The 55087-nt window shown below is 72.5% G+C and carries 60 protein-coding genes and 3 tRNA genes (1 of these 63 running past the window's edge); 28 read left to right on the forward strand and 35 right to left on the reverse strand.

Annotated elements, in window-relative coordinates; all coding sequences use genetic code 11:
• Positions 1-107 precede the first annotated feature (107 nt).
• Positions 108-689, forward strand: coding sequence for a TetR family transcriptional regulator (locus FB388_RS31245; RefSeq protein WP_142105839.1), 582 nt, complete (start codon positions 108-110; stop codon positions 687-689).
• A gap of 32 nt (positions 690-721) precedes the next feature.
• Here FB388_RS31245 and FB388_RS31250 read toward each other — a convergent pair whose 3' ends face one another.
• The gene (locus tag FB388_RS31250; RefSeq protein ID WP_211362293.1) at positions 722-1300 is read right to left on the reverse strand and encodes a TetR/AcrR family transcriptional regulator; all 579 of its coding nucleotides are present in this window, start codon (positions 1298-1300) and stop codon (positions 722-724) included.
• An 83-nt stretch (positions 1301-1383) separates the two neighbouring features.
• Between FB388_RS31250 and FB388_RS31255 the strand changes: the two genes are divergently transcribed.
• On the forward strand, positions 1384-2349 hold the full coding sequence (locus FB388_RS31255; protein WP_142105843.1) for a quinone oxidoreductase family protein: 966 nt from the start codon (positions 1384-1386) through the stop codon (positions 2347-2349).
• Between the two features lie 4 nt (positions 2350-2353).
• Here the strand turns inward: FB388_RS31255 and FB388_RS31260 are convergent, their stop codons facing one another.
• The 8 genes from FB388_RS31260 to FB388_RS31300 all read right to left on the reverse strand — a co-directional run bounded on the left by FB388_RS31260 (position 2354) and on the right by FB388_RS31300 (position 7984).
• Positions 2354-2908 carry a YbaK/EbsC family protein gene (locus FB388_RS31260; protein ID WP_142106431.1) on the reverse strand — a complete coding sequence of 185 codons (555 nt, stop codon included), beginning with the start codon at positions 2906-2908 and terminating at the stop codon, positions 2354-2356.
• Complete coding sequence (locus tag FB388_RS31265; RefSeq protein WP_425468581.1) at positions 2902-3213, reverse strand: DUF2516 family protein; 312 nt, start codon at positions 3211-3213, stop codon at positions 2902-2904. The genes FB388_RS31260 and FB388_RS31265 overlap by 7 nt, the downstream gene beginning before the upstream one ends.
• 147 nt (positions 3214-3360) lie before the next feature.
• Positions 3361-4080 (reverse strand): Tim44 domain-containing protein, encoded by a 720-nt coding sequence (locus FB388_RS31270; protein WP_142105847.1) that lies wholly within the window; start codon positions 4078-4080, stop codon positions 3361-3363.
• A 5-nt stretch (positions 4081-4085) separates the two neighbouring features.
• Entirely contained in the window at positions 4086-4472 is a 387-nt protein-coding gene (locus FB388_RS31275) for a helix-turn-helix domain-containing protein (RefSeq protein ID WP_142106432.1), read from the reverse strand.
• 213 nt (positions 4473-4685) lie between these two features.
• On the reverse strand, positions 4686-5087 hold the full coding sequence (locus tag FB388_RS31280) for a hypothetical protein (RefSeq protein ID WP_142105849.1): 402 nt from the start codon (positions 5085-5087) through the stop codon (positions 4686-4688).
• Positions 5088-5380: 293 nt separating this feature from the next.
• The gene (locus tag FB388_RS31290; RefSeq protein WP_211362382.1) at positions 5381-6631 is read right to left on the reverse strand and encodes a DUF445 domain-containing protein; all 1251 of its coding nucleotides are present in this window, start codon (positions 6629-6631) and stop codon (positions 5381-5383) included.
• 270 nt (positions 6632-6901) lie between these two features.
• On the reverse strand, positions 6902-7429 hold the full coding sequence (locus FB388_RS31295; RefSeq protein ID WP_142105851.1) for a hypothetical protein: 528 nt from the start codon (positions 7427-7429) through the stop codon (positions 6902-6904).
• Positions 7430-7780: 351 nt separating this feature from the next.
• The gene (locus FB388_RS31300) at positions 7781-7984 is read right to left on the reverse strand and encodes a cold-shock protein (protein ID WP_075951945.1); all 204 of its coding nucleotides are present in this window, start codon (positions 7982-7984) and stop codon (positions 7781-7783) included.
• A 291-nt stretch (positions 7985-8275) separates the two neighbouring features.
• On the opposite strand from FB388_RS31300, the gene FB388_RS31305 reads away from it, so the two are divergent.
• Positions 8276-9205, forward strand: a complete 930-nt coding sequence (locus FB388_RS31305) for an acyl-CoA desaturase (protein WP_142105853.1) — start codon at positions 8276-8278, stop codon at positions 9203-9205.
• Positions 9206-9520: 315 nt separating this feature from the next.
• Positions 9521-10072 (forward strand): superantigen-like protein SSL4, encoded by a 552-nt coding sequence (locus FB388_RS31310; protein ID WP_142105855.1) that lies wholly within the window; start codon positions 9521-9523, stop codon positions 10070-10072.
• A gap of 44 nt (positions 10073-10116) precedes the next feature.
• Here FB388_RS31310 and FB388_RS31315 read toward each other — a convergent pair whose 3' ends face one another.
• The 7 genes from FB388_RS31315 to FB388_RS31345 form a co-directional block, all read right to left on the reverse strand.
• On the reverse strand, positions 10117-11454 hold the full coding sequence (locus FB388_RS31315; RefSeq protein ID WP_211362295.1) for a GGDEF domain-containing protein: 1338 nt from the start codon (positions 11452-11454) through the stop codon (positions 10117-10119).
• A 293-nt stretch (positions 11455-11747) separates the two neighbouring features.
• A complete protein-coding gene (locus FB388_RS31320) occupies positions 11748-12077 on the reverse strand; it encodes a VOC family protein (RefSeq protein ID WP_246122554.1) in 330 nt (109 codons plus the stop codon).
• 122 nt (positions 12078-12199) lie between these two features.
• On the reverse strand, positions 12200-13042 hold the full coding sequence (locus tag FB388_RS31325; protein ID WP_142105861.1) for a helix-turn-helix domain-containing protein: 843 nt from the start codon (positions 13040-13042) through the stop codon (positions 12200-12202).
• 338 nt (positions 13043-13380) lie between these two features.
• Positions 13381-13457 (reverse strand) — tRNA-Phe (locus FB388_RS31330).
• A 29-nt stretch (positions 13458-13486) separates the two neighbouring features.
• Positions 13487-13560: transfer RNA gene (locus tag FB388_RS31335), tRNA-Asp, on the reverse strand.
• A 31-nt stretch (positions 13561-13591) separates the two neighbouring features.
• Positions 13592-13664, reverse strand: a tRNA-Glu gene (locus FB388_RS31340).
• 147 nt (positions 13665-13811) lie between these two features.
• A complete protein-coding gene (locus tag FB388_RS31345; protein WP_142105863.1) occupies positions 13812-14045 on the reverse strand; it encodes a hypothetical protein in 234 nt (77 codons plus the stop codon).
• Positions 14046-14304: 259 nt separating this feature from the next.
• On the opposite strand from FB388_RS31345, the gene FB388_RS31350 reads away from it, so the two are divergent.
• Positions 14305-14679, forward strand: a complete 375-nt coding sequence (locus FB388_RS31350; RefSeq protein ID WP_211362296.1) for a hypothetical protein — start codon at positions 14305-14307, stop codon at positions 14677-14679.
• 40 nt (positions 14680-14719) lie between these two features.
• Here FB388_RS31350 and FB388_RS31355 read toward each other — a convergent pair whose 3' ends face one another.
• Entirely contained in the window at positions 14720-15799 is a 1080-nt protein-coding gene (locus FB388_RS31355) for an outer membrane protein assembly factor BamB family protein (protein ID WP_170225902.1), read from the reverse strand.
• Between the two features lie 118 nt (positions 15800-15917).
• Positions 15918-17219 (reverse strand): GDSL-type esterase/lipase family protein, encoded by a 1302-nt coding sequence (locus FB388_RS31360; RefSeq protein ID WP_142105869.1) that lies wholly within the window; start codon positions 17217-17219, stop codon positions 15918-15920.
• A gap of 230 nt (positions 17220-17449) precedes the next feature.
• Between FB388_RS31360 and FB388_RS31365 the strand changes: the two genes are divergently transcribed.
• From FB388_RS31365 to FB388_RS31395, 7 genes are all read left to right on the forward strand, one after another.
• Positions 17450-19327, forward strand: a complete 1878-nt coding sequence (locus FB388_RS31365; protein WP_142105871.1) for a propionyl-CoA synthetase — start codon at positions 17450-17452, stop codon at positions 19325-19327.
• Positions 19328-19509: 182 nt separating this feature from the next.
• Positions 19510-20091 (forward strand): hypothetical protein, encoded by a 582-nt coding sequence (locus tag FB388_RS39700; RefSeq protein WP_170225903.1) that lies wholly within the window; start codon positions 19510-19512, stop codon positions 20089-20091.
• Positions 20088-20687 carry a class F sortase gene (locus FB388_RS31375; RefSeq protein ID WP_142105875.1) on the forward strand — a complete coding sequence of 200 codons (600 nt, stop codon included), beginning with the start codon at positions 20088-20090 and terminating at the stop codon, positions 20685-20687. Before FB388_RS39700 ends, FB388_RS31375 begins: the two co-directional genes overlap by 4 nt.
• Positions 20688-20723: 36 nt before the next feature.
• Positions 20724-20924, forward strand: a complete 201-nt coding sequence (locus FB388_RS31380) for a ferredoxin (RefSeq protein WP_142105877.1) — start codon at positions 20724-20726, stop codon at positions 20922-20924.
• 173 nt (positions 20925-21097) lie between these two features.
• Positions 21098-22705 carry an acyl--CoA ligase family protein gene (locus FB388_RS31385; RefSeq protein WP_142105879.1) on the forward strand — a complete coding sequence of 536 codons (1608 nt, stop codon included), beginning with the start codon at positions 21098-21100 and terminating at the stop codon, positions 22703-22705.
• The gene (locus tag FB388_RS31390) at positions 22680-23054 is read left to right on the forward strand and encodes a hypothetical protein (protein WP_142105881.1); all 375 of its coding nucleotides are present in this window, start codon (positions 22680-22682) and stop codon (positions 23052-23054) included. Before FB388_RS31385 ends, FB388_RS31390 begins: the two co-directional genes overlap by 26 nt.
• Positions 23055-23090: 36 nt before the next feature.
• Positions 23091-24260: an MFS transporter gene (locus FB388_RS31395; protein ID WP_142105883.1), complete on the forward strand. Its 1170-nt coding sequence runs from the start codon at positions 23091-23093 to the stop codon at positions 24258-24260.
• On the opposite strand, the gene FB388_RS31400 is transcribed toward FB388_RS31395, so the two are convergent.
• Entirely contained in the window at positions 24261-24779 is a 519-nt protein-coding gene (locus FB388_RS31400) for a CinA family protein (RefSeq protein WP_246122556.1), read from the reverse strand. It abuts the gene before it with no gap.
• Between the two features lie 28 nt (positions 24780-24807).
• Positions 24808-25692, reverse strand: a complete 885-nt coding sequence (locus tag FB388_RS31405) for a DUF72 domain-containing protein (RefSeq protein ID WP_142105885.1) — start codon at positions 25690-25692, stop codon at positions 24808-24810.
• 25 nt (positions 25693-25717) lie between these two features.
• Here FB388_RS31405 and FB388_RS31410 point away from each other — a divergent pair, with 25 nt between their 5' ends.
• Positions 25718-26398 carry an SDR family NAD(P)-dependent oxidoreductase gene (locus FB388_RS31410; protein ID WP_142105887.1) on the forward strand — a complete coding sequence of 227 codons (681 nt, stop codon included), beginning with the start codon at positions 25718-25720 and terminating at the stop codon, positions 26396-26398.
• Positions 26391-27209 carry a serine hydrolase domain-containing protein gene (locus FB388_RS31415; protein WP_142105889.1) on the forward strand — a complete coding sequence of 273 codons (819 nt, stop codon included), beginning with the start codon at positions 26391-26393 and terminating at the stop codon, positions 27207-27209. The genes FB388_RS31410 and FB388_RS31415 overlap by 8 nt, the downstream gene beginning before the upstream one ends.
• Before the next feature lie 57 nt (positions 27210-27266).
• On the opposite strand, the gene FB388_RS31420 is transcribed toward FB388_RS31415, so the two are convergent.
• Complete coding sequence (locus FB388_RS31420) at positions 27267-27566, reverse strand: hypothetical protein (RefSeq protein WP_142105891.1); 300 nt, start codon at positions 27564-27566, stop codon at positions 27267-27269.
• Between the two features lie 53 nt (positions 27567-27619).
• Here FB388_RS31420 and FB388_RS31425 point away from each other — a divergent pair, with 53 nt between their 5' ends.
• From FB388_RS31425 to hrpA, 4 genes are all read left to right on the forward strand, one after another.
• Positions 27620-27895 (forward strand): hypothetical protein, encoded by a 276-nt coding sequence (locus FB388_RS31425; protein WP_142105893.1) that lies wholly within the window; start codon positions 27620-27622, stop codon positions 27893-27895.
• A 36-nt stretch (positions 27896-27931) separates the two neighbouring features.
• Positions 27932-28726 carry an MBL fold metallo-hydrolase gene (locus tag FB388_RS31430; RefSeq protein ID WP_142105895.1) on the forward strand — a complete coding sequence of 265 codons (795 nt, stop codon included), beginning with the start codon at positions 27932-27934 and terminating at the stop codon, positions 28724-28726.
• Between the two features lie 551 nt (positions 28727-29277).
• Positions 29278-29538: a hypothetical protein gene (locus tag FB388_RS31435; protein ID WP_142105897.1), complete on the forward strand. Its 261-nt coding sequence runs from the start codon at positions 29278-29280 to the stop codon at positions 29536-29538.
• Between the two features lie 30 nt (positions 29539-29568).
• Entirely contained in the window at positions 29569-33672 is a 4104-nt protein-coding gene (gene hrpA, locus FB388_RS31440; RefSeq protein WP_142105899.1) for an ATP-dependent RNA helicase HrpA, read from the forward strand.
• On the opposite strand, the gene FB388_RS31445 is transcribed toward hrpA, so the two are convergent.
• Positions 33635-34147 carry a MaoC family dehydratase gene (locus FB388_RS31445; protein WP_142105901.1) on the reverse strand — a complete coding sequence of 171 codons (513 nt, stop codon included), beginning with the start codon at positions 34145-34147 and terminating at the stop codon, positions 33635-33637. The genes hrpA and FB388_RS31445 overlap by 38 nt on opposite strands.
• 78 nt (positions 34148-34225) lie before the next feature.
• On the opposite strand from FB388_RS31445, the gene FB388_RS31450 reads away from it, so the two are divergent.
• Together FB388_RS31450 and FB388_RS31455 are read left to right on the forward strand one after the other, a co-directional pair.
• Entirely contained in the window at positions 34226-35554 is a 1329-nt protein-coding gene (locus FB388_RS31450) for a M20 family metallopeptidase (RefSeq protein WP_142105903.1), read from the forward strand.
• An 11-nt stretch (positions 35555-35565) separates the two neighbouring features.
• On the forward strand, positions 35566-37161 hold the full coding sequence (locus tag FB388_RS31455) for an AbgT family transporter (protein ID WP_142105905.1): 1596 nt from the start codon (positions 35566-35568) through the stop codon (positions 37159-37161).
• A gap of 34 nt (positions 37162-37195) precedes the next feature.
• Here FB388_RS31455 and FB388_RS31460 read toward each other — a convergent pair whose 3' ends face one another.
• The 7 genes from FB388_RS31460 to FB388_RS31490 all read right to left on the reverse strand — a co-directional run bounded on the left by FB388_RS31460 (position 37196) and on the right by FB388_RS31490 (position 42731).
• A complete protein-coding gene (locus FB388_RS31460; protein ID WP_142105907.1) occupies positions 37196-37843 on the reverse strand; it encodes an NIPSNAP family protein in 648 nt (215 codons plus the stop codon).
• A complete protein-coding gene (locus FB388_RS31465) occupies positions 37840-38454 on the reverse strand; it encodes a TetR/AcrR family transcriptional regulator (RefSeq protein ID WP_142105909.1) in 615 nt (204 codons plus the stop codon). The genes FB388_RS31460 and FB388_RS31465 overlap by 4 nt, the downstream gene beginning before the upstream one ends.
• A 9-nt stretch (positions 38455-38463) precedes the next feature.
• On the reverse strand, positions 38464-38784 hold the full coding sequence (locus FB388_RS31470) for a DMT family transporter (protein WP_246122560.1): 321 nt from the start codon (positions 38782-38784) through the stop codon (positions 38464-38466).
• A gap of 40 nt (positions 38785-38824) precedes the next feature.
• Entirely contained in the window at positions 38825-39487 is a 663-nt protein-coding gene (locus FB388_RS31475; RefSeq protein ID WP_211362297.1) for an FMN-dependent NADH-azoreductase, read from the reverse strand.
• Positions 39488-39553: 66 nt separating this feature from the next.
• Complete coding sequence (locus tag FB388_RS31480; protein WP_142105914.1) at positions 39554-40435, reverse strand: carbohydrate ABC transporter permease; 882 nt, start codon at positions 40433-40435, stop codon at positions 39554-39556.
• Positions 40432-41382: a carbohydrate ABC transporter permease gene (locus FB388_RS31485; protein ID WP_142105916.1), complete on the reverse strand. Its 951-nt coding sequence runs from the start codon at positions 41380-41382 to the stop codon at positions 40432-40434. Before FB388_RS31485 ends, FB388_RS31480 begins: the two co-directional genes overlap by 4 nt.
• On the reverse strand, positions 41379-42731 hold the full coding sequence (locus FB388_RS31490; RefSeq protein WP_246122562.1) for an ABC transporter substrate-binding protein: 1353 nt from the start codon (positions 42729-42731) through the stop codon (positions 41379-41381). Before FB388_RS31490 ends, FB388_RS31485 begins: the two co-directional genes overlap by 4 nt.
• Positions 42732-42881: 150 nt before the next feature.
• Between FB388_RS31490 and FB388_RS31495 the strand changes: the two genes are divergently transcribed.
• The 3 genes from FB388_RS31495 to FB388_RS31505 all read left to right on the forward strand — a co-directional run bounded on the left by FB388_RS31495 (position 42882) and on the right by FB388_RS31505 (position 46113).
• On the forward strand, positions 42882-43844 hold the full coding sequence (locus FB388_RS31495) for a sugar-binding transcriptional regulator (protein WP_211362298.1): 963 nt from the start codon (positions 42882-42884) through the stop codon (positions 43842-43844).
• 16 nt (positions 43845-43860) lie between these two features.
• The gene (locus tag FB388_RS31500; protein ID WP_211362299.1) at positions 43861-44643 is read left to right on the forward strand and encodes a phosphotransferase; all 783 of its coding nucleotides are present in this window, start codon (positions 43861-43863) and stop codon (positions 44641-44643) included.
• A gap of 312 nt (positions 44644-44955) precedes the next feature.
• Positions 44956-46113, forward strand: coding sequence for a MalY/PatB family protein (locus FB388_RS31505; RefSeq protein WP_142105922.1), 1158 nt, complete (start codon positions 44956-44958; stop codon positions 46111-46113).
• Positions 46114-46197: 84 nt separating this feature from the next.
• Here FB388_RS31505 and FB388_RS31510 read toward each other — a convergent pair whose 3' ends face one another.
• Positions 46198-47364 carry an epoxide hydrolase family protein gene (locus tag FB388_RS31510; RefSeq protein ID WP_142105924.1) on the reverse strand — a complete coding sequence of 389 codons (1167 nt, stop codon included), beginning with the start codon at positions 47362-47364 and terminating at the stop codon, positions 46198-46200.
• 259 nt (positions 47365-47623) lie between these two features.
• Here FB388_RS31510 and FB388_RS31515 point away from each other — a divergent pair, with 259 nt between their 5' ends.
• Genes FB388_RS31515 through FB388_RS31525 form a run of 3 tightly spaced genes read left to right on the forward strand, consistent with a single transcriptional unit; the run spans position 47624 to position 50386 of the window.
• The gene (locus FB388_RS31515) at positions 47624-48625 is read left to right on the forward strand and encodes a sensor histidine kinase (RefSeq protein WP_142105926.1); all 1002 of its coding nucleotides are present in this window, start codon (positions 47624-47626) and stop codon (positions 48623-48625) included.
• A complete protein-coding gene (locus tag FB388_RS31520; RefSeq protein ID WP_142105928.1) occupies positions 48618-49784 on the forward strand; it encodes a sensor histidine kinase in 1167 nt (388 codons plus the stop codon). Before FB388_RS31515 ends, FB388_RS31520 begins: the two co-directional genes overlap by 8 nt.
• Positions 49781-50386 (forward strand): response regulator transcription factor, encoded by a 606-nt coding sequence (locus tag FB388_RS31525; protein ID WP_142105930.1) that lies wholly within the window; start codon positions 49781-49783, stop codon positions 50384-50386. The genes FB388_RS31520 and FB388_RS31525 overlap by 4 nt, the downstream gene beginning before the upstream one ends.
• A 6-nt stretch (positions 50387-50392) precedes the next feature.
• Here FB388_RS31525 and FB388_RS31530 read toward each other — a convergent pair whose 3' ends face one another.
• Genes FB388_RS31530 through FB388_RS31540 form a run of 3 tightly spaced genes read right to left on the reverse strand, consistent with a single transcriptional unit; the run spans position 50393 to position 53029 of the window.
• Positions 50393-50776: a hypothetical protein gene (locus FB388_RS31530; protein ID WP_211362300.1), complete on the reverse strand. Its 384-nt coding sequence runs from the start codon at positions 50774-50776 to the stop codon at positions 50393-50395.
• Between the two features lie 28 nt (positions 50777-50804).
• Positions 50805-51857 carry an SDR family oxidoreductase gene (locus FB388_RS31535; protein WP_142105932.1) on the reverse strand — a complete coding sequence of 351 codons (1053 nt, stop codon included), beginning with the start codon at positions 51855-51857 and terminating at the stop codon, positions 50805-50807.
• Positions 51858-51868: 11 nt separating this feature from the next.
• On the reverse strand, positions 51869-53029 hold the full coding sequence (locus tag FB388_RS31540) for an MFS transporter (protein ID WP_142105935.1): 1161 nt from the start codon (positions 53027-53029) through the stop codon (positions 51869-51871).
• Between the two features lie 111 nt (positions 53030-53140).
• On the opposite strand from FB388_RS31540, the gene FB388_RS31545 reads away from it, so the two are divergent.
• Positions 53141-53575 carry a MarR family winged helix-turn-helix transcriptional regulator gene (locus FB388_RS31545; RefSeq protein ID WP_142105937.1) on the forward strand — a complete coding sequence of 145 codons (435 nt, stop codon included), beginning with the start codon at positions 53141-53143 and terminating at the stop codon, positions 53573-53575.
• Here the strand turns inward: FB388_RS31545 and FB388_RS31550 are convergent, their stop codons facing one another.
• Positions 53576-53944 carry a rhodanese-like domain-containing protein gene (locus tag FB388_RS31550; RefSeq protein ID WP_142105939.1) on the reverse strand — a complete coding sequence of 123 codons (369 nt, stop codon included), beginning with the start codon at positions 53942-53944 and terminating at the stop codon, positions 53576-53578.
• Entirely contained in the window at positions 53941-54429 is a 489-nt protein-coding gene (locus tag FB388_RS31555) for a cysteine dioxygenase (RefSeq protein WP_142105942.1), read from the reverse strand. The genes FB388_RS31550 and FB388_RS31555 overlap by 4 nt, the downstream gene beginning before the upstream one ends.
• A gap of 330 nt (positions 54430-54759) precedes the next feature.
• Between FB388_RS31555 and FB388_RS31560 the strand changes: the two genes are divergently transcribed.
• Positions 54760-55087 carry the start of an acetoacetate decarboxylase family protein gene (locus FB388_RS31560; protein WP_142105945.1) on the forward strand. 362 nt of this gene lie beyond the right edge of the window, so only the first 328 of its 690 coding nucleotides appear in the window; it begins with the start codon at positions 54760-54762; the stop codon falls past the right edge of the window.

Consider the following 55087-nt stretch of genomic DNA (forward strand, 5'->3'; position numbering starts at 1 on the left):
GCCAGCGACTGGCACTACTTAGCGCCAGTCGCTGACCCTACTCGTAGCGCCAGTTACTGACACAACGTAGCGTCAGTCACTGGCACAAACCCCGGTAGCCTCGGGGAGTGCCACGGAGCGGAGCAGAAGCGCGCCGCCGCCTGCAGCAGGCGGCCCTCGAGCTGTACCGCGAGCGCGGGTTCGACAAGACCACCACGGCCGAGATCGCCGCCAGGGCCGGCGTCAACGAACGCACGTTCTTCCGGCACTTCCCCGACAAGCGCGAGGTCCTCTTCGACGGCGAGGCCGACCTGCGCGCCGAGCTGACGCAGGCGGTGGCGGATGCACCCGCCGGTCTGCAGCCGCTCGAGGTACTGCTCCGGTCCTTCCGGAGAGCCGGACGGCTGCTGGAGGCCAACCGTCCGCTCTCCGAACCGCGCCTGGAGATCATCGCCGCGACGCCGGCCCTGCGGGAACGCGAGCTGGCCAAGCACGCCTCGCTCATCGACGCCGTCGCAGAAGCGCTGCAGCACCGCGGCGTCCCCAACCGGCTCGCCGTCCTGGCCGCTCGGACCGGGTGGGCCGCCTTCCACCAGGCCACCGGAGCCTGGATCGAGGACCCGTCGCAGAGCCTGGACACGCACCTCCGCCTGGCCTTCGACGATCTGCACGCCCTCTCCGCGACGGCTCGGTCGGCCACCGAGGGCTGACGGTCGGCTCGAGGCGGCGAGCGCCTGAACCCTCACGCCGGCCGGATCAGCGCCTCGACCATGGCGTGCAACACGGCGGCGACGCGCCGCCCCTCCCCGCGCTCGAACAGCCGCAGCACCGGGTCGCTCGTCAACGTGCCGAGCAGGACGTCGGCGACGGCCTCGGTGTCGAGTTCCGGGCGCTCGGCGGCGATCAACGCCTGGACGTGGGCCCGCCACGCCCGGTGGAGCGGGTGACCGTCGGCGTGGTCGCGGTCTGGCGCCGCGGTGACGGCGTGCCCCAGCGCGGCGAGCAGGCCCTTGTTGCGGGCGACCACGTCGACGACCGCGTCGAAGAACGCGAGCAGGCGCTCCCCGGCGGGTGCGCCGGGCCCGAGCGGTGGCGGCCCGTTCTCGACGGCGTCCTGCAGCGCGTACGCCCGCTCCTGCATCAAGGCCGTCATCAGACCGAGCCGGTTGCCGAAGCGGTGGAACACGGTGCCCTTCCCGACGCCGGCCGCGGCTGCCACCTGCTCCATCGAGATCTGCTCCGGGCGGAAGTCTGCGAGCAGCTCCTCGGTGGCCTGCAGGATCGCGCGTCGGTTCCGCGCGGCGTCAGCGCGTTCCGCCACCTGTGCTCCTCCCTCGACAACTGGACCGCCGGTCCAGTACGGTCGAACTTGACCGTTGGTCCAGATTATCGCGGGGAGGAAAAGTGCGCCGAGTGCGCTACTTCGAGTACGGCGAGCCGGACGTGCTCACCCTGGAGGAGGTGCCCGCCCCCGAGCCCGGACCGGGCCAGGTCCGCCTGCGCGCGGAGGTGATCGGCGCGAACTTCGTCGACACGATGTTCCGGCGGGGCGCGGGCGGTATCTTCCGGCGCCCGCTGCCCGCCACCCCGACCGGGGACGTGGTTGGCACGGTCGTCGCGACCGGCGACGGGGTGGACCCGGGCCTCGTCGGCACGCGGGTCACGAGCCTCTCCGAGGAGGCTTTCGCCGACGAGTCGCTGGTCGACGCGGCGTGGCTCGCCCCCGTACCCGACGGCGTCGACGACGGCATGGCCAGCATGCTGCCGATGGGCGGGCCGGTCGCTCTCGGAGCGCTCCGCATCGGGCGCCTCGCCGCGGGCGAGACCGTCCTCGTCAACGCGGCCGCGGGCGGCATCGGGCACCTCGCGGTGCAGCTGGCGAAGCTGCACGGTGCCGGCACCGTGGTCGCCACGGCGAGCTCCCCGTCGAAGCTCGACTTCGCACGGAGCCTCGGCGCGGACGTGGCCGTGGACTACACCGACCCGGACTGGCCGGAACGCGTCCGGGCGGCGGTGCCCCACGGGGTGGACGTCGTCCTCGACTCGGTGGCCGGCCCGATGCTGGAACACACCGTCGACCTGCTCGCCCCGCTGGGCCGGCTGGTCGTCTACGGCGCGGCAGGCGGCGAACCGGAGCGCATCCCCACCGCCCTCTACGCCCTGCGCTCCATCATCGGGTTCTCCCTGGCGGCCCACCGGGCCGCGCTACCCGAGCAGGCGCGGGCGGACATGACCGACGTGGCCGAGCACGCTGCGGCCGGGCGCCTGCGCACCGTGGTGCACGCCCGGCTCCCGCTCCCGGAAGCCGCGAAGGCGCACCGCATCCTGGAGGGCCGGGAACAGCTGGGCCGGGTACTGCTCGTGCCCTGAGGCGCTACCGCCCGAGACCGTCCACGACCTCGGCGCCGGGCAGCCGGGCGGCCAGCTCGCCGGGCAGGGCCAGCTTGGACCCGCGGATCCCGCTTCCGATCACGACCGCGGGAGCGGCCGCGACGGCGGAGTCGACGAGGAGCGGCCAGCCATCGGGCAGGCCGATCGCCGTGATGCCGCCGTACTCCATGCCGGTGAGCTCAACGGCGTCGTCCATCGGCGCGAACGAGGCCTTGCGGGCGTTCAGCCGCTTGCGGACCAGCCCGTTGACGTCGGCGCGCGTGGTGGCGAGCACCAGGCAGGCCGCGTAGCGGGTGTCCTCACCGCGGCGGCCGGCCACGACGACGCAGTTGGCCGAACCGTCGAGCGGCGAGGAGTACGCAGCGCAGAACTGCGCGGTGTCGGCGAGGCCCGGGTCGATCTCCGCGACGCCGACGAGCGCGGCGTCGGCCGGATCGAGCGCCTTCAAGGCGTGGGCGACCGGCTCACCGAGGAGGTCGGGCCGGTCGAGCGCGGGGACCGCCTGCAGCGTGCCCAGAACGGACCAGTCGGTCACCAGCGCTGGCCACCGCCCTGGACGCCGACCACCGCAGGCTTGACGTCGACGATGTAGACGAGCACGGCGACCAGCGCCGCCAGCCAGAACAGGGCACCGCTGCCGAGCGGGCCGCCCTGGAAGAAGATGAGCACCAGCGCGCTGGCCCCGGTGATACCGAGCCATGCGGGCTTGGTGAGCTTGTCGGCCGCCGTGAACGCGTCGGCACGCTGCATCAGCGCGTGGACGAACGCGTATCCACCGACGGGGATGGCGAGCAGCCAGATGGCCCACAGCACCCAGTTGTCGAGGTCGTACAGCAGGCTCACACGCCCAGAGTACGTGTGATCACGGTCGAGGCACATCCCCGGGCCGGTTCAACGGTTGCCGGGAAACGGCCACCGACAGGCGCGGATGACATGGCGGCGCCCCCGAGGCACGGGAGTCCTCGGGGGCGCTCGGCGACCGACTGCGTGTCAGTTGCCGGACTTGGAACCGTTCGGCGAGTTGTTCCGGCGCGCGGCGGGCTTGCTCGCGCCCGCGGCGGACTCGGTCTTCGGCGCCGTGCGGTTGGCGGCCCGGCGGGTGGTGCTGCGCGTCTCGCGCGCGGCCTCGGTGCCCGCCTCCGAGATGGTCCCGGCGGCCTCGGTGCCGGCCTGCGCCACGGTCTTCGAGGCGTCCTCGCTGACCTCGGTGACCGTCTCGGCGGTGCGGCCGGTGAAGCGCTGCGTGGCCTTGGCGATCCGCTCGCCGGTGGACCGGGTCTGCGTGCTGACGGCGGCGAGGGCCTTCTCGGTGGCGTCACGCGCGTCGTCGACGATGTCGTCGACCCGGGAGTCGAGCTTCCCGGTGTAGGTCCCGAGGCGCGCGATGGCCTCCTGCACCTGCGGCTGCTTGCGGATGCGGACCCAGGTCTGCTCGCCCTGCTTGGCGAAACCGGCGTACGCCTTGCCGGCCTGCTCGCGCAGGTCGGCCGCAGCCTTGCGCAGCTCATCGCTGTTCAGGTGCTGCGGCAGCTCGGCGACCCGGTGCTGCACACCCTCGACGGCCTTGGACACGGCGTTGACCGCGATGTCGCCCGCACCGAGCACGGCGAGCAGCGGCGTACGCGCGGCCTCTGCACGCTCCGCGGCGGACTTGGCGGCGTTGTGGCGAGCCTTGCGGACGTCGGCGGTGGTCGGAAGTTCCACGGCCATGGTCATCACTCCTCTGGTGGCGACGAGTCGTGCTCCCGCCTGAATGACTGGTAGATGTCGAGGAGCACCTGCTTCTGGCGCTCCGTCAGGCCCGGATCGGCGAGCACGGCGTCGGTGACGGCGCTCGCAGGCTTCTCGTCGAGGATCCCGGCCTTCACGTACAGGGCCTCCGCGGAGATCCGCAGACCTTTGGCGATCTGCTGGAGGATCTCGGCGGACGGCTTGCGCAGCCCCCGCTCGACCTGGCTGAGGTAGGGGTTGCTGACGCCGGTGGCGCGTGCGAGCTGCCGCAGCGACACCTGCGCGCCCTCCCGCTGGCTGCGGATGTAGGCGCCGATGTCGTCGACGGCCTGGCCGACGGCTTGCCCGGCCTGCTCGACCACGTGGCCCACCTGCTCGACCGCGTGGCCGACGCGTTCCCCGGGACCCGACTCGCCGGACCCGGAGGGCCGCTCCGTTGCCGCCACTCGCGCTCACCTCCGTGCGTCTCCACCGAAGGTACGCGCGAGTGCTAGCTGTTGCAAGCACACTGCTTGCGCAGGTCGATGACCCGCGCCACACCCGATTGAGACTCTATTACCCGTCTCCGGAGGCAGAGTCCACCTTCAGACCCGAGCGGGCACCGGGGCCGTGAGGACGCGCGCGGCCAGGGCGGCGCCGCCGAGCAGGAGTGCGCTCCACACCGGCCAGAAGTAGCCACCGCCCGTGAACGCCCAGACGGCGATCTCGGCCGGGAGGAGCACCCCGGCGACGGAGGCGACCACGGCGAGCGGTCGGGGCCGGCCGGCCGACCGGTGCCTGGCCAGTTGGAAGGCCGCGTCGGCTGCGACCACCGCGGCGAGCCCGAGCCAGGCCCAGATCGGCCAGAACGTGCCGCCTCCGGTGAGCGCCCAGATCAGGGCGAGGCCGGTTCCCGCGGTCGCGGCCACGCCTGCGGTGCGCCGCAGCCGGCTGCGGAAGCCGTGGGGCAGGGAGGTGGGGATGGGGGTGGAGCGGATGTCCGTCATGAGGACAAGCCTCTCCGCCCGGAGACCCGGCGGCACCACGGCGGACCCCCGTCCGCGCGGCCGAGCACCCCTCCCGGAACCGGGGGAACGCCCCACCGCGTACCTGCCCGCAGGATCCTCACCGCAAAGCACGTGGAGTGACGATCGGCCACCGATGTCCCAATTTCGCCTGGTCCACCTACGCCCGGTGGGCCAGCGCGAACCTGGAGCTGTGGTCGTGCATCAGGGAGTCGCTGGACGACCCGAACGTCACGCAGCTGCTCGCGAGCGTTCCGCGAGCACGCCCGGGCCGCTCAGCCGCCGAACGCCAGCTGTCCCACCGTGTAGATGACCAGGCCGGCCAGCGAGCCGACCACCGTGCCGTTGATGCGGATGAACTGCAGGTCGCGGCCCACCTGCAGCTCCACCTTGCGGGAGGTCTCCTCCGCGTCCCACCGCTCGACGGTGTCGGTGATCAGCGTGGTGATCTCGCCGCGGTAGTGCCGCACCACGTAGCCGGCCGCGTCGGCGAGCCAGCCGTCGACCTTCGCCCGCAGCTCGGCGTCGGTGCTCAGGCGCGTGCCCAGCGCCACGAGCCCGTCCCGCACCCGGGTGCGCAGCGCGCTCGACGGATCGGCGGCCGCGTCGAGGATGAGGCCCTTGACGGTGCCCCACGCCTGGCCGATGAACCGCTGTATCTCCGGGTGGCCGAGGAACTGGTGCTTGATCCGCTCGGCCCGCTCGATGGTCTCGGGGTCGGCCTGCAGGTCGGCGGCGAACTCGACCAGGAACTTGTCGACGGCCTTGCGCATCGGGTGCTCGGGGTCGGTCTTCACCGCCCACGCGAAGTTCTGCACCTCGAGGAACACGCGGTCGGCGATCAGGTCGTCGACGAACCGCGGCGACCACGTCGGCGCCCGGTCGTGCACGATCCGCAGCACGGTGTCGTGGTTGGCGGTGACCCAGTCGTACGCGCGGTCGCACACCAGGTCGACGAGCCGGTGGTGCGCCCCGTCCTCCAGCACGCCCTGCAGGACCTTGCCCAGCGGCGGCCCGACGGGACGCTCCATCAGCTTGCGGACCAGGACCTGCTCGATGATCTCCTGCACGGCGTCGTCGCGCAGCACGGTGACGACGCCCCTGGCCACGGTGGCGAGCTCGGCGGTGACGCGGTCGGCGTTGGCCTCCTGGCCGATCCAGGCGCCGACCCGGGAGGACACCTCGACGCGTGCCAGCTTGTCGCGCACGGCATCCTCGCTCAGGAAGTTCTCCCCGACGAAGTCGCCGAGGTTCTCGCCGAGCGCGTCCTTCTTCGTCGGGATGATCGCCGTGTGCGGGATCGGCAGGCCGAGCGGGCGCCGGAACAGCGCGGTGACCGCGAACCAGTCGGCGAGCGCACCGACCATCCCGGCCTCGGCCATCGCGCGGACGTAGCCCACCCACCCGGGGCCACCGCTCACCTCCCACCAGCGCGCCAGCAGGAAGATCAACGTCGCGAGCAGGAGCAGGCCGGTGGCCAGCGACTTCATCTTCCGCAGGTCCCGGGCCCGTGCAGCGGCGTCCATCCGACCGAAGCCGAGCCCGACCTCGACGGCCGGAAACCGGGTCGCCGTGTCCGTGCGGGAGGACTGCGAGGTTGCCACGAACACATAGTGCCTGTGGATGGCTCTGGCCGGGGCCGGTGGTGTTCCACCGGCCCCGGCCACGTTCGTGGTGCGGCCGCGCAACGTGGGAGGAGTGCCCCCTCGGGCGCCGCACCACCGGCGTTCCCGGCACCTCCGGCGCGGCGCGACGAGCCGCGTCAACGGGGGCGAACCGGTCGCCGGCTGGCGGTCCTACATCAGCGAGGACCGCATCCCGACCGCCAGCGCACCAGCGGGCCGCTGGGCGCCCGGGTGCGGATTCCGGTCGGCACGCCACCGCAGCGCGTCGGCTGCAGCGTGCAGGATCGTGTCGGCGTCCGGGACCCGGTAGCCGGTGAGCGCGGGCGCGACCCGCCAATGCACCCAGCCGTCGGCGACCTCGGACGGCGGGGCGAGCACCGCGGCGCCCGCGGTGTGCAGGACGACACCCTCGACGTCCCGCAGCTCGGCGGGGAGCACCGCACCGGGGGTGACGGGGAACCACCACGCGCCCGTGGGCGTGGCGGCGATCGGCACCACGGAACCGGTGTCGCGCAGGTGTGAGCAGACCTGACGACCGACCGTGGCAGGCACTTCGAAGACGTCCAGCGCGGTGCCCGTGACGAGCAGCAGGGCCGTGGGCGATGCCGCCACCACCGGCCAGCCGTGGTCATCGAACTCGTGCGCTGCCGCGCGGAGCTCCGCGCCGTACACCACGCGGTAGCTGTCCCAGCCCGACATCTTGATGACCTCCGTGCCACTCGACTCGCGTACTTCGTGCCGCATTCCTGTGAGGCACAACACCGAGCATGGCGCCGCGGGTACGCGTATGGGAGCCGAGAGCGACGATCGACCCGAGCGCCGAGACGAGCGGGAATCAGCGCTGAGGATGCACTCACTCACGGCCGGTGAACGGCAGGCGACCGGTTGGCAGCCGGGGCTCGACGGCCGGCGCCAAGACCGTCGAACGGACGAGAACCGGTCGTCGCCGCCCGAACCCGCCCAACGGCAGGGGCGGAACCCGGCCGGAAAAACGGCGGTGCCGGCGCCCCGCAGGGGACGCCGGCACCGTGTCGTGCAGGTCGAGAAGGCTCAGATGGGGCGGACCGTGTCGGCCTGCGGACCCTTCGCACCCTGGCTCGACTGGAACTCGACCCTCTGGTTCTCCTCGAGGGTGCGGAACCCGTCGGACTGGATGGCCGAGTAGTGGACGAAGACGTCCGGACCGTTGTCGTCGGTGGCGATGAAGCCGAAGCCCTTTTCGGCGTTGAACCACTTGACGGTGCCCTGCGGCATACCTGTTCTCCATACATGTAGCGGACCCTGCCGACTGTGTGCCGGCCGGGGGAAGCACGGGACCGCCGCTGGACGAAGAGGATGCCCTCGAACGCCTGCGAAGCCCACCGTCACTCTCCACGGACGCTTCACAACGATCGAGGAAGACACGACTGCAACCGCCGCAAACCTATCACGACGGCCTGCTCCGAACGCGGGAATCGAGGTCGCGGCGGCGCTCCGGAAGGTCCACTGCCACCCGTTGTTGCCGTACCGTGACCTACCTCGCGTCCGAGAACACGAAGGAGCCCCATGACCGCTGCCGCGCAGCACCGGCCCGCCGTCGCCCCTCTCGTCGAGGGACGCAAGACCACCGCGGAGCAGGCCCTCGTGGTCGCGTTCATGGTCGTGCCACTGCTCGCGCTGGCCGCGGCGGTCCCGCTGGCCTGGGGATGGGGGCTGACGTGGCTGGACGTCGTGCTCGCCGTGTTCTTCTACTACCTCACCGGGCTCGGCGTCACGGTCGGGTTCCACCGGCACTTCACGCACAGTTCGTTCAAGGCGAAGCGGCCGCTGCGCATCGCGCTCGCGGTGATCGGCAGCACCGCCTTCCAGGGCGGTGTGATCGGCTGGGTCGCCGACCACCGCCGCCACCACGCCTTCTCCGACAAGGAGGGCGACCCGCACTCGCCGTGGCTGTTCGGCACCGGGCCGGCCGCGATGATCCGCGGGTTCTGGCACTCGCACATGGGCTGGATCCTGGGCCGCGACCGCACCAACGCCCGCCGCTTCGCCCCCGACCTGCTCGCCGACCGCGACATCGTGGCCGTCGACCGGCTCTTCCTCCCGCTGACGCTCGCCAGCCTCCTGGTCCCGGCACTGATCGGCGGTCTCGTCTCGCTCTCCTGGTGGGGCGCGCTCACCGCCCTGTTCTGGGCCGGCCTGGTGCGGGTGGCCGTGCTGCACCACGTGACCTGGTCGATCAACTCGATCTGCCACATGTTCGGTGACCGGCCGTTCGCCGCCCGCGACCGCTCCGCCAACGTCTGGTGGCTGGCCGTGCTCTCGTTCGGCGAGTCGTGGCACAACCTCCACCACGCCGACCCGACGTGCGCCCGGCACGGCGTGCGACGCGGGCAGGTGGACATCTCGGCGCGGATCATCTGGATCTTCGAGCGGCTCGGCTGGGCGCACTCCGTGCGGTGGCCGACGACCCGGCGACTGGAGCGACTGACCCGCTGACGCTGCGTCACCGAGCCGGCCCGTTTTCTGCACACCGTGTGACACCTGACCGGCCGGTGCGCTCCGGTCGCGTATCCCAGGCCAACGAGTGACCAAACCGCTCGGCATGTTGATCTTGGAATGCGCGCTGCGTTCGACGCCCGGGCCGAGCGGGCGGTCGTCGGCCCGCGGGAGCACCCGATCCGGGATGGCCGATCACCGAGTGTCCGGTTCCCGGCGCCGGCGGCAACCACGTCCGAGATCTTCCTCTGGTGTCACACGAGCCCCAGACGCATCATTCCGGGCGTTCTGTCCGACCGATTTGGGGAGGCTCCGATGCGGAGTCGGAACGCAAGGACCCTGTCCATCGCCGCGTTGACCGCCGGCGTGCTCGTCGCCGGCCTCGGAACCTCGACGGCCCAGGCCGCCGAACCGTCGACCCCGGACGCGGCTGCAGGTGTCACCAGAGCCGAGACACCCACGGCCCCGTCGACACCGCAACCGCCGCTCGACGGCCTCCTGACGGCCGTGGGCGGCCTGCTGGGCGGGCTCCTCCAAGCGCCGCCCCAGGTGCCCGGGGCGCCCGCACTGCCGACAGGAGCCGTGCCGACCGACCCGGCGACCCGGGTCGCCGTGAACGTCCCGGTGCAGCTGCCCCTGCCACCGCTGCCCGGCCCGTTGCCGCCGGCACCCACCCTGCCGCCCGTCCCGGACCTGCCGCCGCTCCCCGGCGCCGTGCCGGCGACACCCGGTGCGGCCGCTCCCGCCCTGCCGAGCCCCCCGCCGCTGCCGGTGCCCACCCCGGCGCTGCCGCCCCTCCCGGGCGCGGCTGCCCTGCCGGTGCCGCTACCAGCCACCAGCGGCACCTCCGCGCCCGCGGGCGACTGACCTCCGACGTGGGTGGATACGCGTGCCACGGCACGCGTACCCACTCACGTGTGGTTGTGCGGGGCGGGCCGCACGACGCCGCTCGGGACGGCGTGCAGGCCCATGCGGACGGTGTTGCGGCCGGCTCGCTTGGCCGCGTACATGGCGGTGTCGGCCACCTCGAGCAGCTGGCCGAGGTCGGCACCGTCGGCGGGGAACGACGAACCTCCGATCGAGACGGTGAGGTTGTCGACGACGACCGTGCCACCCGCGTCGGGCACCTCGACCCGGATCTCGGCCACCCGGCTGCGGATCCGCTCCGCGACCGCGACAGCCGCGATGCGCCCGTCCTCCGAGTCGGTGCTCGGGGCGTCGATGCTCGGTAGGAGCACGACGAACTCCTCGCCACCGAACCGTCCGACGAGGTCGTCGTCGCGCACCTCGTCACGCACGGCGGCGGCGATGGCGGCGAGCACGTGGTCGCCCACGAGGTGGCCGTACTGGTCGTTGACCAGCTTGAAGTGGTCGAGGTCGAGGACGAGCAGTCCGGCGCGGCCGCCGGTGCGCTCGACCCGGCGCAGCGCGCGGGCCGCTCGGACGTGCCACGCCGCGGCGTTGAGCAGCCCCGTCTTGCCGTCGACGCTCGCGGCCTCCTCGAGCTGCCGCACGAGGACCGTGCGGTGCAGGACGATCAGCGGAGGCAGCACAAGCACCGCGTAGGCGGGTCCGAGCGCGCCCATCGCCCCGGCGGCGAGCGCCCCCATGGACAGGGTGGCGAACTCCAGCACCGCCTCGTCGCCGCGGGTGAGGACGTGCAGGAACGTGGCGAGGTCGCGGTTGGGGCCGCTCAGCACGATGACGGCGACGACCAGCACCATGTTGACCGCCGCGTAGGCGAGCAGCGCGAGCAGGACCGCCGCCAGGCCCGGCAGGCTCTGGAACAGCGAGCCGCGCTCGACGAGCCCGGTGACGGCCGAGGCGGCCTGCACGGCGAGCACCACGGTGGCCGTGCTGAAGATGGTGCGGTGCGGCGGAATGCCACCGCGCCACACCCGCATGTAGAGGTGGCCGTAGATCCCGATCACGACGAGGCCGGCGACCGCTCCCGGTAGCAGCGCGGCTGCCGCGAACGTCCAGACGGAGCTGAGGTCGATGTGCGGCGTCTCGTCGGACCGGTGCCGCATTCGTTCGACCCCGAGGGACGCCTCGGTGCTCAGGATCCCGGCCGCGATGAGCACGCCGGTGACGAGCGGCCAGTTGTCGGGGAGGAGGCCGATCTCGTGCGGGATGGAGGTGGCGAACGTGCCCGCTGCGAGCAGTTCGACGGCGAGGATCACGGCGAGGACCGGCAGCGGCAGTGTCCAGACGGCCCACCGAGTCACCCCGCGTCGCGGCACTCGCATCCCCCTGAAACCTTTCACCCGGCCGTCATCGCCGGCGATGTCCCCCATCCGGGCGGATGGTAGCCGGATGGCGACCGTACGTCATCGGTCACTTGACGGGCACCACCCTGCCGGGCGGCCAACGGCCACCCAGAACGGGCAGGCGGCGAACACCGACGCACTTAGGCAAGATTAACCGAGGTCCAAGAACGACCCCGGATCGTGTGACGCCGGTCACCGACTTCGCGGGCGAAGCGAAGGGACGAACCGCCGGCGGCTGACGCTCCCGAGCGCCGCCGCCTGCCGCACCGCTACTAGGCCTCCTGGGACTCCTGCACGAACAGGATCTTGTTGCCCGCCGGATCGACCGCTTCCGCGGTCTTGACGAACCCGTAGTCGTTGACGTCGCCCACGGCGACCTCGGCAGCTGCGCACGCAGAGCGCTGGACGTCGATGTCCTTGACGCCGACGACAACCGTGGAGCGGCCTGCTGACTCGGGATCGACGGTCACCTGGATCCAGGCGTTCTCGACCAGCTGCCACTCGGCGATGCCTTCCATCGGCTCGACGTCGGGGGCACGCCCGATCCACTGCTGGTACCACTCCACGGCCTTCGCGTGGTCGGTGACGGGTAGCACTCCCACGACACTCGCGAGGTTCGACTCAGGCATTCGACGGTGTTCCTCTCGACTCGGTCCACAGTGGAGGTGGACGCCTGCACGGTAGGAGCACCCACGGGTCGGGTCTTGGAAAAAACCGCCGCCGCTCAGTCGGCCAAGGTCGTGGACTCCGGATACGACGTGGCGGCCAGGAACCGACCGGGCGACATGCCCGCGAACTCCCTGAAGTCCGCGTTCATGTGCGACTGGTCGTAGTAGCCGTGCGCGAGCGCCAGCTGGCTGAAGGAGCCGGCACCGGCACGGAGCGCCGCCGCCAGCCCGCGGAACCGGACGATGCGGGCGAAGAGCTTCGGCTTCACGCCGACCTGCTCCTCGAACAAGCCTGTGAAGCGTTTCGGGGAGGTGCCGATCCGCGTGAGGAGGTCGGCGATGGACACCTTCCCGCCGGCTCGCTCGATCTCCGACACGGCGTAGGCGACGCGCGGATCGGTGCTGGGGTGTTCTGCGAGCCGTCCCGCGATCCACCGCGCGAGGAGCAGTAGGCGCGCTTCGTCGGAACCCGCCTCGTCGAGGCGCTCGGCGAGGCGACGCGACTCGCTGCCGATCAGGTCCTGCAGATCCAGGGTGGCCCCCGTCAGCTCGTGCTGCGGAACGCCGAAGAGGGCGAGAGCGCCGGCCGGGCGAAGGCGCACCCCGAGCACGCGAGACCTCGCGGCGGGAGTCTCGATCACGAGTGGAGCCACGATGAGCCCGGAGAGACTGGCCGGCGGACACGCGGCCGCCGGCTGGCCCTCGACGATGCGGAACGGCGCGTCCAGCTGCACGATCAGGTCGAGCTCGCCCGTCGGGTAGTGCCGCTCCCGCCGCCGCCCGAGCATGCCGTCGAACAGCCACACGCACTCGACAAGCCCGGCGAGCGAGCAATGCCGCCAGGTGAGCTCCGTCCACACGCCCAGCTCGGACTCTTCGCGCCGAGAGACGAGGCCCACACCCGGAGACTACCGAGGCTCCAGGTGGACGACGGCGAACTCGCGCATCCCCGCAGGCGCCTCGCCGAGGCGAGCCGAACGAAGTGAAGGCGGAGCAGCCGAGGCCACGAGACCGGAACCCACACGAGCACCGAGGCAGCTACGCAACGGAAACACTCGAAGCAATGGTCCGGAGCTACTCAACGGGACCGAGCGAAGCAACGGTCCCAGCGGCGGGGGGTCCGGGGGGCGGAGCCCCTCCGGGGTGGGGGTCTGGGGGTTTGACCCCCAGAAGAAACGCCACCACCTCGCAAAGGCGAGCCGAACGAAGTGAGGCGGAGCATGCGGAGCCACAGAGGTGGTGGCCAGGGGCGGGGTCGAACCGCCGACCTACCGCTTTTCAGGCGGTCGCTCGTACCAACTGAGCTACCTGGCCGAGACCGGTGGTTGACACCGGGTGTGAAGCGACCCAGACGGGACTCGAACCCGCGACCTTCGCCGTGACAGGGCGACGCGCTAACCAACTGCGCCACTGGGCCTTGCTTGTTCAGTTGTACTCCGGTGGAACCGTACCCCCAACGGGATTCGAACCCGCGCTGCCGCCTTGAAAGGGCGGAGTCCTAGGCCGCTAGACGATGGGGGCTTGGACCGAGGTCCCCACCCGCAACGGCTATCCGTTGGGAGCGGGACAAGCATAGGACAGGCCCGTCGCGGCGCAGAACCCGGGGGGGTGCACCTCCGCCGTGGAGCGGCTCCGATGCAGGTGGGAGCCGCTCCGGGCGGTGGGTGCTCAGCGGGTGACGGGTGGTGGGAGGTCGGGGTTGGCCGAGATCAGCCCGAGCATGTCGAGGAGCTGACGGAGGTCCTCGGAGTCGGCCGAGTTGCGGGCCACGACCATCCGTGCCCGGTGCAGCTGCTCCTCGGACACGCGGTACGCGTCGGCCGCAGTGCGCTGGTTGGGGATCGAGCCGCTCGATGTGAGCCGGCTCCCTTCGAGATCCGTGTGTGCGCTACCGATGGTCATTCGACGCCTCCCCGTGCGGTCGCCAGCTCTCTTCGACCGTGCGGGGGCGCACCTCCTGCGGACCGCTCCGTCCACCGGAAACCGGTTGCCTTCACCCGTCCCGGGTACCCCACCCCGGATCGGAACGCCCCGCAGCCACCCCCGTGGCCGTGACCGGCACGTTACCTAACGGGGGGCGTCCGACGCACCCCTCTTCCCGGGTGAGGGTGCGGACAGCGGATCACGCTGCGCACATCTACTCGCGCGTAGGCTGCCTGTCATGCCGCCATCCGATCGGCCTCGCTCCCGCCATCGGGCGCCCGCGCCTCCGCGCAAGGGCCCGGAGCCGCAGGAGGAGCCGGACCGCGAGCTCGACTCCTACCTGGCCGCGCTGAGCGGCGCGGGTGAGGAGCACGCCACGGAGCTGACGGGACGGTTCGGGTCCGCGCAGGTGTTCCAGCTCCGGTTGCCGGCGCTGCGGATCGAGCAGTTGCGGCGGATCGCCGCCGACCGGGGTGTCTCGCCCGGCGCGCTGGCGGTGGAGTGGGTGGTCGACCGGCTCGACCGGGAGGACACCCCCACCGGTCCGCTGCCGATCGTCGAGGACGACGAGCAGCCGAAGCGCCGTTTCCTGCCGCGGCTGGGCCGCCGCTGAGCCGCCGCGCCCCGGGCTCCAGCATCCCGCGGGCGCGTGATCAGGGGCTGGTGATGGCTTGCAGCTCGCCGCCGGCGAGTAGGTAGACGTCGCGGCCACGTGCTGCGACCGGTGTGCCGCCGTCGCGGCTCCAGAGCAATTCACCGGTGGCGGTGGCGTACGCGCACATGGGCCCGCCGCTGACCGACAGGTAGACGCATTCGTCGGTGCTGACCGCGGTGGAGGCGGGCTCACCGGACGGGGGCACCGTCCAGGCCAGGGTTCCGGTGAGTGGATCGACGCCGTGGACGGCGGAGAGCCTGGCCCTGCTGGTGCCCACGATGGTCTGGGCAACGAGCAACCCGCCCACGAAGGCCACCGACGACACCTGCCAGTTCGCGCCCCAGCACCGGCGGCCGGTGGCGGCGTCGATCACGACCACACCGCTGTCCCGCACGACGACGACGTCCTCGCCTGCTCCGAGCACCTCGGCGTTCATCCCGACGACGGGCGCGGTCCACCGGACCTCTCCGGTTCGCAGCTCCCGCGCGACGAGCCGCTCGTCCTGGCAGTAGAACGCCGCACCCGCTCCGGCCACGACGCGCAGGGTCCCCACGAACTCGTACTGCTCGCTCGACCAGAGTCGCGCACCCGTCGCGGCGTCGAGCGCGACGACTTTCATCGGGAACCCGAGCGGGTCGGTGGGAGCTCCTTCCTGCGCCACGGCCACGACCGTCCCCTGGCCGGCACCGATCGCGTGGTTCACCGAGCTCGCGCGCGGCATCTCCCACACGGGGCGCCCCGTGGTCGTATCGAGCGCACCAACGGCCTCGGCATGGGCGAAGACCAGAAGGCGGTCGCTCGGGACCAGGTACCAAGCGTTGGTCGCGGCAGTCCATCGGACGGCACCCGTCGCGGCGTCCAGTGCGCGCACCACCCCCTCGTCGCGACACGCGTAGAGCGTCGTGTCGTCGGCAGCCCACGCCCCCACCGGCTCGTCGGCTGCTCCGAAGGGCGCACTCCAGCGCACCTGTGGGGCACGCGGCGGTCGTGGCGCGGCGAGCGCGGCCACCCCGATCGCACCCGCGACCGCGGCCGTGCCCCCGCCGAGGGCCGTGAGGAGCACCGTCCGACGGCTCACACCGCGCCCGCTCACCACCCCTCCGGAAGGTGGCGGACGCACGTCCGGCACGCACCTCGTTCCGGCTCGTGCCCCGTGCCGACGAGACGCATCGGCGCAGTTGGGGTGCGCGACGGCGTCAGCGGTCGACCACCAGCACGCGGGCCGGCGGGTCACCGGCGAGGCACGGGCTCCCGGTGAACATCTTCGGGTCGATCGTGGCGGCTATCGCGCGGTAGCCCGCTGCGGTCAGGTGCAGCCCGTCACCGGCGTCGAACTCGGGCGCGAGCCGGGTCGGGTGGGCTGGGTCGGCCACGGCTGCGGCGAAGTCGAGGACGCCGTCGGCGTAGGCGGTCCCGTGCTCGCGCACCCACGCGTTCAGCTCCTGGCGCGTTGCGACGGCGGCCGGGGTGCCGTGCGGGCCGGCCTCGGACGGCGTGACCGTCGTGAGGAACACGCGCTTGCCGGCGGCCCTGGCGCGCTCGGCGAACTGCTGCAACCCTGCGGCGATCTCGGCGGCGCTGCGTCCGGCCGCGATGTCGTTGGTGCCGATGCTCAGCACGACGTCGGTGGCTCCGCCCGCCGCGGTGACGTCGCGGTCGAACCGGGCGAGCGGGACGTCCCCGTGCTGCGGCCCGGTGTCGGCGAGGAGCCGGTTCCCGGAGATGCCGGCGCCCAGCACGGCCATCGTGGTCTCGCCGCCCGCGTCGACGAGGCGCGCGCCGAGGACGTCCGGCCAGCTCTGCCCGGGCAGTGCCCCCATGCCGTCGGTGATCGAGTCGCCGACGGCGACCACGGAGTTGACGGGGCGTGGCGTCCGCACGTCGATCCCGGTGAGCACCACCGAGGAGGGTGTCTGCGGCCCGAAGGCGGCGGCGTCCGCGAAGGTGGCGTCGCCACGGCCGGAGAGGTACGCGGCCTGCATCGCGTAGTGCTGGGTGAGGACCCCGGGTGCGGCCGGCAGGAAGAGGCTGACCGCGAGCGGGCTGCCCGCCTCGGCGACCAGCGGGACGGCGTCGCTCACGACCTCGCCGCCCGGGGGGATCACGACGGCCTGCTGCCCGCCGAACGGCACCGGCCGCGTCGTCCCGAGTACCAGGCCGGCCGCGCCGTCGGAGCGGGCGGCGGTGACGGCGCCGACCGCGAGCGGGCCGTCCCCGTAGAGGTTGGAGAGGCGCAGCCGCACCTCGGAGCCGGTGACCTGCGGGCGCACGACCATCCGGACGGTGGCGCCGGCCAGGCCGGGCAGGGACTGGCCGGGCTGCGCGGCGGCCTGCCAGCCGGTGACCCAGGTGGGGCGGCAGGCCCCGGCCGTCGTGGATGCGGGCAGGTACCGCTCGTTGGTCGCCACGGCGAGGCCGATCGCGCCGGTGAGCGCCACCAGCACGGCGAGCGCGGAAGGCAGCCAGCGCGCGCCCCACCTGCTTCCGAACCCGATCACCGCGTCCCTCCATCTGTCGCCTGCCGTGATTGCTTCGCTACGCAACGTGGAACGACGGGAACACTCCACAGGTAGTCGGCCGAACGGGTGGTCACGCTACGTAGAGTCCCGTCCCGCCGCTCCTCGCCACCCGGCCAGGTGGCGCGGCCGCAGCCGTCGCGCGGGCCTTCGATGCGCTGCTCACACCGCCTAGTGTCGAACGAGCGACTCGAGGGCGAGGAGGCCGGTGGATGGGTGAGTACGAGGACGTCTTCCGCGCGAGCGTCGAGGATCCGGAGGGCTTCTGGCTCGGTGCGGCGCAGGCGATCGACTGGCACGTGGCGCCGACCCGCGCGCTGGACGCCTCCCGCCCGCCGTTCTACCGGTGGTTCCCCGACGGGGAGCTGAACGTCTGCCACAACGCGCTCGACCGGCACGTCGACGCCGGCCGCGGCGACCAGGCGGCGCTGATCTACGACTCCCCCGTCACGGGCACCCAGCGCACGTACACCTACGCCGAGCTGCGCGACGAGGTCGCGCGCTTCGCAGGCGTGCTCGCAGGCCTCGGCGTCGGCCGCGGGGACCGCGTGGTGATCTACCTGCCGATGGTGCCAGAAGCGGCGATCGCCATGCTCGCCTGCGCGCGGATCGGCGCCGTGCACTCGGTGGTCTTCGGCGGGTTCGCTCCGAAGGAGCTGGCCGTGCGCATCGACGACGCGCGGCCGTCCGTCGTGGTCTCCGCGTCCTGCGGCATCGAGGGCAAGCGGGTGATCGAGTACAAGCCGCTGCTGGACAAGGCGATCGAGCTCGCGACGCACCGGCCGGCGAAGCGGGTGATCCTGCAGCGTCCGCAGGCCGAAGCGGCGATGGGCCCCGACGACGTCGACTGGGCCGATGCGGTGGCATCCGCCACCCCTGCCGACTGCGTGCCCGTGCCTGCCACCGACCCGCTCTACATCCTCTACACCTCCGGCACCACGGGGAAGCCGAAGGGCGTCGTGCGCGACGGTGGCGGCTACGCGGTGGCGCTGCGCTGGTCGATGCCCAACGTGTACGCCGTTGACGCGGGCGACACGATCTTCACGGCGTCCGACGTCGGCTGGGTCGTCGGGCACTCCTACATCGTCTACGCACCCCTGCTCGCCGGCGCCACCACCGTGCTCTACGAGGGCAAGCCGGTCGGTACGCCCGACGCCGGGCAGTTCTGGCGGGTCGCTGCGGAGCACGGCGTGAAGAGCCTGTTCACGGCACCCACGGCGTTCCGCGCGATCAAGAAGGAGGACCCGGACGGCGAGTTCACCCGCAAGCACGACATCTCGTCGCTGCAGTACCTCTACCTCGCGGGCGAGCGCCTCGACCCGGAGACCCAGCGGTGGGCGTCCGAGCTGCTCGGCATCCCGGTGATCGACCACTGGTGGCAGACCGAGACGGGCTGGCCCATCGTCGCCAACCCGGCCGGCATCGAGCTGCTGCCGATCAAGCCGGGCTCGCCGACGAAGCCGCTGCCGGGCTGGGACGTGCAGGTGCTCGACCCGGCAGGCGACCCGGTGCCGGCGGGCACCGACGGCGCGATCGTGGTGAAGCTGCCGATGCCGCCCGGCTCGCTGCCCACCCTGTGGAACGACGACGAGCGATTCGTGGCGTCCTACATGTCCGCGTTCGACGGCTACTACCTCACCGGCGACGGCGGGCACCTCGACGAGGACGGCTACCTCTACGTCATGGGCCGCACCGACGACGTCATCAACGTCGCCGGGCACCGGCTGTCCACCGGCGGGATGGAGGAGGTCCTCGCGAGCCACCCCGACGTCGCGGAATGCGCCGTGATCGGCGTGGCCGACGCGCTGAAGGGGCAGGTGCCGCGCGGGTTCGTCGTGCTCAAGGCCGGCGTCGAGCGCGACGAGGGCGAGCTGCGGGCCGAGCTGGTGCAGCTGGTGCGCGACCAGGTCGGGGCGGTGGCGAGCCTCAAGGAGGTGGCCGTCGTGCCGGCTCTGCCCAAGACCCGCTCCGGCAAGATCCTGCGCAAGACCATGCGTGGCATCGCCGACGGCCTGGACGAGCCGGTGCCGTCGACGATCGAGAGCGTCGAGGTGCTCGACGCCCTCCGCCCGGTGCTGCGTCGCGAGTAGCCGGGGCCGACGTTCGCCGGGACGCACGAGGCGAGATGGAGCAATCAGTAGTCGGGAGGTAACAGATAGTGCTGCGGCGGAGCTAACCGTGCAGGCCGACGCTCCCCAAGCCGGCCGCTCCCCCATATCGCAGCGAGAGGACCCCAACTCTCATGTCAGTTACCCGTCGTACCCGCTTGGCCGTGATCGCAGCCGCGGCCAGTGGCGCGCTCGTCGTCGCGATGACCGGCACCGCGCTGGCCTCCGACGGCGTCGGCCGCCAGGACTGCTCCAAGGCGGTCCAGGACGCCGAGGCGGCCCTGGACACCGCCGCCCGGTCCGAGCTGCAGGGGCTCGACCGCGTGTGCGAGTCGATCCCGAACCTCGAGCGCGAGGACGCCGAGGACTCCGACGAGGGCACGCCCGAGACCACGCCGGCCGCCGCGCCGGACGAGAACAGCGCGAACGCCGCCGACTCCGACGACAGCAGCGACGAGGACGGCGACGACGAGAAGAGCGAAGACAAGGACAAGGACGAGAACAAGGACGAGGACGAGGACAAGAGCAAGGACGAGGACGAGGACGGCGCCGGCGACCGGGACTGCGCCGACTTCGACTCGCAGGCCGATGCGCAGGCCGCGTTCGAGGAGAGCTCGAACGACGAGGACGGCCTCGACGCAGACGACGACGGCGTCGCGTGCGAGGACCACTTCGGCACCGAGGACCAGCAGGTGGCGGTGCACCCGCGCGGCGGGGTGGCCACCGGCGGGTCCGCGCTGTCGTGATCGGACCGCTCCTGCGGGCTGTGCTCGTGGGCGCCGCCGTCGCCGTGCTGGCGGCGTGCGGCGCCCCGCCGTCCGGGACCGCCGCTCCGGCGGCGGCCCCGGCCGCGCCGGCGAAGAGCATCGCGCCCCCGGCAGCCGCCTCACCGACAGCACCGGTCGCGCTCACCGTCCCCGCGCTCGGTGTGCAGACCGGCCAGCTGCTCGGGCTCGGCATCGACCCGGCCGGCGCCCTCGAGGTGCCCCCGGACGCCACGACGGCCGGCTGGTTCACCCTCGCCCCCACCCCGGGCTCCCCCGGGCCCGCCGTCATCGCGGGGCACGTCGACTACAAGGGCACGCCCGGCGTCTTCCAGCGGCTGGGCGAGCTGAAGCCGGGCGAGGAGGTGACGGTCGCCCGCGCCGACGGGTCGACCGCCGTGTTCGAGACCTACCTCGTGGAGCGCTACGCCAAGGCGCAGTTCCCGACCGAACGCGTCTACGGCAACACGGCAGGCCCTGAGCTGCGGCTCATCACCTGCGGTGGGGCGTTCGACAGCGGGAGTGGCCACTACCAGGACAACGTGGTGGCGTACGCCCGGCTGGTGAGGGTCGCCTGAGTGTTCGCCCCTGCGGCGGCGGTGGACGATGGGGCGATGAAGGTCGTCGTCGACTTCGATCTCTGCGAATCCAACGCCGTCTGCATGGGCATCGCCCCTGAGGTCTTCGAGGTGCGGGAGGACGACTTCCTCTACGTCCTCGACGAGCACCCGCCCGAGGAGCTGCGGCCGACGCTGGAGCAGGCCGTGGTGTCCTGCCCGCGGGCGGCGATCAGGCTCGTCGAGGACGATAGCTAGTGCCCCACCCCGGAAGGTTCACCACGTAACTCGGCGCCCCGGACGCCCAGCTGCGCGCCGACCTTCCGGGGCGGGGCACCAGCGGCGTTCGGCTCGCATTCTCCCGGGCGGTGGTTGTCGCGGCGCGCACCAGCGCCGAGGATCAGGGCACCCCCGCGCAAGGAGGCGAGCCGATGACCGCCGTCTGGCACACCCCACTCACGCCGCTGGCGTTCCTCCAGCGCTCCGCCGAGGTCTTCCCCGACAAGACCGCGATCGTCTACGGCGACCGCCGGCACACCTACGCGGAGTTCGCGGCAGAGGTCACCCGGGTGGCGCACGCGCTGCGCGGGTCCGGGATCATGCCCGGCGACCGGGTTGCCTACCTGCTGCCCAACGTCCCCGAGATGCTGGTGGCGCACTTCGCCGTGCCGCTCGCGGGCGCGGTGCTCGTCGCGATCAACACGCGGCTCGCCACGGAGGAGGTGCGCTACATCCTCGACCATTCCGGCGCGAAGCTGCTGGTCGTGGACGCGGCGCTGTACCCGACGGTGGCGCCCCTCTCGCGCCGCCTCAAGACGGTCGAGGAGATCGTCACGATCGTCGACCCGGCCGCGTCCGGCGACGGCACCGGCAGCGGGGTCACCTACGACGACCTGCTCGCCCGGGGCAACGACGAGCCGCTCGCATGGGAGGTGTCCGACGAGACGAGCTGCATCTCGATCAACTACACCTCCGGGACGACCGGGCGGCCGAAGGGCGTGCAGTACTCGCACCGCGGCGCGTACCTGAACTCCTTCGGCGAGGTCGTGCACTCGGGGCACACGTTCGACAGCGTGTACCTCTGGACGCTGCCGATGTTCCACTGCAACGGCTGGTGCACCCCGTGGGCGCTCACGGCGGTGGGCGGCACGCACGTGTGCCTGCGCGAGGTGCGCGGTGACGTCGTCTGGCGGTTGATCCGCGAGCACGGCGTCACGCACCTGAACGGCGCCCCGACCGTCGTCACCGCGATCCTGCGCGCACCTGAGGCCACCGAGCTGGACCGCCCGATCACGATCACGACGGCTGGCGCGCCGCCCAGTCCGACCACGATCGGGCACGCCGAGCGGATGGGCTTCCGGATCGTGCACGTCTACGGGCTCACCGAGACCTACGGGCCGTACTCGGTGAACCAGTACCAGCGCGCGTGGGACGACCTCCCGCCCGAGGAGCGGGCCGCGAAGCAGGCCCGCCAGGGCGTCGGGATGGTGTGTGCCGACAAGGTGCGCGTGGTCGACGAGCGGATGAACGACGTCCCCGCCGACGCCATGACGATGGGCGAGGTCGTGATGCGCGGCAACAACGTGATGCTCGGCTACTTCGACGACCCGGTCGCCACCGAGGCCGCGTTCGCGGGCGGCTGGTTCCACTCGGGCGACCTCGGGGTTCTGCACCCCGACGGCTACGTCGAGCTGCGCGACCGCGCCAAGGACGTGATCATCTCCGGCGGGGAGAACATCTCGACGATCGAGGTCGAGCAGGCCGTCGTGTCCCACCCCGCGGTGCTGGAGGCGGCCGTCATCGGCGTGCCGGACGAGCAGTGGGGCGAGCGCCCGAAGGCGTTCGTGGTGCTCGCCGACGGGCAGACCGCCACCCCGGAGGAGCTGATCGAGCACGTCAAGGGCCGTATCGCGCGGTTCAAGGCGCCGAAGGTGGTCGAGCTGGTCGAGCAGCTGCCGAAGACGTCCACGGGCAAGGTCCAGAAGTTCGAGCTGCGTGAGAAGGAGTGGTCGGGTGAGCAGTCCCGCATCCGCGGGTGAGATCGCCGACCGGCTCTTCTCCCGCCACGAGGCCGTGCGGTACGTGGCGGTGCTGGACGGCTCGCAGCTGACGTTGCGCGAGCGGGCCGGCCTCGCGGACGCGTCCGAGGCCGAGTCCGACCGCTACGAGGAGCTGCTGGTCAACCCCACCCTGCTCACGCTGGCCACGCGGCGCGGCGAGATCGACTGCGGCGGCCTCGGCTACCTGGTCGTCGGGTACGGCAACTTCCAGCAGCTGGTGGTGCCGACGCGCGCCGGGCACGTGTCGGTCGCGGTCGAGCACGGCGCCGATCCGCTCGCGGTGCTCCGTGACGTCGAGGAGCTCCTCGAGCCGCCGCGGGTGGAGTGACGGGCATCGTCCCCGATCTCCGTTAGCATTGCTCATATGGCTCGTCCCGTACGAGCGGCTGTCGGCGCCGTCACCACGACGACGGCGTCCGTGCTGCCGGTCTTCCTGACCGGCGCGCTGACGGTGCAGATCTCCGCTGAGCTGGGGTTCGACCCGGCAGGCCTCGGCCTCGTCGTCGCCCTGTACTTCGGGATCAGCGCGGTGGCGTCACTGCCGTGCGGCTGGTTGGTCGAGCGGTACGGAGCCGGGCCGACGAGCCGGATCGCAGTGCTCGGCACTGCATGCGCGATGTCCGCGATCGCGGTGTTCGCACGGTCCTACCCGGCACTGGTCGCCATGCTGCTGTGCTGCGCGTGGTGCAACGTGCTGGGCCAGCTCTCGTCGAACCTCACGCTCGCCAGGCACGTACCGACCTCCCGGCTGGGGCTCTCCTTCGGCGTCAAGCAGGCGGCGATCCCGATCGCGACGCTGCTGTCGGGGGCGGCGGTGCCGGCGATCGCGCTGACGATCGGCTGGCGCTGGGCCTACCTCATCGCGACCGGGCTCGCCCTCGGCGCGTTGCTGCTGACGCCGCGCGGGTCGGACGGCCGGCAGCGGACCTCGGCGGCACGGGGCGAGCGAGCGACGGCAGCCCTGAGCGTCATCGGGCTGGCGGCCGGGTTCGGCGCGGGTGCCGCGACCGCGCTCGGGATCTTCCTCGTCGCGGCGGCCGTCGACCGCGGCATCGAGGCGGGCCTCGCCGGGCTCACGCTGACGATGGGCAGCGTCGTCGGCCTGACGCTGCGGCTGGTCAACGGCTGGCTCGCCGACCGGCGGTCGGGCGGTCACATCGCGGTCGTCGCCGGGAGCCTCGTGCTCGGCGCCGCCGGGGTCGTGCTGCTGGCCGTGCCGGGCACATTCGCGCTCGTGACCGGCACCGTGCTGGCCTTCGGGCTCGGCTGGTCGTGGCCGGGCCTGCTGCAGTTCGCGGTGGTGCGGCTGAATCCGGAGGCGCCCGCGGCGGCCACGTCGATCGTGCAGGTCGGCGTGTACGGCGGCGGGTTCGTGGGGCCGATCGCGTTCGGTTTCATCGCCGCGCACGCATCGTTCCCGGTGGCATGGCTGGTGAGCGGGGCGGCGATGCTGCTCGCCGGTGTCCTCATGGTGGTCGGGAGGCGGATGCTGATCGCGCATCGCAGCACCGCCGCGCAGCTCGCGCCATCCTGATCAGCTGCGCGCCTCCAGGCGCTCCACCAGCAGCGCCAGTGCCTCGCCTGCCGCCGTCACCAGTACCTCCCGCGGTTCGCCGTCCAGGTCCAGCTGCCGCACCTGCGGTTGCACGCCGTCGTCGACGGCGACGAACACCGTGCCCGGCTCCCGGCCGTCCTGGGCGTCCGGCCCGCCCGCCCCCGTCGCACTCACGGCGACGTCCGCCGCGAGGAGCCTGCGCACACCGCTCGCCATGGCTTCCGCGGCCTCCGGGCTCACGACCGGGCCGTCCGGCACGTCGAGCACGTCGTGCTTGACCTCGCTGGCGTAGGCCACCAGCGAACCCCGGAACCACTCGCTCGCCGACTCCGCAGCGGCCAGCGCGACGGCGATGTTGCCGCCGGTCAGTGACTCGGCCACGGCCACCGTCACCCCGTGGCGCCGGGCGAGCTCCGCCACCCGCCCGGCCAGCTCCTCGTGGCGCTCGTCGGCCGGTCGCGCGCGTTCCTGGTCGATCGTCGGCTCCTCTGCCTCCACGACGGCCCCGTACCCCGTCCGTGGCACGTCAACCCGCGCGCAGCCGCTCCTCGAGGGCGATCGCGTCGTAGGGGGCGTGCACCTTGACGTCGTTGTCGAAGTAGACGAACACGTCACGGCCCGCCGGCTCCGAGCGCCCGGGCGCGGCCACCGTGAACTCCCCCGTCGGCGCCTCCCCCGCTCGCCACGCCAACATCTTCGCCGCCCACGCATCCAGCGCATCGGGGGTGTAGCCGCTCGTGTAGAGTTCGGTGTCGCCGTGCAGCCGGACGTACACGAAGTCCGCCGTCACGTCCTCGAGGTGCGGCCACGTGCCCGCCGTGTCCGCCACCACGAGGGCGACCTCCTGCTCCCGCAGCAGCTCCACGAACTCCGCGCGGCAGAACGTCGGGTGCCGCACCTCCAGGGCGTGCCGCAGTGGCCGGTCGGCGTCGGTTTCGGTGTGCGCTCGGCCGTCGAGCCGCTCGTCATGCCTGGTCGCGAGCTCGACGGCGGCTCCGGTACTGCGCGGGAGCATGCGCAGGAAGGGCTCGATCCGCGCGGGGTCGAAGCGCATGCGCGGCGGCAGCTGCCACAGCACCGGTCCGAGCTTCGGGCCGAGCGCCAGCACCCCGGAGGCGAAGAAGTTGGCCAGCGGTGCCTCGACGTCGCGCAGCTGCTTGAGGTGGGTGATGAACCTCCCGCCCTTCACCGAGAACACGAAGCCGTCTGGCGTCTCGGCGGCCCACATCCGGTAGGACTCGGGGCGTTGCAGCGAGTAGAACGACCCGTTGATCTCGATGCTGCTCACCTGCCGCGAGAGGTACTCCAGCTCGCGGCGCTGGGCCAGGCCTTTCGGGTAGAACGTGCCGCGCCAGGGCGGGTAGCGCCACCCCGACGTCCCGACCCACGTCCGTGCCACCCGCGCGAGCATTCCAGGACGGGGGCAGGATGGCCGGGTGGATGCAGCGATCGTGACGGGCGCCGCCGGGGCCCTCGGGCACGCCGTGGTGGCGGAGTTCCGCGCCGCAGGCCGTCCGGTGGTGGCGCTGGACCGACCAGGGGAGCGGCTCGAGAAGCTCGGCGCGCAGGACGGCGTGCACGCCGTCCCCGTCGACCTCGCCGACCGGGCAGCGGTGCACGCGGCGTTCGCCGAGGTCGACGCGCTGCCGGTCACCCCGGGCGCACTGGTCGCGCTCGCAGGCGGGTTCGTGCCGGGCAACCTCGCCGAGGTCGACGAGGAGCAGCTCGACGGGCTATGGCGCTCCAACTTCGGCTCCGCCCTGTGGGCGGCGCAGGCGGTGGCGCCACGGCTCGCCGCACGCGGCGGGGGCGCGATCGTCACGGTCGGGTCGCGCACGGCGGTGAGCGGCGCCGCCACGGTGGCCCACGCCACGAGCAAGGCAGCGGTCGTCCGGCTCACCACGCTGCTGGCCGAGGAGCTGCGGGCCGACCGCATCCGGGTCAACGCGGTGCTGCCCTCGACGATCGACACGCCCGCCAACCGCACCTGGATGACGCCGAAGCAGGTCGAGCGGGCGGTCGCGCCGGAGGCGATCGCGAAGGTCATCGCGTTCCTCTGCGGTCCCGACGCCGCGCCGATCAGCGGCGCCGCGATCCCGGTGTACGGCGATGCCTGAGCTGCGGACGGCCGTCGGCGCCGTGCTCGACTGGCCGGTGGACCACGTCGCCGCAGCGGTGGTCGGACCATCCGGGGTGCGCGCCACCGCGGGCGACACCGAGCGGGAGTTCAAGCTCGCGTCCGTGACCAAGCCGCTCGCCGCGTACGCGGTGCTCGTGGCGGTCGAGGAGGGCGCGGTCGAGTGGGACACGCCGGCCGGCCCGGAGGGCTCGACGGTCCGCCACCTCGCCGCCCACACATCGGGCCTCTCGTTCGCCGACGGCGTGCAGCAGGCGAAGCCCGGAACGAGGCGGATCTACTCCAACGTCGGGTTCGAGGTGCTGGGCGAGACCGTCGCCGAGGCCGCCGGGATGCCGTTCGACCGCTATCTGCACGAAGCCGTACTCGCCCCGCTCGGGATGGCGGAGACCCGGCTGGAGGGCTCCCCCGCCGCCGGCGCCGTGTCGACGGCGGCCGACCTGGTCAGGTTCGCGACCGAGCTGCTCTCGCCAACCCTCGTGGACCGCGCCACCCTCGACGAGGCCACCAACGTCGCCTTCCCCGGGCTCGACGGCATCCTCCCCGGCTACGGCCGGCAGAAGCCCAACGACTGGGGCCTCGGCTTCGAGATCCGCGACGGCAAGTCACCCCATTGGACCGGCGCGAACAGCTCACCCCGCACCTTCGGCCACTTCGGCCAGTCCGGCACGTTCCTGTGGGTCGACCCCGATGCGCAGGCCGCCTGCGTGGTGCTGACGGACCGGGACTTCAGCAAGTGGGCGGTCGAAGCCTGGCCGCGGTACACGGACGGGGTCCTCGCCGCCTTGTGATTCCGACGAACGGCGCGTTCGTCGGTACCTATCCGACGAACGCGCCGTTCGTCAGAATCAGGTCTTGCTTCGCCCCTGACGGGGCGAGCGCTCGTCGCCCGGGTCCGGGGGCAGGTAGGGGCGCGCCCAGCTGTAGACCGTGGTCATCGGCAGGCCCACCAGCTCGGCGATGCGGGGCCACGACAGGCGGTCCCGGCCGTACAGCTCGGCGAGCAGGCGGCCGGTGCGCTCCGGCCCGAGCCTGGTGAGCTCGCCGGAGGCGCGGGCCGCCTCGATCAGTTCCTCGTCCGACAGGTCCTGGACATCCCGCGCGAGCAGGCGGGCGAGTTCCGCGAGCCGCTCGGCGTCCTGAGGCACGTGCCCGAAGCTAGTTGCGAAATCTTTCCGATTCTGAAAGCATCACCCGCGTGGTGACCAGCGGCACTGCATCGGGACACGTCGTCTACTCCGTCCACACCGCCCGGCCCGGCGAGATCGGGTCCGTCGAGATCGTGTTCACCAGCGAGCAGGAGGCCCGGGCGTACGCGCGGGACCGATCGCGGGACTGGCGGATCACCTCGGCCAGCGTCACGCGGTTCACGGTGGGCGAGCTGGGCACCAGGTACCCGGTCGGCTGGTTCGTCGACGGGACGGAGCAGGGCGAGCACTGGAACCGGCAGCTGTACCCGACGGACGGGTCCCACTGAAGCGCCGGGGCGCACGGAATCGGGGAACATCGCCGCATGCGCATCGGCGAGCTGCACCTGCACCCGGTCTCGGACGGCACGTTCGTGGCCCGGCCGGCGTACTTCGGCCCGCACGTGCCGCCGTCGGCCCACCCGGAGCTGTTCGACCGGCACGGCGCGGCGTGGCTGCCGCTCGGCTGCTTCCTGGTGCGGTCCGGGGACCGGCTCGTGCTCGTCGACACCGGGGAGGGGCCCGACTCCGACGAGCTGCCGCACGGGATGCGGATCGTCGGGGGCCAGCTGCTCACCGGGTTGCGGGCGCTCGGAGTCACACCCGCGGACGTCACCGACGTCGTCTGCACGCACCTGCACAGCGATCACGTGGGCTGGCTCTTCGACCTCGACGCCCGGCCGGTCTTCGCCCGTGCGACGGTCTGGTACGGCGCGGGTGACGATGGCCACTTCGTGCACGGGCCGGGCCGGATGCGCGAGCACGTCCGGCGGGGGTTCACCGACGGCGGGCGGACCCGTCCGATCGACCGCGACACGGTGGTGGCGCCGGGCGTCACGGCGGTGCTCGCGCCGGGGCACACACCGGGCCACCTGTGCGTGGTGCTCTCCTCGGGACGGGAGCGCGCGTTGCTGCTCGGCGACGCCGTGACCTGCCCCGTCCAGCTGGACGAGGCGAGCTGGCACTCGATGGGAGACGTCGACCCGGCCCTCGCCGACCGGACGCGGCAGCGGCTGTGGCGCGAGCTGGAGGACCCGGGGATCGTCGGTGTCGGCTCGCACTTCCCGGAGCTGCGGTTCGGCCGGGTGCTCGCCGGAGCCGGTCGCCACTGGTCGACCTGAACCGATCTCCGCCGCCGGGAATCATCCCCGGGGGTCACCCGTTGTACAGCCTGTCCGGACCGGGCGACCTGTGTCCCCGGGTCTCACATATAAAGAGCCTTCACGGAATACCAGTCCGGCTGGAGCCGTGTCGTGCCACGCGCCGCGAGGCGACCAGCGCTCGGTCCGGACACCTCGCGAGCCGGGAACAGATCCCGGCCCGGGAGGGTTGGAAGAACTGTCCGACGCCGGGCGACCCGTGTCCCCGGGTCCCACCCATCTGCCGCCCTACGAGGCGTGCCTTGCGCCGTGAGGCGACCGGCGCCCGGCTCGGACAGCTCCCGCCCACCTGCTTGCCGCATCCGGCGTTTCCCGCCGCCGTCGATGCGGCTGCCCGGGCGGCGCTGCCCCCGACAGCGCCGCCCCCCATCCTCGCTCGTCCGCCGGACGGGGACGAACGGCTCCCGCGGACCGCAAACCCGGCTTGAGCTGGGAATTTCCGGCCGCTCCGGGACGTTGTTACAAGTGGACGTGCTGGTTCGGCGTCCGTTCCACCGACAACGAGGGCAGCCATGAAGGGCGACCGAGTAGAGATCGTCATCGACGCCGGGAGCGGCACCACCCGCACCTACGAGATCGAGGCCACACGGGCCGGCCGGAAGGTCGCCATCACGCACGGCCGCGGGGTGATCGAGGTCAGCGAGATCACGCGCGGTGGGAGCACCGTGCGCACGGCTCGCTTCCTCGCCAACCGCGTGCTGGCGCTCGTCGAGCACCCCGCGGCCGACAACCCGGTCGCGGATGAGCTCGTTCCCGCCCTACGCTCGGTCTGACCCTCCCCACCAAGGCAGACTTTCGCACTGATGTCCTCTCCCGCGGCCCGAGCCGCTGACGCGCGCCCCGAGCCGGCCGACCCGTCCGAGCCGCGCGAGGGGCGGACCCGCCGTCCCCGCCGCCGCAGGCCACGTCCCCGCAACGAGGCGCCCGCGGTACCCGCCGGAGACCTCCCGCCCGTCGAGGATGCGGAGCTGGACGCGCTCGCCGAGCGCGTCCCCGCCCTCACCCTGCAGGAGGCGCACCGCCTCGGCCGGCGCCTCGACACGGTCCGCCGCACCCGCGACGTCACCGCGCGCGCCCGCGCCGGGGCCGGGATCAAGGCGGCGATCGAGACCGCCGAGCAGCGCATCGCCGCACGTCAGGCCGCGGTCCCCACGATCCGCTACCCGGAGGCCCTGCCGGTCAGCGCCCGTCGCGAGGACATCGCGGCGGCGATCCGCGACCACCAAGTCGTGATCGTCGCCGGTGAGACCGGCTCCGGGAAGACCACGCAGATCCCGAAGATCTGCCTCGAGCTCGGCCGTGGCGTGCGCGGGCTGATCGGCCACACCCAGCCCCGGCGGCTCGCCGCCCGCACCGTCGCGGCGCGCATCGCCGAGGAGCTGGGCACCGAGCTGGGCGACGCGGTCGGCTGGAAGGTGCGCTTCACCGACCACGTCGGCGAGAACACCCTGGTCAAGCTCATGACCGACGGCATCCTGCTCGCCGAGCTGGCGGGCGACAAGATGCTGCGCCAGTACGACACCCTCATCATCGACGAGGCCCACGAGCGCAGCCTCAACATCGACTTCATCCTGGGCTACCTCACCCAGCTGCTGCCACAGCGCCCCGACCTCAAGGTGATCATCACCTCCGCCACGATCGACGTGGACCGGTTCGCGAAGCACTTCGACGCACCGGTCGTGGAGGTCTCGGGGCGCAGCTACCCGGTGGAGACCCGGTACCGGCCGATCGTCGACCTGGACGACCCCGACCACGACCCGGACCGCGACCAGCTCGACGCCATCGGCGACGCGGTGGCGGAGCTGCAGCGCGAGGGCGACGGCGACATCCTCGTGTTCCTGCCCGGCGAGCGCGAGATCCGCGACACCACCGAGGCCCTCGCGAAACGCGACTTCCGGAACACCGAGCTCCTCCCCCTCTACGCGCGCCTCTCGACGGCCGAGCAGCACCGGGTGTTCGCTAAACTGCCGCACTCCGGCCGCCGGGTCGTGCTCGCCACGAACGTCGCCGAGACCTCGCTGACCGTCCCCGGCATCCGCTACGTCATCGACACGGGCACCGCGCGCATCTCCCGCTACTCGCGCCGGCTGAAGGTGCAGCGGCTGCCGATCGAGAAGGTGTCGCAGGCCAGCGCCAACCAGCGCGCCGGGCGCTGTGGCCGCGTGGCCGACGGCATCTGCATCCGCCTCTACTCCGAGGACGACTTCGATGCGCGCCCCGAGTTCACCGACCCGGAGATCCTGCGCACCAACCTCGCGTCGGTCGTCCTGCAGATGATCTCGCTCGACCTCGGGGAGCTCACCGAGTTCCCGTTCGTCGAGCGGCCGGACCCGCGCGCGGTCGCCGACGGCATCGCGCTGCTGCAGGAGCTGGGCGCGCTCGACGACCGCAAGCTCACAGCCGTGGGCCGCGCGCTCGCGGCGCTGCCGGTCGACCCGCGGCTGGGCCGCATGCTCGTCGAGGCCGACCGCAACGGCTGCCTGCGCGAGGTGCTCGTCATCGCCGCCGCGCTGTCGGTGCAGGACCCGCGCGAGCGCCCGGCCGAGCAGCGCCAGGCCGCCGACGCGAAGCACGCCCGGTTCAACGGGGAATGGACCGCGGGCGGCTCCACCCTCGACGCGGGCGGCTCGGACTTCCTCGCGTTCGTCAACCTCTGGCGCTACGTCGCCGAGCAGCGCGAGGAGCTGTCCGGCAACCGGTTCCGGCGGCTGCTGCGCGACGAGTTCCTGCACTACCTGCGCATCCGCGAGTGGCAGGACCTGCACGCCCAGCTCCGCCAGGCGGCGCGCAACGCGGGCCTCGCCCTCAACGAGGTCGACGCCGACCCCGACCGGATCCACATGGCGGTGCTGTCCGGGCTGCTCTCGCAGGTCGGGCTGCGCGACGACGGCCCCGAGCGAGGAGACCGCAACAAGGATCGGCGGAGCACCGGTCGCGAGTTCCTCGGCGCCCGCGGCGCCCGCTTCATGATCTTCCCCGGTTCGCCGCTGGCCAAGAAGCCGCCGCGCTGGGTGATGGCGGCCGAGCTGGTGGAGACGTCCCGGCTGTTCGCGCGCACCGCCGCGCGGATCCAGCCGGAGTGGATCGAGCCGCTCGCCGGGCACCTGGTCAAGCGGACGTACTCCGAGCCGCACTGGTCGCGCAAGCGGGCCGCCGCCGTCGCCACCGAGCGCGTCACGCTCTACGGGATCCCGATCGTCGTCGGCCGCAGCGTCGACTTCGGCCGCATCGACCCCGAGACCTCGCGCGACCTGTTCATCCGGCACGCACTCGTCGAGGGCGACTGGGACACCCGCCACCGCTTCTTCCACGCCAACCGCGAGCTGCTCGAAGACGTCGAGGAGCTGGAGCACCGCGCACGGCGGCGCGACCTCGTCGTCGACGAGGAGACCCTCGTCGCGTTCTACGAGGAGCGCATCCCGGCGCACGTCGTGTCCGGCCGGCACTTCGACTCGTGGTGGAAGAAGGAGTCGCGCAAGCACCCGGACCTGCTCGACTTCACCGAGGAGATGCTGCGCACGGCGCAGGCGGCCGGCGTCGACCGCTCCGCGTACCCCGACCACGTCGAGGCGGGCGGGCTCACGCTGCCGCTGTCCTACGCGTTCGAGCCCGGAGCGCGCAGCGATGGCGTCACCGTCGACGTCCCGGTGGCCGCGCTGCACCAGGTCGACCCCACGCCGTTCACCTGGCAGGTGCCGGGGCTGCGCGAGGAGCTGGTCACCGCCCTGATCCGCACGCTGCCCAAGCAGCTGCGCCGCCTCTACTCCCCGGCGCCCGACCACGCCCGCGCCGTGCTCGCACGGCTGCAGGCCGGGCAGGAGCCGCTGCTCGACGGCCTGGAGCGCGAGCTCGGCCGGATGCGCGGCGTGGAGATCCCCCGCGAGGCGTGGGAGCTGGATCGGCTCCCCGAGCACCTCACCGTGACGTTCCGGGTGGTCGACGAGGCCGGCCGGGAAGTGGCCCGGGGCACCGACCTGGAAGCGCTGCGGCGCAGGCTCGCGCCGAAGGTGCGCGAGGAGCTCGCCGCCGCGGGCGTCGACATCGAGAAGACCGGCGCCACCACCTGGTCGTTCGGCACGCTGCCGCGCGAGCACCCGATCAGGCGCGGCTCGCACACGGTCACCGGCTTCCCGGGCCTGGTCGACCGCGGCACGAGCGTCGACGTCCGGGTCTTCCCCACCGCGGCCGAGCGCGACCCGGCCCACCACCGCGGGGTCCGGCGGCTCCTGCTGCTGGAGACGTCCTCACCGGTGCGGCAGGTGCAGCGCGACCTGGACAACGCCGCGAAGCTCGCGCTGTCGCGCAACCCGCACGGTTCGGTCGCCGCGCTGCTCGACGACTGCGTCACGGCCGCGGCCCACCACCTGATCGCGGCGGCCGGTGGCCCGGCGTGGGACGAGCGGTCCTACGCCCGGCTGCGCAAGCTCTTCGCCGATCGCCTCGCCGCCACCACCCTGCAGGTGCTGCACGCCGTGCGCGGGGTGCTGGTGGTGTGGCACCGGGTGCAGGCGCAGCTGTCCGACCTGCGTGCCCCCGTGCTGGCCGCAGGCGTCGCGGACATCACCGCCCAGGTGAACGCCCTCGTCGGTCCGGGCTTCGCCACGGCGGCGGGCGCCAACCGGCTCGCCGACGTCGCGCGGTACCTGGAGGCCGTGGAGCGCCGGATCGAGAAGCTGCGCGCCGACCCGGCCCGCGACGCCGAGTGGACCGCGCAGGTCCGCGTGGTGTCCGACGAGTACGCCGCCGAGCTGGCCGCGTTGCCACCGGGCGTCGAGCCCGGTCCGGAGCTGCGCGAGATCCGCTGGATGATCGAGGAGCTGCGCGTCGGCCTCTACGCCCACCCGATGCGCACCCGCTACCCCGTCTCGATCAAACGGATCCAGAAGGCGATCGACGATCTGGCCTGACGGCGAGGAAGTTCATCGCCCGGAACGCGATCGGCGCCCCGCCGTCCTGGTTGAGCAGCTCGACCTGCGTCACGACCAGGCCCCGATCCGGCTTCGACCGGGACAGGCGCGTGTCGAGCACCGTCGCGCGCAGGTGCACCCGGTCGCCGGGCCGCAGCGGCACCTGCCAGCGCAGCTCGTCGATGCCGGGTGAGGCGAGGCTCGCCACCCGTGACAGGTAGTGGTCGGCGAGCAGCCGCATCGCGAGGCCCGCGGTGTGCCAGCCGCTGGCGATGAGCCCGCCGAACGGCCCGCCCAGCGCGAATGCCGGGTCGGTGTGGATGGGCTGCGGGTCGAACTCCTCCGCGAACCGGAGGATCTGCTCCTCGTCGACGTCGAGGTGGCCGTACTCGTACTGCGCGCCGGTGACGTAGTCGGCGAACCAGCGGTCGTCGATCGGTGCGGCGAAGTCGGTGGGGCCGAGCGAGCGGGTCATGCCCGCATCTTCGGCCAAGGAAGGTTCAACCGCTGTTGAAGGGTCCGCGCGCGATCGCTCCGGGTTAGGGTGCCGATCATGCGCGAGCCCGACCCCACCAGGCCGTCGCCGCCCGACGACGGCTACCTGCGCTCGCTCACCGCGGCCACCGAGCGCGCCGTGCGCGACGCGGAGCCGATCACCTCGGAGCACGCGGGCGCACCGGAGGAGGTCCGGGCAGCCGTGCTCGCCGCGGCCCGGGAGTACGGGGACGAGCTCGTCGCGCTCAGCCAGGACCTGCACGCCCACCCCGAGGAGGGCTACGCCGAGCACCGGTCGGTACGGGCGGTGGCTGCGTTGCTGGAACGGCACGGCCATCCCGCGAAGGTCGGGGTCGGCGGCCTGGACACCGCGCTCGTCGCGACCCGCGGCACCGGAGGCCCGCACATCGGCGTGCTCGCCGAGTACGACGCGCTCCCCGGGATCGGCCACGCGTGCGGTCACAACATCATCTGCGCCACGGCGGTCGGCGGCTTCCTCGCCGCCGCGCGGGTGCAGGAGCGGGTCGGCGGGCGCGTGTCGCTGATCGGGACGCCGGCCGAGGAGGGCGGCGGCGGCAAGGAGAAGCTGGCCCGCGCAGGCGTCTTCGACGACGTCGACGCCGTGATCATGCTCCACCCGTTCACGCACGACCTCGCGCTGCACCCGTTCCTCGGTCGGCGCCAGGTCGAGATGGTCTTCCACGGGGTCGCGTCGCACGCGTCCGCCCAGCCGTTCATGGGCCGCAACGCCCTCGACGCCGCGGTGGCGGCCTACCAGGGCATCGCGGCGCTGCGGCAGCACCTGCCCGGCAGCGACCGGCTGCACGGGATCTTCACCGACGGCGGCGCCCGCCCGAACGTGGTTCCCGAGCGGGCGGCGCTGCTGTTCTACGTCCGCTCGGCGGCGCCCGAGACGCTGCGGGACCTGGCCGCGCGGATGACGGAGATCGCGCACGGCGCGGCGGCGATGACCGGCTGTGGCGTCGAGCTGCACTGGGACCCGCTGCCGCCGTACCTGCCGATCCGGTTCAACCACGCGCTGGCCGCGCGGTGGGCCGTGAACCAGGAGCCGGTGGGCCGCCGGCCGCTGCCGCGCGGCGTCGTGCCGGACTTCCTGACCGGCTCGACCGACCTGGGCAACCTCAGCTACCGGATGCCCGCGATCCACCCGATGATCGCCGTGTCCGACCCGACCGTCGCCCTGCACACCACCGCGTTCGCCGAGGCCGCCGGCAGCCCGGCGGGCGACCTCGCGGTGCGCGACGGCGCCGTCGGCCTCGCGCTGACCGCCGTCGACTACCTGGCCGACGCCGAGCTGCGGGATGCCGTCGACGCCGAGTTCGCCGAGGCAGGCGGCCCACTGGACGTGCCCACGTACTTCGACTGACCGGAGGCCACGTGACCACCGCCAGCCCGTCGGCCCCCGGCCGCCTCGACCGCGCCCTGGACCGGATCGAACGCGTCGGCAACCGGCTCCCCGAGCCGTTCATGCTGTTCGTGCTGCTCACCCTCGTGGTGGCGGTGCTGTCCTCGCTGATGGCGGCGTTCGGCGTCACGGTCACGATCCCCGGCCAGGACGCGCCCACCCCGGTGCGCGGCGCGTTCACCGGGGCGGGGCTGGAGTTCTTCTTCACGGGACTGGCGGAGAACTTCATCGGCTTCCCGCCGCTGCGCACGGTCGTCACGATCATGCTGGCGGTCGGGCTCGCCGAGCGGTGCGGGATGCTCGCGGCGCTGATCCGGCTCGCGTTCTCGCGTGCTCCGCGCTGGCTGCTGCCCTACGCGCTGGGGTTCATCGGCGTCAGCGGCAGCGTCATGGCCGACTCGGCGTTCATCATCATCCCGCCGCTCGCGGCCATCGTGTTCAAGGCGGCGGGGCGGCACCCGGTGGCCGGGCTGATCGGCGGGTTCGCGGCCGTCGGCGCGGGCTACTCGACGTCGTTGCTGATCACGAGCCTCGACGCGTTGTTCGCCGGGATCACCAACGGGGTGGCGGCGACGCTGCCGAGCGCCGGCACGACGGTGACCCCCGTATCGAACTACTTCTTCAACGTCGCCTCCTCGATCGTGCTCAGCGTGCTCGCGGGGCTGATCATCGACCGGGTGGTGGAGCCGGGCCTCGTGCGCTCCGGCTTCCCGGACACCGAGGCCGAGCCCGACGACGCTGCGGACCGGAAGGCCACGAACCCGGAGGACCCGACCGCCGAGCCGGTGAGCGCGACCGTCACGGATGCCGAACGCCGCGGGCTCCGGGCGGCGGGCATCGCGCTGCTGGTGCTCGCAGTGGCGGTGCTCGCGCTGGTGCTCGCGCCGAACTCCCCGCTGCGCAACGACACCGGCGGCTACCTGCCGAAGTCACCGTTGCTGGACTCCGTGGTCACGCTGGTGTTCCTGGCGTTCTTCGTGCCCGCGCTCTTCTACGGGATCTTCGCCGGCACCATCCGGCGGGGCGCTGACGTGCCGCTGCTGATGGGCCGCGCCCTGAAGGACCTCTCCGGGTTCATCGTGCTCGCGTTCATCCTGGGCCAGTTCATCGCCCTCTTCGCCTGGACGAACATCGGCGCCTGGCTGGCCGTCTCCGGTGCGCAGCTGCTGGAGGCGATCGGGCTCACCGGCTATCCGGCGATCCTCGGGTTCATCGTCCTCGCGTCGCTGCTCAACCTGTTCATCGTGTCCGGCTCGAGCCTGTGGACGCTGATGGCGAGCGTGTTCGTGCCGCTGTTCCTGCTGCTCGGCTACGAGCCCGGGTTCGTGCAGGGCGCCTTCCGGGTGGGCGACGCGGCAACGCAGGTGATGACACCGCTCAACCCGTACATGATCGTGCTGCTGACCTTCGTGCGCCGCTACCAGCCGGCCGCCGGGCTGGGCACGGTGATCGCGAAGATGGTGCCCTTCGTGGTGCCGTTCTGGGTGGCGTGGGTGCTGGTGCTCACCGCCTTCTACGCCTTCGACATCCCGCTCGGGCCGGGCGTCGGCGTGCGGATCGGCGAGTAGCGGTGTCAGGACGGCCGCGAGGGTGACGCCTGGTTCAGCGCAGGGCCGAGCGCGGCGTGGGCTCCAGCTCGAGCAGCTGGACGGCTGTGGCACCCGTCTGCCAGCCCGGGTCTGCGTCGAGGCGCTCACGGGCGCTGCGAGCCGCCTCGCTGTCGGGGTAGGACGCGAACCACACGACCGCCTGCTCGTCGCGCACGGGCAGCGCCCCGAAGTCGTTGGGGAACGGCGCTGTGCGGGCCACGACGGGCCGCGCGCCGAGCAGACGCTCCGCGTCGGGTGCGGCGGGCTCCAGGCCCTCTCCGGTGCGGACCACCGCAAGCACTCGCGACGACCCCGGTGCACCGGCTGCGACGGCGGCGCGCGGCGCGTGCGGGAATCCCGCGCCGACCGGCTCCAACAGCAGCACGTCATCGAAGTCGATCATGGTGGCGTTCGCCGCATCGCGGTGCTGCTTCCACACCGGTCCGCCGTAGAAGCCGCTGAGCGCCGCGAGGCGGGTGGTCATGTCCGCGAACTCGCGGATCCAGACGAACCGGTCGGGATCGGCGAGGTCGCGGAACGTGCCGACGATCCGCGCCCCCAGCTCCTCCTGCGACTCGACGAGCTCCCGCTCGAACAGCTCGATCAGCTCGTCCCGGCGACCGGGGTGGAGGGTGTACTGCCGCAGCTCCAGGATCGTCACGAGCCGAGGCTATGGCCGGGGTCCGACAGCACCCGGCGGGCGAGGTGGGCGAGGGCCTCGGCGATCTGCGCGGGCGTCACCCCGCTCGCCAGCTGGTAGCGGAACACCTCGGCCGCGAGCGGCGCGAGCAGCGCGTCCACAAGAGCGTCCGGACCCGGCGTTCCCGCCTCCACGAGCAGCGACCGCACGTGGGCGCGCCAGAACCCGTACGAGCCGACCGCGAACCGCGCCGCGCCCGCGTCCACGGCGAGCACCAGCGGCAGGTGGCGGTCGAGGAACTCGACCATCGCGGCGTAGTACGCCGCCAGCCGTTCGGCGGGCGGGGCGCCGGGACCGAGCGGCGGGGCGCCGCGTATGAGCTTCTCCTGCAGGACCCGCTCGTCCTCGCCGAGCAGCGCGGACGCGATCGACACGATGTCGGGGTAGCGCCGGTAGAGCGTGGCCCGTCCGACGCCTGCGGCGCGGGCGACGTCGTCCATCGTGACGGCGCGCGGGTCCTCGCGGCTGCGGAACAGCTCGGCGGCGGCCGCGAGGACGCGCGCCCTGTTGCGGGCGGCGTCGGCGCGCTCGGCGGGCGGGGTGCCCACGCCCGGCGGATCGACGGCAGCCATCGGCCCAGGCTAATGAGCTGCGTGGGCCAGCAGCACGCCGCCCGTGATCAGCACGAGGGCTCCGATGCGGACCGGCGTGACCGGGTCGTGCTGAAGCGTCACGCCGAGCAGCACCGCGCCGGCGGCACCCATCCCGGTGAACACGACGTACGCCGTGCTGACCGGCACGCCGGCGGCCGTGGCCCGCGCGAGCAGCCAGATGATCGCGATGCACAGCGCGATGCACAGCACGCTCGGCCAGAGCCGCGTGAGCCCCTTCGTGGGCGGGATGCTCTGCGCCCACGCGATCTCGACAACACCGGCGGCGATCAGCCACAGCCAGCCGTTCACCTGTATCTGCCTTCCGGTCGTGCGTTCCTCGGTCGCCACTTCATGCCACCGCCGCCGTGGACGTCGCGACCAGCCGGTCGATCTCGGCCTCCGCGGCCGCCAGCGACGCATCGTGCTCGCCCCTGCGGTCCGCGAGCAGCGGGTCGACCAGCGAGTTGACCAGCTCGGCGGCCACCACGTCGACGTCGGTGACGGCGAAGTGCCCGTCGAAGAAGTCGCGCAGGTAGGTGGTGGCGTGCTCGACGGGGGCGCGCGGCGTGCCGGGCAGGTAGGTGCCGCCGCGCGCACAGACGACCACGAAGCGGGTGCCTGCCAGGGACATCCGCGGGAACGTGACCTGGTCGATCCACGCCTTGAGCACGGCCGGGACCGAGAAGTTGTACATCGGCGTGGCGACGAGCACGACGTCGGCGGCAAGCAGCTCGTCCAGCAGCGGGGCGACCACGGCCCACGCCGCCTGCTGCGCGGGGGTCTGCACGACCTCGGCGTAGCGGCGGAGGTCGGTGATCCGGCGGCGCATCACCTCGTCGCACAGCTCGGTCCACGCCTCACCGATGAACGGGACGGGATCGGCCGCGAGGTCGCGGTGCACGTAGCCGGCGCCGGGGTGCGCGGCGCGCCAGCCTTCGGCGAATCGCGCACCCAGGCGCCGGGAGAACGAGGTGGAGCGGGCGCTGGCGTCGAGGTGCAGCAACGTGGGCACGGCGGCCTCCAGGGGTAGAAGTGGACATTACGTCCAGTTCTACCCCTATACGGACAGCATGTCCAGTTACTTGATGGCCCCCAGCGACAGCCCCTGCACGAGCTTGTCCTGCGCCGCGAACCCGGCGATCAGCACCGGTAGCGACACCACCACCGATGCCGCGCACACCGTGGCCAGGAACAGACCCTGGCTGGTGACGAATCCGGTGAGGAACACGGGCGCGGTCTGCGCGACGGTCGCGGTGAGCACGCGCGCGAACAGCAGCTCGTTCCAGCTGAAGATGAAGCAGATCAACGACGTGGCCGCGATGCCGGGCAGCACCATCGGCGCGACCACCGTGCGCAGGGTCCGGGTGAGGTTGCAGCCGTCGATCGACGCCGCCTCGAGCACCTCCACCGGCACCTCGGCGAGGAACGAGCGCATCATCCACACCGCGATCGGCAGGTTCATCGAGGTGTACAGGATGATCAGCAACCAGATGTTGTCGAGCATCCCGATGCCCTGCGCGATCAGGTAGACGGGCAGCAGGCCGGCCACCACCGGCAGCATCTTCGTGGACAGGAAGAAGAACAGCACGTCGGTCCACTTGCGCACCGGCCGGATCGACAGCGCGTACGCCGCGGGGATCGAGAGCAGCAGCACCAGTGCCGTGGACAGCACGCTCGCGGTCAGCGAGTTGAGCAACGGCGGCCACGGGCTCGCGCCGGTCTGCGCGCCGAAGAAGTTCGCGTAGCCGTCCAGCGTGAGCGGCGCGAACAACGACGGCGGGTTCGTAGCGGCGTCGGCCTCGCTGTGGAACGACGTGAGCAGCATCCACAGCACCGGGACGATGAACAGGATGCCGACGAGCCAGGCCAGGACGCTGAGCAGCGTTCCCGTCCGGTTGGGTCGCGATGCCGACGCCGCCGGCGGCGCGGTACGCGGCGGCGCCTCGAGTGTGGTGGTCATCGGGCCCCCTCCTCACGGAACAGCGAAGACACGGTGCGCAGCGCGAACGTGGCGATGACGATCGTGCCGATCACGACGACCACGCCCGCCGCGGAGGCCCGGCCGTAGTCCTGCGCGTTGTAGAAGGTCTGGTAGATCGTGTACGGCAGGTTCGCCGTACCCAGACCACCTGAGGTGATCGTGAACACGGCGTCGAAGTTCTGCACGATGTAGATCGATCCGAGGAGCGCTCCGAGCTCCAGGTACTGGCGCAGGTGCGGCAGGGTCATGTGCCGGAAGATCTGCCAGCTGGAACAGCCGTCGATCCTGGCTGCCTCGATCACGTCCAGCGGCTTGCTCTGCAGCCCGGCCAGGATGATCAGCATCATGAACGGCGTCCACTGCCAGACCAGTGAGACGACGATCGCGGTGAGCGGCATCGTCGAGATCCAGTCCGGCTGCGGGGCGTTCTCCCCGAAGATCCACGTGAGCACGCCGTTGAAGAGGCCGTACTCCGGGTTGTAGAGCGCGTGCTTCCACACCAGTGCCGCGGCCACCGGCACCACGAGGAACGGGGTGATCATCATCGTGCGGACGACCCCGCGGCCGCGGAACGCGCGGTCCAGCAGCAGGGCGATGAGCAGGCCGAGCACGAGGCTGACCAGCACCACCGACACGGTGAGCTGGATCGTCGTGATGATCGAGTCCCGGGTGTTGACGTCGGTGAGCACGCGCCGGTAGTTGTCGAACCCGGTGAAACCGCGCTCGTCGGGGTAGTAGGCGTTCCAGTTCATGAACGAGATGACCAGCGTGATCACGAACGGCAGCTGGGTCACGATGATCAGGAAGATCAGCGCGGGCAGCAGCGGGGCGCGGCGGGCCCAGTCGCCCGCGCGGCGCAACGCCGCCTTCTCCTCGGCCGAGCGGTCCCACGCGGGGCCCGTGCGCGGCTGCACTTCGGTGCTCATGAGTTGCCCTCCGCCCGAGACCGGTACCGCTCCGCCACGTCGTCGGCCAGCTGCTGACCCCGGTCCAGCGCCTGATCGACCGTCACCAGCCCGGCGATCGCCGAGCTCACTTCCTGCGACACCTGCGTCCCGAGGTCGGGGAACTCCGGGATCCCGACGAACTGGATGCCGATCGCGGGCCGCGGCTGCACGCCGGGGTTGCGCGGGTCGGCGGTCTCGATGGCGTGCTTCGTCTGCTCGGCGAAGGCACCCGCCTCGGCGACGTACTGCGGGTTCTCGTAGGTGGACGCCCGCTTGCCCGCCGGCACGTCCGACCAGCCGACCTGCTCGCCGACCAGCTGCTCGTACTCCTTGCTCGACGCCCACGAGACGAACTTCCACGCGGCGTCCTTCTTCTCGCTGGCCGCCTGGATCCCCCAGGACCAGGCGTACAGCCACCCCGAGCTGTCGGTCTCGACCACCGGCGCGGGCGCGTAGCCGATCTTGCCGCGGACCGGCGAGTCGGCGGCCTCCAGCGAGCCCGCCGCGGACGTGGCGTCGTACCACATGGCGGCGTTGCCCTGGACCATGTTGTTCAGGCACTCCGTGAAGCCGGCCTGCGGCGCGCCCGCCTCGCCGTGCTCGCGCACCAGGTCGACGTAGAACTGCACCGCCTTCGTGAACTCGGGCGAGTTCACGCCCGCCTGCCAGTCGATGGTGAACCAGGTGCCGCCGAACGTGTTGACCACCGTTGTCAGCGGTGCGAAGACCTGGCCCCAGCCGGGCTGGCCGCGCAGGCAGATCCCGGCCATGCCGGGCTGGACGCCGTCGAGGCGGGCGGCGATGTCGGCCACCTGCTGCCACGTGGGCTGCTCCGGCATCGTGATCCCAGCGGCCTGCAGCACGTCGGCGCGGTACATGAGGAACGAGGACTCGCCGTAGAAGGGCTGGCCGTAGATCTGGCCGTCCGGGCCCTTCAGGGACTCGGTCATCGGCGGGAGGATGTCCGCCTGGTCGAAGGCCGGGTCGGCCGCGATGTAGGGGTCCATCGGCGCGATCCAGCCGCTGCGGGCGTAGATCGGGATCTCGAAGTTGGACAGCGACGCGACGTCGTACTGACCGGCCTGGCTGGAGAACTCCTGGCTGATCTTGTCGCGCACGTCGTTCTCGGGCAGCACCGTGAAGTTGACGGTGATACCGGTCGCTTTCGTGAAGTGCTCGGCCGTCAACCGCTGCAGGTCCACCATCTGCGGGTTGTTGACCATGAGCACGTTGATGCTGTTCGCCCCGCCGCCCCCGACGCTGCCGCCCCATCCCGCGCAGGCGGTGCTGGTCAGCAGCACGACGAGGGAGAGCAGCAGTGTTCGCATGCGCCGTCGCCTCATTGCGTCCCTCCGGCCTTGTGCTCAGATGAGCAAGCCCCTGATCACACGATCAGAGTGTGGCAACCAAGCAACCTCAACTCAATGGGCTGTGGAAGAATGGGCAAGGTTCCGCTCATATGAGCGCTGGAGGCAGCAGTGGCGATCGAGGGCAGCGCGCGCGGGCCGGCCCAGCTCGTGCTCACGGCATCGGTGGCGCGCCGGTACTACCTCGACGGCCGTTCCAAGGTCGAGATCGCGCAGGAGTTCGCCCTCAGCAGGTTCAAGGTAGCCCGGCTGCTCGACGACGCCCGCGCGAGCGGGCTCGTCCGGATCGAGATCGGCCACCCCGGGTCGGTCGACGTCGACCTGTCGGACCGGCTCATGTCGGCGCTCGGCCTGCGGCACTGCGTCGTCACCGACACCCCCGACGACGTGCCGGCCACCATGCGCGCCCACCTCGGCACGGCAGCGGCCGACCTGCTCTCCGAGATCGTCACGCCGGACGACGTGCTCGGCCTGTCCTGGGCGCGGTCGGTGAGCGCCATGGCCAACGCGTTGCAACGGCTCGCCCCCGTGCCCGTCGTCCAGCTCACGGGCGCGCTGGCCCGTCCGGGCGTCGACGACAGCTCGATCGAGGTGGTCCGCGACGTCGCCCGCGTGGCAGGCGGGCCCGCCTACTTCTTCTACGCACCGATGGCGGTGCCCGACGCCGCCACCGCACAGGCACTGCGGCGCCAGCCCGAGGTCGCCCAGGCGTTCTCCCGCATCGGGTCGGTCACCCGCGCCGTCGCGGGTGTCGGGGCGTGGGAACCGGAGCAGTCCACGCTGTTCGACGCCACCGGCGAGGCCGAGCGGCAGGAGCTGGCCCGCCGCGGGGTGTGCGCCGAGATCTCCGGCGTGCTCGTCGATGCGGACGGGAACCCCGTGCCCTCCGAGCTGACCGAGCGGATGATCGGTATCACGGCCGACCAGATGCGGGCCGTGCCAGAGGTGATCGCGATCGTGTACGGAGGGGCGAAGGTGCGAGCGGTGCTCGCCGCCGTGCGGGGCGGGATGGTGAACAGCCTGGTGACGCACTCGACGCTGGCCGAAGCGCTGATCGCCGCGGCAGCGGCATGAGAGCGGGGGCCTGACCGTGGAGGTGCCGCTGCTGGGCGGCACGGCCAACCGCGGGCGCGTGCACCGGGTGGGCGACACGGTCCGCCGCCCGCTGCGGCCCACGAGCGGTGCCACCCACGCGCTGCTGCGCCACCTCGAGGAGGTCGGCTTCGACGGGGCGCCGCGCGTGCTCGGCGTCGACGAGGCCGGCCGGGAGGTGCTGAGCTACGTGCCCGGGCAGGCCGTCACCGCCCCGGCGCCCGCCTGGGGTCTCACCGACGAGGCGCTGCGCAGCGTCGGACGGCTGCTGCGCCGCTTCCACGACGCCGCGGCGGCGTTCGACCCGGCGCCGTACCACTGGTCGCACCCGGCGCCCGCCCCGTTCGACGGTGGCGGCATCGCCCACAACGACCCGAACCTCGACAACGTGGTCTTCCGCGACGGCCGGGCCGTCGCGCTCATCGACTTCGACCTGGCCGGGCCCGGTTCGCCCGTCTGGGACGTCGCGGCCGCCGCCCGGCTGTGGGCACCGCTGCGCGACCCGGTCGACACCGCCGACGTCCGCCGCGGCCGGGAGCTCGAGCGCACCCGGATCCTCCTGGACGCGTACGGCCTGGACGACGCCGGACGGGCGGCCTTCTTCCGCGCCCTGCGGGACTCCCATTCCTGGATGGGCGAGATCGTGCGCGACGGCGCAGCCCGCGGCGTCCCCGGCTTCGCCGAGTACTGGACGCCGGAGGCGGCGGCCCGCCAGGAGCGGACCGTCGCGTGGTTCGCCGACAACGCCGACGCGATCGAGAAGGCCGTCCGGTCCTCGTGAGCGGATACCCGAGCTGCAGCCGGGAGCAGCACGGCCTCGTAGCCCACTCCCACCATGATCAATGCTTCATGAGGCCGAAGCGGGCTACTCACGCCGATCTCCGCAGCTCACGCACGCGTTCTCGGCCCACGCTTCCCGTCGACCGGTCCCGTGGCCCGACAAGGGGTGCACGAGCCCAAACCAGGTGCGCGACCGACACCGGCCTCCTGGCAGCAAGAGGCCTGGACGCCAGAGCACTGGAACCCGACCTCACTCCGGCCGACATGCCGAGGAACTGCCGGCCCCGCCCTGCTCGAACCTAGGGTGGACCGCATGCTCGACCCGCTGTTCGACGACCTGAGCATCGAGGACCTGCGGCGGCGGCCGGGCTCGAAGTGGCGCGTGGACCCGGACGTGCTCCCCGCGTGGGTGGCGGACATGGACTTCCCGGTCGCACCGGTGATCGCCGACGCCATCGAGCACGCGGTGCGCCGCGGCGACCTCGGCTACCCGCGCTGGGAGGACGGGCACCCGCTGCGCTTCGCGTTCGCCGACCGGATGCGCGAGCGCTACGGATGGCGGGTCGACGTGGCCGACGTCCGCGAGCACACCGACGTCGTGCAGGCCGTGCAGGTCCTGCTGCACCTCGGGACGGCAGCGGGTGACGCGGTCGCCGTCCACAGCCCGACCTACCCGCCGTTCCACCACACCGTGGGTGCGATGGGCCGCAAACGCGTGGACGTGCCGTTCCGCCGGACACCCGTCGGCTGGGACGCGAACACCGCGGGCCTGGCCGACGCCGTCGCCGCCCACGACTGCCGCGCGCTCCTGCTGGTCAACCCGCACAACCCGACCGGCCGCGTGCTCACCCGCGACGAGCTCGGTGAGATCGCCGCGATCGCCCGCCGGCACGACCTGCTCGTCATCAGCGACGAGATCCACGCCGAGCTGACGTTCCCGCCGCACGAGCACGTGCCGTTCGCCTCGCTCGACGCCGACGCCGCCGCCCGCACGGTGACGCTCACGTCGGCGAGCAAGGCGTTCAACCTGGCCGGGCTGCGCTGCTCGGTGGCGCACTTCGGGCCACCGCGGCTCCTCGCCCTGCGCGACGCGGAGCCGACCGAGCTGTTCGGGACGGTCTCCACGCTCGCCGTGGTGGCCGCCGTCGCGGCGTGGCGGCACGGCGGCGACTGGCAGGACCGGCTCCTGCGCGTGCTGGACCGCAACCGGCGGATGGCGGCAGAGGCCGTAGCGTCCTGGACCAGCGACCCGGACCCGATGCCGGAGGCCACCTACCTGTACTGGTTCGCCGCCGAACCGCTCGGCCTCGGCGACGACCCCGTCGCCGAGGTGCTCGCCCGCGCCCGGGTGCTGCTCAGCGGCGGGCCGATCTTCGGCGAGGACGGCAGGCGCTACCTGCGGCTGAACTACGCCACCAGCGCGGCCGTGCTGGCCGACGTGCTCGAACGGGTCCGGTCCCTCCCCGGATGAGGATGGCGCGCACGGGCACGAGCCGTGATCGGCGGAACTGGTGCCAGGGACGTCGGATCCGTCGCCCCGGCACCAACTCCGTGATCAGCCAAGGACGATCGCGGTGAACGCGCGCAGGTCGGCGACCAGCAGGTCCGGGGCGTCCTGCGCCGACCAGTGCGAGCCGCGGTCGTACAGGTTCCAGCTGACGATGCTGTGGTGGTCGCGCTCGGCGAACGACCGGATCGGGTGCATGTCGAACGCGAACCCGCAGTAGCCGATCGGCACCGTGGTCGGCTCGGTCGGGTGGGTCGCGCGCCGGTCCTCGTAGTAGAGGCGCATCGAGGACGCGGCGGTGCCGGTCAGCCAGTACAGCGCGGCGTTCTCGACGAGGTGGCGGTCGCTCGCGCCGCCGTGGAGCAGCTGCGCGATCCAGCCCAGCTGGCCGGCGGGCGAGTCCAGCAGCGCATGCGCCAGGTGGTGCGGCTTCGTGCTCTGCAGGACGTTGAACGCCGACTCCTCGGCGAGCCAGTTGTCGAGGAACGCCAGGTACTCCCGGTCCTCGTCGGACAGGTTCTCGAACTCCGCCGGGTCACCGCTGGGGAACGAGAAGATCTGGGTGACGTGCACGCCGAGCACCGAGTCGGGGAACCGGCGGCCCAGCTCCGGTCCGATGAGCGAACCCGCGTCGTTGCCGTGCACGAAGTAGCGGTCGTAGCCGGCCCTGCGCATCAGCTCGGCCATCGCGTCGGCGATGCGGTACCGGTTCCACCCGAGCTCCGTCGTCGGCCCGGAGAACCCGAAACCGGGCAGCGACGGCAGGACCACGTGGTAGGCGACCGCGTCCGGGTCCGCCGGGTTCGTGAGCTCGTCGAGGACGTCGAGGTACTCCAGCACCGAGTTCGGCCAGCCGTGCAGCAGGATCAGCGGCACGGCGTCGGCCCGCGGCGACCGGGCGTGCACGGCGTGCACCTGCTGGCCGTCGATGCGGGTCAGGATGTTCGGGTAGGCGTTGATGCGAACCTCGACCTCCCTCCAGTCCGTCGCCGACCACATCTCCACCAGCCGCCGCACCAGCGAGCCGGGAACGCCGAGCGCGAACTCGGGAGGGAACGGTCCGGTCTGCACGGCACCCTCGGGCACCGGCAGGTCGTCGAGGAACCGCGTGCGGCGCAGGCGGGCGGCCAGATCGTCGAGCGCGTCCTGGGGAACCGCGATCCGGTGTGCGACGAGGGCGTCCGACGCGGCGGGAGCGGGATCGGTGACGGTCATGGGGTCCTCTCGGGTGGTCGGCCGCCGGCGCGGCAGCGGCGACCAGAGTGGTCGGCCGCGACCCGGTCCCGGTAGGTGACGGTGTCGTGGTGGGCCCGCTGACATCGGCACCGGTGCGACTCGTGACATCTGCACCTACCGGGGCGCGGGTGCCGGACGCGAACATGGAACCGTGACGGCTGCGGCCCCGGTGGCGTTTCCGCTGCTCGCGGTGCCGCCGCCGCAGTCAGCGGCGTACCCGGTTCCCTATGATCCGGCCGTGGACGACGGTGGTGACGAGCCGCAACCCGCGGACGGTCGCGACCCGGCCGAGCGCACGCCGCCGCTGCCCGCACGCGCCATCGCGCCGGCCGTCATCGCCTTCTGCGTGCTCATCCCCGTGGTCGAGGTCGGGCGGTCCTTCGTCTTCACGCCCTACTTCGGCCAGGTCGTCCCCACCGCGGTGGCGGCCGCAGCGGTGACGCCGCTGACGATCCACCTCGTGCGGCACGGGCTGAGCGGTACGCCCGCCCCGTACGGCCGATCGGTCCTCGCCGTCCTCGTCGCCGTGACCGTGGGTGCGGCTCTGGTCATCGGCGAGAGCTGGTCGATGATGCTCGCCTTCCCCGCGCTCGCCGCGTTCCTCGTCCTGCCGTGGCAGTGGGCCGCGGCCGTGCTGGTGGCGATGGAGGCCACGGTCCTGCTCATCGGGACCGGCGAGTTGGGTTGGCCGTTCATCCCCGTCTACTACGCCTTCGCGGTCGTCTACCGGCTGACCGCACTGCTGGCGCTCGTCGCAACGGTCGCCGCTCACCGGCAGCTGCTGGCGGCGCGCACGCAGCTGCGCGACGCGGCGGTGATGCGCGAACGGTTGCGCATCGACGACGACGTGCAGCGCGTCGTCGCACCGCTGCTCGAGCGGGTGTCCACAGCCGGCCCCCGCACCGAGCAGGAGCTCGCGGAGCTCGTCGCGGAGGCGAGCACGACGCTGGTGGCGATCCGGCGGATCATCGGCGGCTACCAGCGCCAGAGCATGGCCCGGGAGCTGGACACGGCGGTCGCGCTGCTGGGCGCCGCGGGCACCCCGGCCCGGGTGGCCGGGCCGTCGGGCGATCTCGACCGGCCGGCGTCGGTCGCCTTCCGGCGCTCGCTGCGCAGCGCGGTGTCGACAACCCTCGCCACCGAGCCCGACCACCCGATCGACATCGTCGTGACCCCGGACGACGAGGTCGAGGTGCGTCCGCGCGGGGCGCGGCCGGTCGCGGGTGAGCGCAGTGGGTGACCACATCCTGGCCCGCGGCCCGGTGGGCGTGGAGGAACCGCACCGCCGCTCGCCGCAGGAGCGGCAGGCGATGGCGGTGTTCACCGCCCTGCACGTGAGCCTGCTCGGCTTCGTCGTCGTGCAGTGCGTCACCGGGTTCGAGCCCAGCTGGTCGTGGTGGGGGACCCTGTCGCTGGTGGTGGCCGCATGCCAGGTCCACCACAGCCGGGCAGCGGCCCGCGGCCGGCGCGCCCGGGGCTGGCCGCTGACCTTCGGGCTGCTCCTCGCGGCCGTGGTCGTGCTGGAGATCACCATCGGCGATCAGGCGGACACCACCCTGGTCGTCGTCGCCGCCTCGGCGGTCATGCTGCTGCCCGGCCGCTACCCCATCCTGTGGGTCATCCCGTCGATCGTCCTCGGGATCGGAACCGACTGGCTGCGGGCACTGTTCTGGGGTGATCCGACCCTCCAGGACTGGTGGTGGTGGCTGCTCCTCTACACCCCGACGATCTTCGCGCTCGGCGCGGGCGGGCTCGCCGTCTCCGCACACCTGGTCGACCAGATGAGCCGGCTGCAGCGCACGCGGATCGAGCTGGCCGAGACCGCTGTGCAGCGGGAGCGGCTGCGCGTCGCTCGCGACCTGCACGACCTGCTCGGGCAGAGCCTCTCCGCCGTCGTGCTCAAGGGCGAGCTGGCCGTGCGGTTGCACGCATCCGACCCGGACCGGGCGCGCCGCGAGGTCGAGGACCTCGCGGCGATCGCCGGCACCACGCTCGCCGACCTGCGCGCCGTCACGCGGGACCGTCGCGACACCGGCCTCCGCGACGAGGTGGCCGGCGCGGCGCGCCTCCTGACCGCCGCCGGCGTGCGGGCGGATGTGGACGCCGAGATCGGGACGCTGCCCGTCGAGGTCGACCGGCTGCTGGGCTGGACGCTGCGGGAAGGGATCACGAACGTGCTGCGCCACAGCGACGCCACCTGGTGCACCGTCCGAGCAGTCCGGGACGGCGGGTCGGTCTCGCTGGAGATCGTGAACGACGGGCCCGCGACCGCGGTGGGAACCGGCTCGGGGCTCGCCGGACTCGACGGCCGGGCCCGCGAGCTCGGCGGCCGCCTGGTCGTCGAGCACGACGCCGACCGGTTCTCGCTACGGCTCGACGTGCCGGTGGAGCCCGCATGATCCGCGTGCTCGTCGCCGAGGACCAGCACATGATCCGCGGCGCACTCGTCGCACTGCTGGGTCTCGAGCCCGACATCGAGGTGGTCGCGGAGCTCGACCGCGGCGACCTCGTCGTCGAGGCCGCCCGCAGCGTCGCCCCCGACGTCGCGGTCCTCGACATCGAGATGCCCGGCGCGGACGGCCTCGCCGTCGCCCGCACCCTGCACCAGGAGCTCCCGGACATCCGGACGCTCATCCTGACCGGGCTGAGCCAGCCGGGGCACATGCTGCAGGCGCTGGAGTCGCACGTGCGCGGGTTCGTGCTCAAGGCGGCTCCGGCCACCACACTCGCGCAGGCGGTCCGCCGGGTCGCCGCGGGAGAGCGGGTGCTCGACCCCGACCTCGTCGCGGCGGCGCTGGAGACCGGCGCGAGCCCGCTCACCCCGCGCGAGACCGACGTGCTCGCGCTCGCCGCGACCGGCCTCACCACCGAGGAGATCGCGACGCAGCTCTTCCTCTCGCCGATGACCGTGCGCAACTACCTGTCGAACGCCATCGCGAAGGTCGGGGGCCGCAACCGCATCGACGCCATCGAGATCTCGCGGCGGGCGGGCTGGCTCTGACGCCGGCTACGCGCGCACGCCGACCTGACCCACCGCTCCCCGCAGCCCGACGCAGCCCACGCACCCGACGCAGCCCACGCAGTCGACGCAGCCCACACAGGCCACGCAGCGACGGCAGGCGACGCAGCCGAGGCACGCGATGCACGACACGAGCGCCACGCTGAGCAGCGTCAGCACCGAACCGATGATCCCGACGCTGCCCGCGGTGGCCACGCTGCCGGCGACGGCGGCGCTCCCGGACGTCGCGACGCTCCCGGCGACCGCGACGCTCCCCGCGGTGGCGACGCTGCCGGCCACGGCCACGCTGCCGCCGGTGGCCACGCTCCCCGCCACGGCGAGGCTCTTGTCCGTTGCGATGCTGCCGGCCACCGGCAGCTGCTGCTCACCCATACGCCCTCCCCGGATCGACGGGGGCACGCTACCCCGGGATGATCCGCCGCTTGCGCAGATCGTCGAACAGGCCGAGCAGCATCGCCTCGGTGTCGACGTAACGGTGGAAACCGAATCGGCGCGACTTCGACGTGTCGGCGAACATGTCGTAGTCCCACGAGAACACGAAATCGCCGAACGCCCACGACGACACGTCGGCGTAAGGCGTCGGTGCGAGGCCGTGCCGGGCGACCATCTGGTCCCACACCGGCTCCTTGTCGGCCATCACGTCCTGCAGCGACATCGGGAGCGGCGGCGCGACCTCCAGCCCGAACGCGTCGGCGATCGCCGGCCACATCCGGTTCCAGCGGAACAGGTCCCCGTTGGCGATGTTGAACGCCTCGTTCGCGCAACGCGGGTCGGTGGCGGCCCAGACCGTGGCCTCGGCGAGCAGACCGGCGTCGGTCAGCTCCAGCAGCGCGTCGAAGGCACCCAGCTTGCCCGGGAACCGCAGCGGCACGCCCAGCTCCTTGCTGATCGACGCGTACACCGCGAGCACCACGCCGAGGTTCATCGGGTTGCCGAGACCGAAGCCCGCCACCACCGACGGCCGGATCGCCGACCAGGTCCAGCCGCCCGCGGCCGCACGCTCCTCCACGAGGTGCTGCTGGTCGACGTTGAACTCCGGCGGCATGTGCGGCGGGTCGCTCTCCTTCGCCGGTGTCGAGAACGGCCCGAGGTGCGCGCCGTAGACCTTGTAGCCCTGCATGAGGCTGACGTGCTGCAGGTCGGGGGCCTCATCGCCGGCCACGTCGAGCACGGTGCGCAACATCGTGACGTTCGGCCCCACCAGCTCCGACCAGGTCGGCCGGTCCTGGTAGGCGGCGTAGAACACGTGGGTGATGCCGGGGTGGGCCCGGAGGGCGTCGCGGACGGAGGCCGGGTCGAACAGGTCGGCCGCCACGTGGCGGACCGGACCGTCCGCAGGTCCGCCGCGGCGCGACAGGCCGACGACGTTCCAGTCGGGGAGGCCTGCGAGGTGCTCGGCGAGCGTGCCGCCGATGACGCCGCGGGCGCCGACCACGAGTGCTGTTCTGGACATGGGAGTACTCCTCAGACGGTGACGGGGGTGCGGCGCCGGTCGAGCGTCACGGCGGCGAGGGCGACGGCGAGGCCGGCCACGGCCATCGCCGCGCCGACGGCGTTCGCGGCCGGGTACCCGAACCCGGCGTCGATGACGACGCCTCCGAGCCAGGCACCGACGGCGTTGCCGAGGTTGAAGGCGCCGATGTTGGCGGCGGAGGCCATCGTGCCTGCCGTCCCCGCGGCGTCGAGCACCCTCGCCTGCAGCCCTGGCACGGTCGCGAACGCGCTGGCGCCCGCCAGGAAGAGGGTGATCGCTGCGGGGATCGGCGAGTGCACGGTCACGGTGAACAGCGCGAGGACGACGGCGAGCGCGCCGATCGCCCCGATGATGGACGGCATCTGGGCGCGGTCGGCGATCCTGGCGCCCACGAGGTTGCCCACCACGAGGCCCACCCCGAACAGGAGCACGAGCCAGGTGAGCGCGCTCGACGGGAAGCCGGCGACGTCGACCATGAGCGGCGCGACGTAGGTGAACGACGCGAAGACACCGCCGAAACCGAGCGCCGTCATCCCCAGGGCCAGCCACACCTGGGGACGGCGGAAGGCCGAGAGCTCCGCGCGGAGGTTGGCGGACGGGTCGGAGGGGCGATCGGGCACGAGCGCGAGAACGCCCAGCGCACCGACCACGCCCAGCGCGGCCACGACCCAGAACGTGCTGCGCCAGCCGAACGTCTGGCCCAGCAGCGTTCCGAGCGGCACACCGAGCACGTTCGACACGGTCAGGCCGGTGAACATGGCTGCGATCGCCGCCGCCCGGCGGTTCGGGGCGACCAGCCCGGCGGCCACCACCGACCCGACCCCGAAGAACGCGCCGTGGCACAGCGAGGCGACGATCCGGCTGACCATCATCAGCGCGTAGTCGGGCGCGAGCGCGGACCCGATGTTGCCGATGACGAACAGCCCGAGCAGGCCGAGCAGCACGGGTTTGCGGCGCAGCGGTGTCGCCGCGGCCGTGAGCAGCGGCGCCCCGACGAAGACGCCGAGCGCGTAACCGGAGATCAGCAGCCCGGCGGCGGGGATGTCGACGCCGAACTCGGCGGCGATCTCGGGGAGCAGGCCGGTCGGGACGAACTCCGTGGTCCCGATCGCGAAGGCGCTGATGGCGAGTGCCAGCAGGGCGAGGGGCATGAACTGTCCTCCTGATGTGAGCGTGCGCCGATAGCGCGCGTCTACAACAGTTGCACACGCTGCCTATTGCGGCAAGCAGGTATGCTGGGCAGCACGTGAGGAGGTGCCGCGATGCCGATCGCCGACGATGCCGTCGAGGTGCGTGCGCAGGGATGGCGCACGCTCGCCGCCCTGCACGGGCGGCTGGAGGAGGCGCTCGAGAAGGCGTTGCAGGCCGAGTTCGACCTGTCGGTGGTCGAGTACACCGTGCTGGACACCCTCGCCCGGCAGGACGGCTGGCACATGCGGATGCAGCAGCTCGCCCGCGCCGCCGCGCTCTCCCACAGCGCCACCACCCGGCTGGTCAACCGCCTCGAGAACCGGGGCCTGCTCAGCCGCTACCTGTGCGCCGACGACCGGCGCGGGATCTACAGCCAGATCACCGAGCAGGGCCGGGAGCTGCTCGAACGCGCCCGCCCGGTGCACGACGCCACCCTCAAGGAGGCGCTCGACGCCGCCGGGAGCGTCCCCGAGCTCGACAGGCTCGTCGAGCTGTTCCGGGCCTGATCAGCCGCCGAAAGCCGCCTTCCAGGCGCGGAACCCGCCGTCGAGGTCGGTGGCGTTGCGCAGCCCGAGATCCTGGAGGGAGGCCGCGGCGAGGCTGGAGCTGTAGCCCTCCGAGCACACGACGATCCACGTGACGTCGTGGTCGACCGCCTCCGGGATGCGGGCGTCGGAGGCCGGGTCGAGCCGCCACTCGATGTGGTTCCGCTCGATCACCAGTGCGCCGGGCAGCTCACCCTCCTGCTCGCGCTGCCAGCCGGGCCGGGTGTCGACGAGGATCGCACCGCCCCGCACCATCTCCGCAGCGCGGTGCGGGTCCGGCCGGTCCAGCCGGGCGCGGGCGGCCGCGAGCAGATCGTTCACGGTGGTCATCCCACTCCCTCCGACGAACCGGACTCGACGAGCACGCTACGGGTGCGGCGCAGCCGAGCACCCGGCTCGACCGCGTAGTACGACATCGCGGTCAGCGGCGGCGAGTAGGCGTGCACCGACACGGCCGGGGTCGGCTCGGTGTTGCCGACGTCGTGCACGTGCCCGAGCGGGAAACCGAGGCTGCGCCCGGCGCCCACCCGCCGCGAGCGCAGGCCGTGCCCCGCCCAGCGCTGCTCCACGAGGCTTCCGGACACGACCGTGAGGGCGCCGAGCGAGCCTGCGTGGTCGTGCAGCTCCGCGGTCTGCTCGGTGGCCCAGCTGATCAACCAGACGTCCACGTAGTCGTCGCTGCGCAGGAGCCGGTACCAGCGGCGTTCCGGGTCGACGTGGACGGGGTGGTGGCCGGCGCGCACCTCGGCGGCGATGTCGCGCGTCAGGGCGGTCAGATCACCGAGGGCGAGCGGCGTGGGGGCGTGCAGCAGCACGGGAGAACTCCAGTGGTGGCAGTTTCGGGCGGACGGGGTGGGTCAGCCCGGGCAACAGCACTGGTCGAAAGCGTCCGCGCGACGAGAACCCCAGATCTCTCCGAGGACCGCGGCGGGCGACATGCGCGTATGTGAACACATCTCGCGGCCGGATTTCCACTCGGTCCCACCGCCCGGGACCAGCGCCTCTAATGTCCATACAGCGAGCGGGCCGGCGGCGTCTTGCGGGGGAGGCGCGCAGGGAGCGAGGAACGAGCGACCGAGCACCGGAGGAGCAGGACGCCGCCTTGAAGGCCCGCGAGCCGGCCGGAGCGAAGCGGAGGCAAGAACGTGGCAGTGATCCAGGGCCGGCCCATCCGCTTCCCGGTGCGCATCGGGCACGCGGTCGCGGCGGCTGCGGTGTACCTGGTCCGCACCGAGCGCGCCGCGCCGCTGGTCGCCGGCAGCGGCCTGCGGCTCGTCTCGGCGGCCGGCCGCACCCCGCTCGTGCTGCTCTTCGTCGACTACCGGGTGAACGACCTCGGCGACTACGACGAGGTCGGCGTCGCCCTGCTCGCCCGGCACCGCGGGCGCACCGGCGTCTACGTCCACCAGCTCCCGGTGACCCAGCCGTTCACGATGGAGGCGGGCCGGACGCTGTGGGGCCTGCCGAAGTGGC

The organism is Pseudonocardia cypriaca (assembly GCF_006717045.1).
GTDB lineage: Bacteria > Actinomycetota > Actinomycetes > Mycobacteriales > Pseudonocardiaceae > Pseudonocardia > Pseudonocardia cypriaca.

What these genes read in the sequence shown, in the direction of transcription:
- FB388_RS31345 (WP_142105863.1), bottom strand. Translation starts at nt 14,045, where the DNA reads ATGACCATCGGTAGCGCACACACGGATCTCGAAGGGAGCCGGCTCACA.
- FB388_RS31280 (WP_142105849.1), bottom strand. Translation starts at nt 5,087, where the DNA reads ATGACGGACATCCGCTCCACCCCCATCCCCACCTCCCTGCCCCACGGC.
- FB388_RS31485 (WP_142105916.1), bottom strand. Translation starts at nt 41,382, where the DNA reads ATGAGCACCGAAGTGCAGCCGCGCACGGGCCCCGCGTGGGACCGCTCG.
- FB388_RS31430 (WP_142105895.1), top strand. Translation starts at nt 27,932, where the DNA reads ATGCGCATCGGCGAGCTGCACCTGCACCCGGTCTCGGACGGCACGTTC.
- FB388_RS31450 (WP_142105903.1), top strand. Translation starts at nt 34,226, where the DNA reads ATGCGCGAGCCCGACCCCACCAGGCCGTCGCCGCCCGACGACGGCTAC.
- FB388_RS31415 (WP_142105889.1), top strand. Translation starts at nt 26,391, where the DNA reads ATGCCTGAGCTGCGGACGGCCGTCGGCGCCGTGCTCGACTGGCCGGTG.
- FB388_RS31535 (WP_142105932.1), bottom strand. Translation starts at nt 51,857, where the DNA reads ATGTCCAGAACAGCACTCGTGGTCGGCGCCCGCGGCGTCATCGGCGGC.
- FB388_RS31300 (WP_075951945.1), bottom strand. Translation starts at nt 7,984, where the DNA reads ATGCCGCAGGGCACCGTCAAGTGGTTCAACGCCGAAAAGGGCTTCGGC.
- FB388_RS31290 (WP_211362382.1), bottom strand. Translation starts at nt 6,631, where the DNA reads ATGGACGCCGCTGCACGGGCCCGGGACCTGCGGAAGATGAAGTCGCTG.
- hrpA (WP_142105899.1), top strand. Translation starts at nt 29,569, where the DNA reads ATGTCCTCTCCCGCGGCCCGAGCCGCTGACGCGCGCCCCGAGCCGGCC.
- FB388_RS31550 (WP_142105939.1), bottom strand. Translation starts at nt 53,944, where the DNA reads ATGACCACCGTGAACGATCTGCTCGCGGCCGCCCGCGCCCGGCTGGAC.
- FB388_RS31270 (WP_142105847.1), bottom strand. Translation starts at nt 4,080, where the DNA reads ATGGCCGTGGAACTTCCGACCACCGCCGACGTCCGCAAGGCTCGCCAC.
- FB388_RS31510 (WP_142105924.1), bottom strand. Translation starts at nt 47,364, where the DNA reads ATGACCGTCACCGATCCCGCTCCCGCCGCGTCGGACGCCCTCGTCGCA.
- FB388_RS31435 (WP_142105897.1), top strand. Translation starts at nt 29,278, where the DNA reads ATGAAGGGCGACCGAGTAGAGATCGTCATCGACGCCGGGAGCGGCACC.
- FB388_RS31295 (WP_142105851.1), bottom strand. Translation starts at nt 7,429, where the DNA reads ATGTCGGGCTGGGACAGCTACCGCGTGGTGTACGGCGCGGAGCTCCGC.
- FB388_RS31525 (WP_142105930.1), top strand. Translation starts at nt 49,781, where the DNA reads ATGATCCGCGTGCTCGTCGCCGAGGACCAGCACATGATCCGCGGCGCA.
- FB388_RS31350 (WP_211362296.1), top strand. Translation starts at nt 14,305, where the DNA reads ATGCCGCCATCCGATCGGCCTCGCTCCCGCCATCGGGCGCCCGCGCCT.
- FB388_RS31445 (WP_142105901.1), bottom strand. Translation starts at nt 34,147, where the DNA reads ATGACCCGCTCGCTCGGCCCCACCGACTTCGCCGCACCGATCGACGAC.
- FB388_RS31545 (WP_142105937.1), top strand. Translation starts at nt 53,141, where the DNA reads ATGCCGATCGCCGACGATGCCGTCGAGGTGCGTGCGCAGGGATGGCGC.
- FB388_RS31315 (WP_211362295.1), bottom strand. Translation starts at nt 11,454, where the DNA reads ATGCGAGTGCCGCGACGCGGGGTGACTCGGTGGGCCGTCTGGACACTG.
- FB388_RS31530 (WP_211362300.1), bottom strand. Translation starts at nt 50,776, where the DNA reads ATGGGTGAGCAGCAGCTGCCGGTGGCCGGCAGCATCGCAACGGACAAG.
- FB388_RS31305 (WP_142105853.1), top strand. Translation starts at nt 8,276, where the DNA reads ATGACCGCTGCCGCGCAGCACCGGCCCGCCGTCGCCCCTCTCGTCGAG.
- FB388_RS31505 (WP_142105922.1), top strand. Translation starts at nt 44,956, where the DNA reads ATGCTCGACCCGCTGTTCGACGACCTGAGCATCGAGGACCTGCGGCGG.
- FB388_RS31490 (WP_246122562.1), bottom strand. Translation starts at nt 42,731, where the DNA reads ATGCGAACACTGCTGCTCTCCCTCGTCGTGCTGCTGACCAGCACCGCC.
- FB388_RS31480 (WP_142105914.1), bottom strand. Translation starts at nt 40,435, where the DNA reads ATGACCACCACACTCGAGGCGCCGCCGCGTACCGCGCCGCCGGCGGCG.
- FB388_RS31540 (WP_142105935.1), bottom strand. Translation starts at nt 53,029, where the DNA reads ATGCCCCTCGCCCTGCTGGCACTCGCCATCAGCGCCTTCGCGATCGGG.
- FB388_RS31310 (WP_142105855.1), top strand. Translation starts at nt 9,521, where the DNA reads ATGCGGAGTCGGAACGCAAGGACCCTGTCCATCGCCGCGTTGACCGCC.
- FB388_RS31465 (WP_142105909.1), bottom strand. Translation starts at nt 38,454, where the DNA reads ATGGCTGCCGTCGATCCGCCGGGCGTGGGCACCCCGCCCGCCGAGCGC.
- FB388_RS31365 (WP_142105871.1), top strand. Translation starts at nt 17,450, where the DNA reads ATGGGTGAGTACGAGGACGTCTTCCGCGCGAGCGTCGAGGATCCGGAG.
- FB388_RS31385 (WP_142105879.1), top strand. Translation starts at nt 21,098, where the DNA reads ATGACCGCCGTCTGGCACACCCCACTCACGCCGCTGGCGTTCCTCCAG.
- FB388_RS31405 (WP_142105885.1), bottom strand. Translation starts at nt 25,692, where the DNA reads ATGCTCGCGCGGGTGGCACGGACGTGGGTCGGGACGTCGGGGTGGCGC.
- FB388_RS31380 (WP_142105877.1), top strand. Translation starts at nt 20,724, where the DNA reads ATGAAGGTCGTCGTCGACTTCGATCTCTGCGAATCCAACGCCGTCTGC.
- FB388_RS31395 (WP_142105883.1), top strand. Translation starts at nt 23,091, where the DNA reads ATGGCTCGTCCCGTACGAGCGGCTGTCGGCGCCGTCACCACGACGACG.